Source organism: Candidatus Kapaibacterium thiocyanatum (assembly GCA_001899175.1).
Lineage (GTDB): Bacteria > Bacteroidota > Ignavibacteria > Kapaibacteriales > Kapaibacteriaceae > Kapaibacterium > Kapaibacterium thiocyanatum.
The window spans coordinates 288,358-346,028 of sequence record MKVH01000002.1; the positions used below are offsets into that span (position 1 = coordinate 288,358).

The 57,671-nt window shown below is 60.7% G+C and carries 45 protein-coding genes and 1 tRNA gene (1 of these 46 running past the window's edge); 24 read left to right on the forward strand and 22 right to left on the reverse strand.

Annotation, left to right across the window (positions count from 1 at the left end):
- Positions 1-64 precede the first annotated feature (64 nt).
- A complete protein-coding gene (locus tag BGO89_01540) occupies positions 65-1,204 on the forward strand; it encodes a hypothetical protein (GenBank protein ID OJX61288.1) in 1,140 nt (379 codons plus the stop codon).
- Here the strand turns inward: BGO89_01540 and BGO89_01545 are convergent.
- The gene (locus tag BGO89_01545; protein OJX61289.1) at positions 1,185-1,913 is read right to left on the reverse strand and encodes a hypothetical protein; all 729 of its coding nucleotides are present in this window, start codon (positions 1,911-1,913) and stop codon (positions 1,185-1,187) included. The two genes, BGO89_01540 and BGO89_01545, sit on opposite strands and share 20 nt — an antisense overlap.
- Complete coding sequence (locus tag BGO89_01550) at positions 1,910-3,052, reverse strand: hypothetical protein (protein OJX61290.1); 1,143 nt, start codon at positions 3,050-3,052, stop codon at positions 1,910-1,912. Before BGO89_01550 ends, BGO89_01545 begins: the two co-directional genes overlap by 4 nt.
- On the opposite strand from BGO89_01550, the gene BGO89_01555 reads away from it, so the two are divergent.
- Positions 3,023-4,393, forward strand: coding sequence for a hypothetical protein (locus BGO89_01555; protein OJX61291.1), 1,371 nt, complete (start codon positions 3,023-3,025; stop codon positions 4,391-4,393). The genes BGO89_01550 and BGO89_01555 overlap by 30 nt on opposite strands.
- On the opposite strand, the gene BGO89_01560 is transcribed toward BGO89_01555, so the two are convergent.
- Positions 4,371-6,392 carry an excinuclease ABC subunit B gene (locus BGO89_01560; protein ID OJX61292.1) on the reverse strand — a complete coding sequence of 674 codons (2,022 nt, stop codon included), beginning with the start codon at positions 6,390-6,392 and terminating at the stop codon, positions 4,371-4,373. The two genes, BGO89_01555 and BGO89_01560, sit on opposite strands and share 23 nt — an antisense overlap.
- 205 nt (positions 6,393-6,597) lie before the next feature.
- Between BGO89_01560 and BGO89_01565 the strand changes: the two genes are divergently transcribed.
- The 14 genes from BGO89_01565 (at position 6,598) to BGO89_01630 (ending at position 20,350) form a co-directional block, all read left to right on the forward strand.
- The gene (locus BGO89_01565; protein OJX61376.1) at positions 6,598-7,644 is read left to right on the forward strand and encodes a tRNA preQ1(34) S-adenosylmethionine ribosyltransferase-isomerase QueA; all 1,047 of its coding nucleotides are present in this window, start codon (positions 6,598-6,600) and stop codon (positions 7,642-7,644) included.
- A 44-nt stretch (positions 7,645-7,688) separates the two neighbouring features.
- Positions 7,689-9,185 (forward strand): hypothetical protein, encoded by a 1,497-nt coding sequence (locus tag BGO89_01570; GenBank protein OJX61293.1) that lies wholly within the window; start codon positions 7,689-7,691, stop codon positions 9,183-9,185.
- A 1-nt stretch (position 9,186) separates the two neighbouring features.
- Entirely contained in the window at positions 9,187-9,897 is a 711-nt protein-coding gene (locus BGO89_01575; protein OJX61294.1) for a hypothetical protein, read from the forward strand.
- Between the two features lie 21 nt (positions 9,898-9,918).
- A tRNA-Thr gene (locus BGO89_01580) sits at positions 9,919-9,994 on the forward strand.
- A gap of 85 nt (positions 9,995-10,079) precedes the next feature.
- Entirely contained in the window at positions 10,080-11,951 is a 1,872-nt protein-coding gene (locus BGO89_01585; protein ID OJX61295.1) for a hypothetical protein, read from the forward strand.
- 56 nt (positions 11,952-12,007) lie between these two features.
- Entirely contained in the window at positions 12,008-12,463 is a 456-nt protein-coding gene (locus BGO89_01590) for a hypothetical protein (protein ID OJX61296.1), read from the forward strand.
- Positions 12,464-12,473: 10 nt separating this feature from the next.
- Entirely contained in the window at positions 12,474-14,687 is a 2,214-nt protein-coding gene (locus BGO89_01595) for a hypothetical protein (GenBank protein OJX61297.1), read from the forward strand.
- A complete protein-coding gene (locus tag BGO89_01600; protein ID OJX61298.1) occupies positions 14,684-15,046 on the forward strand; it encodes an anti-anti-sigma factor in 363 nt (120 codons plus the stop codon). Before BGO89_01595 ends, BGO89_01600 begins: the two co-directional genes overlap by 4 nt.
- Complete coding sequence (locus BGO89_01605; protein OJX61299.1) at positions 15,043-15,483, forward strand: hypothetical protein; 441 nt, start codon at positions 15,043-15,045, stop codon at positions 15,481-15,483. The genes BGO89_01600 and BGO89_01605 overlap by 4 nt, the downstream gene beginning before the upstream one ends.
- Before the next feature lie 416 nt (positions 15,484-15,899).
- On the forward strand, positions 15,900-16,568 hold the full coding sequence (locus BGO89_01610) for an ABC transporter permease (GenBank protein OJX61377.1): 669 nt from the start codon (positions 15,900-15,902) through the stop codon (positions 16,566-16,568).
- Between the two features lie 142 nt (positions 16,569-16,710).
- Positions 16,711-17,100, forward strand: a complete 390-nt coding sequence (locus BGO89_01615; GenBank protein OJX61300.1) for a hypothetical protein — start codon at positions 16,711-16,713, stop codon at positions 17,098-17,100.
- Positions 17,100-17,456, forward strand: coding sequence for a hypothetical protein (locus tag BGO89_01620; GenBank protein OJX61301.1), 357 nt, complete (start codon positions 17,100-17,102; stop codon positions 17,454-17,456). The genes BGO89_01615 and BGO89_01620 overlap by 1 nt, the downstream gene beginning before the upstream one ends.
- A complete protein-coding gene (locus BGO89_01625; GenBank protein OJX61302.1) occupies positions 17,453-19,828 on the forward strand; it encodes a hypothetical protein in 2,376 nt (791 codons plus the stop codon). Before BGO89_01620 ends, BGO89_01625 begins: the two co-directional genes overlap by 4 nt.
- A gap of 258 nt (positions 19,829-20,086) precedes the next feature.
- Complete coding sequence (locus tag BGO89_01630; protein ID OJX61303.1) at positions 20,087-20,350, forward strand: hypothetical protein; 264 nt, start codon at positions 20,087-20,089, stop codon at positions 20,348-20,350.
- On the opposite strand, the gene BGO89_01635 is transcribed toward BGO89_01630, so the two are convergent.
- From BGO89_01635 to BGO89_01670, 8 genes are all read right to left on the reverse strand, one after another.
- Positions 20,340-22,493: a hypothetical protein gene (locus tag BGO89_01635; protein OJX61304.1), complete on the reverse strand. Its 2,154-nt coding sequence runs from the start codon at positions 22,491-22,493 to the stop codon at positions 20,340-20,342. The genes BGO89_01630 and BGO89_01635 overlap by 11 nt on opposite strands.
- Positions 22,463-23,575: a hypothetical protein gene (locus BGO89_01640; GenBank protein OJX61305.1), complete on the reverse strand. Its 1,113-nt coding sequence runs from the start codon at positions 23,573-23,575 to the stop codon at positions 22,463-22,465. Before BGO89_01640 ends, BGO89_01635 begins: the two co-directional genes overlap by 31 nt.
- A gap of 3 nt (positions 23,576-23,578) precedes the next feature.
- A complete protein-coding gene (locus BGO89_01645) occupies positions 23,579-25,594 on the reverse strand; it encodes a hypothetical protein (protein ID OJX61306.1) in 2,016 nt (671 codons plus the stop codon).
- A gap of 44 nt (positions 25,595-25,638) precedes the next feature.
- Positions 25,639-29,943, reverse strand: coding sequence for a hypothetical protein (locus BGO89_01650; protein OJX61307.1), 4,305 nt, complete (start codon positions 29,941-29,943; stop codon positions 25,639-25,641).
- A gap of 270 nt (positions 29,944-30,213) precedes the next feature.
- Positions 30,214-30,525, reverse strand: coding sequence for a hypothetical protein (locus BGO89_01655; protein OJX61308.1), 312 nt, complete (start codon positions 30,523-30,525; stop codon positions 30,214-30,216).
- Positions 30,526-30,768: 243 nt separating this feature from the next.
- Entirely contained in the window at positions 30,769-32,781 is a 2,013-nt protein-coding gene (locus BGO89_01660; protein ID OJX61309.1) for a hypothetical protein, read from the reverse strand.
- A 60-nt stretch (positions 32,782-32,841) separates the two neighbouring features.
- The gene (locus BGO89_01665) at positions 32,842-33,504 is read right to left on the reverse strand and encodes an endonuclease III (protein ID OJX61310.1); all 663 of its coding nucleotides are present in this window, start codon (positions 33,502-33,504) and stop codon (positions 32,842-32,844) included.
- A complete protein-coding gene (locus BGO89_01670) occupies positions 33,491-34,156 on the reverse strand; it encodes a hypothetical protein (GenBank protein ID OJX61311.1) in 666 nt (221 codons plus the stop codon). Before BGO89_01670 ends, BGO89_01665 begins: the two co-directional genes overlap by 14 nt.
- Positions 34,157-34,223: 67 nt before the next feature.
- Here BGO89_01670 and BGO89_01675 point away from each other — a divergent pair, with 67 nt between their 5' ends.
- From BGO89_01675 to BGO89_01690, 4 genes are read left to right on the forward strand one after another with little or no spacing between them, the layout of a single operon-like run.
- Complete coding sequence (locus BGO89_01675) at positions 34,224-34,889, forward strand: 16S rRNA (guanine(527)-N(7))-methyltransferase RsmG (GenBank protein OJX61378.1); 666 nt, start codon at positions 34,224-34,226, stop codon at positions 34,887-34,889.
- 40 nt (positions 34,890-34,929) lie between these two features.
- A complete protein-coding gene (locus tag BGO89_01680) occupies positions 34,930-35,577 on the forward strand; it encodes a hypothetical protein (protein ID OJX61379.1) in 648 nt (215 codons plus the stop codon).
- Positions 35,574-39,053 carry a hypothetical protein gene (locus BGO89_01685; GenBank protein ID OJX61312.1) on the forward strand — a complete coding sequence of 1,160 codons (3,480 nt, stop codon included), beginning with the start codon at positions 35,574-35,576 and terminating at the stop codon, positions 39,051-39,053. The genes BGO89_01680 and BGO89_01685 overlap by 4 nt, the downstream gene beginning before the upstream one ends.
- Entirely contained in the window at positions 39,050-39,421 is a 372-nt protein-coding gene (locus BGO89_01690) for a hypothetical protein (GenBank protein OJX61313.1), read from the forward strand. Before BGO89_01685 ends, BGO89_01690 begins: the two co-directional genes overlap by 4 nt.
- On the opposite strand, the gene BGO89_01695 is transcribed toward BGO89_01690, so the two are convergent.
- Both BGO89_01695 and BGO89_01700 read right to left on the reverse strand, forming a co-directional pair.
- A complete protein-coding gene (locus tag BGO89_01695) occupies positions 39,405-40,583 on the reverse strand; it encodes a phosphoribosylglycinamide formyltransferase 2 (GenBank protein ID OJX61314.1) in 1,179 nt (392 codons plus the stop codon). The two genes, BGO89_01690 and BGO89_01695, sit on opposite strands and share 17 nt — an antisense overlap.
- A 9-nt stretch (positions 40,584-40,592) precedes the next feature.
- Positions 40,593-43,115 (reverse strand): primosomal protein N', encoded by a 2,523-nt coding sequence (locus tag BGO89_01700; protein OJX61315.1) that lies wholly within the window; start codon positions 43,113-43,115, stop codon positions 40,593-40,595.
- A 118-nt stretch (positions 43,116-43,233) separates the two neighbouring features.
- Between BGO89_01700 and BGO89_01705 the strand changes: the two genes are divergently transcribed.
- Positions 43,234-44,451: a hypothetical protein gene (locus BGO89_01705; protein OJX61316.1), complete on the forward strand. Its 1,218-nt coding sequence runs from the start codon at positions 43,234-43,236 to the stop codon at positions 44,449-44,451.
- Between the two features lie 43 nt (positions 44,452-44,494).
- On the forward strand, positions 44,495-45,199 hold the full coding sequence (locus tag BGO89_01710) for an LPS export ABC transporter ATP-binding protein (GenBank protein ID OJX61317.1): 705 nt from the start codon (positions 44,495-44,497) through the stop codon (positions 45,197-45,199).
- Here BGO89_01710 and BGO89_01715 read toward each other — a convergent pair.
- On the reverse strand, positions 45,193-47,406 hold the full coding sequence (locus tag BGO89_01715) for a hypothetical protein (GenBank protein OJX61318.1): 2,214 nt from the start codon (positions 47,404-47,406) through the stop codon (positions 45,193-45,195). The two genes, BGO89_01710 and BGO89_01715, sit on opposite strands and share 7 nt — an antisense overlap.
- Positions 47,403-47,897: a hypothetical protein gene (locus BGO89_01720; protein OJX61319.1), complete on the reverse strand. Its 495-nt coding sequence runs from the start codon at positions 47,895-47,897 to the stop codon at positions 47,403-47,405. The genes BGO89_01715 and BGO89_01720 overlap by 4 nt, the downstream gene beginning before the upstream one ends.
- A 48-nt stretch (positions 47,898-47,945) precedes the next feature.
- On the opposite strand from BGO89_01720, the gene BGO89_01725 reads away from it, so the two are divergent.
- Complete coding sequence (locus tag BGO89_01725) at positions 47,946-49,445, forward strand: hypothetical protein (GenBank protein ID OJX61320.1); 1,500 nt, start codon at positions 47,946-47,948, stop codon at positions 49,443-49,445.
- A gap of 189 nt (positions 49,446-49,634) precedes the next feature.
- Here the strand turns inward: BGO89_01725 and BGO89_01730 are convergent, their stop codons facing one another.
- The 7 genes from BGO89_01730 to BGO89_01760 form a co-directional block, all read right to left on the reverse strand.
- Positions 49,635-51,422: a D-alanyl-D-alanine carboxypeptidase/D-alanyl-D-alanine-endopeptidase gene (locus BGO89_01730; GenBank protein ID OJX61321.1), complete on the reverse strand. Its 1,788-nt coding sequence runs from the start codon at positions 51,420-51,422 to the stop codon at positions 49,635-49,637.
- Positions 51,419-52,372, reverse strand: a complete 954-nt coding sequence (locus tag BGO89_01735; GenBank protein OJX61322.1) for a tRNA (adenosine(37)-N6)-dimethylallyltransferase MiaA — start codon at positions 52,370-52,372, stop codon at positions 51,419-51,421. Before BGO89_01735 ends, BGO89_01730 begins: the two co-directional genes overlap by 4 nt.
- Positions 52,356-53,036 (reverse strand): protein-L-isoaspartate O-methyltransferase, encoded by a 681-nt coding sequence (locus BGO89_01740; protein ID OJX61323.1) that lies wholly within the window; start codon positions 53,034-53,036, stop codon positions 52,356-52,358. The genes BGO89_01735 and BGO89_01740 overlap by 17 nt, the downstream gene beginning before the upstream one ends.
- Before the next feature lie 16 nt (positions 53,037-53,052).
- Entirely contained in the window at positions 53,053-53,832 is a 780-nt protein-coding gene (locus BGO89_01745; GenBank protein ID OJX61324.1) for a TIGR00159 family protein, read from the reverse strand.
- A complete protein-coding gene (locus BGO89_01750; protein ID OJX61380.1) occupies positions 53,829-54,803 on the reverse strand; it encodes a phosphate starvation-inducible protein PhoH in 975 nt (324 codons plus the stop codon). Before BGO89_01750 ends, BGO89_01745 begins: the two co-directional genes overlap by 4 nt.
- A gap of 100 nt (positions 54,804-54,903) precedes the next feature.
- Positions 54,904-55,737, reverse strand: a complete 834-nt coding sequence (locus BGO89_01755) for a hypothetical protein (GenBank protein ID OJX61325.1) — start codon at positions 55,735-55,737, stop codon at positions 54,904-54,906.
- A 56-nt stretch (positions 55,738-55,793) separates the two neighbouring features.
- Positions 55,794-56,147, reverse strand: coding sequence for a hypothetical protein (locus BGO89_01760; GenBank protein ID OJX61326.1), 354 nt, complete (start codon positions 56,145-56,147; stop codon positions 55,794-55,796).
- Between the two features lie 153 nt (positions 56,148-56,300).
- Here BGO89_01760 and BGO89_01765 point away from each other — a divergent pair, with 153 nt between their 5' ends.
- A protein-coding gene (locus tag BGO89_01765; protein ID OJX61327.1) for a valine--tRNA ligase crosses the window boundary here: on the forward strand, positions 56,301-57,671 show its 5' portion. The gene runs 1,329 nt beyond the window's last position; the window shows 1,371 of its 2,700 coding nt (coding positions 1-1,371); it begins with the start codon at positions 56,301-56,303; its stop codon lies off the right edge, out of view.

A 57,671-nucleotide genomic window follows, 5' to 3' on the forward strand; every position in this document is an offset into this window, starting at 1 on the left:
ACGTCAAAAATACAACGCATCCGACTGCGTCACCGCAGGTTCCTGACGCAGATACTGGAGGATTATGATAGTCGGCCTGAACGCCAGATTGCTGTTGCCGAGAAAAATGGAGGGAATAGGCTGGTATACCCACGAACTGTTCCGCCGAATCGTGCAGAATCACCCGGAACACCGGTTCGTGATGATGTTCGACCGGAAGTGGGATCCACGCTTCATCTACGGGCCCAACGTCACTCCGGTTTCGGCAGGACCCCAGGCCCGACGTCATGCCCTGTATTACATGTGGTACAACCTGAGCCTGCCCCGTATGCTCAGGAAGTACCGGTGCGACGTCCTGGTATCCCTGAACGGCTTCATCCCTCTGAAATCTCCCGTGCCCACCGTCAACGTCTTTCACGACATGGGCTATATCCACGTTCCGGAGCAGATCGAACCGATCACGCGTGCCTACTATCGCTGGATGTTCGCGGCCTGTGCCCGCGCTTCCACGCGGCTGGCCACGATATCGGAGTTCTCCCGCAGGGACATCTCCGAGAACTGCCATATTCCCGTCGACGGTATCTCGATCGTTTCCAACGGCGTGCGGGATATCTTCCATCCGCTCGACGAATCCGGGCGCCAGCAGGTGCGCGACAGGTTCTGCCGCGGCTTGCCGTTCTTCCTCTTCGTCGGAGTCCTTCAACCACGCAAGAACGTCGTCAACCTCCTTCGTGCCTTCGCACGGTTCAAGGCGGAAACGGCAAGCACCACATGCCTGCTCATCGCCGGACGACGCGGATGGAGGGACGATGCGATAGGGAAGACGTTCGAGGCGCTGCCGTGCAAGGACGACATCATCTTCACCGGATATCTCGAGGACGAAGATCTCGCCCGTGTGATGGCGGCTGCGACGGCACTCACCTTCGTACCGTTCTTCGAAGGATTCGGCGTGCCCGTCGTGGAGGCCATGGCGAGCGGAACACCCGTGCTCACGTCGAACGTGAGCTCGCTTCCCGAAGTCGCAGGCGATGCGGCGCTGATGGTGGACCCGCATGACGTGGAGGCCATGGTGGACGGCATGCGCCGTCTGGACGGCGACGCCGGACTCCGGGCGTCGTTACGGACGGCAGGCCTGGCCCGTGCGCCGATGTATTCGTGGGATCGTTCTGCGGAGCGGCTCTGGGAGTTGATCGAGGAGGCCGCCGCTACTTCCGTGCGACGATGATCATGTTCGGCGTATCGAGATAGTAGGACTGTGGCATGCCGTAGACGATGCCGAGGATACGCCTGTGCAATGACGCAAAAGGGCGGACGATGCTTCTGATGGTCCGGGCAACGAGGTTGCCCCCGACGGGGGGTACGGGCAGAACTCCGACGTTCGTATACGGCAACGACGCGAACAGTTCGTTAGCCGAGAGCTTGTTCAGATGCAGTTCGTGCGTAAGGTCCCCGTAGGAGAGAACGGTGCCGAAGGCGGCATCGACATTCGGCGTACGCAGGATCAGCCGTCCACCGGGTGCCAGGGCCCGGTGACACGCCGACAGTACGGAAATGGCTTCGTTGCGGTTGAGATGTTCGATCACGTCGATCATCGTGATGCACTGGACGTCGCTCCGTTCGGCGAGCAGTTCCATGACGTCGCCTGCGCGGACGTTCCGCACACCGAGCGCACGGGCCGTGGTCACTTGTTCTTCACTCAGGTCGATTCCTTCGCACTTCTCGTAGCCCATGTCCTGAAGTAGCAGCAGGAAGGCGCCGTAGCCGCAGCCGAGGTCGATGACGTGAGCCGTACGTTCCGTCGGAAGGTAGCCGCATATCGTGGCACGATAGTCGTTCTGCTGGTTCGCCACGTTCGAGCGCAATGCGGCTTCGTCGGCGAAGCGGCCCTGGACCGTCGTGTACTGTCCGTACAAGTGCTGCCTGTAGTCCGTCATCGTTTCCTCGTTGGCAAGGTTTCGTATACGCCGGCGATGGCCTCGGCGAGACGTTCGTTCGTGTAGTGCTGGTGTACGCGCCGCTCGCCTGCGATGGCGAGGCGCCGACGCTCGTCCGGGTCGTCGCGCATTCGTACGATGGCGTTGGCCAGTGCCTGTGCGTCACCTTCGGGCGTGACGATACCGGCATCACCGATGACCCACGGAATCTCGCCGGAATCCGAGCCGATCACCGGAACCCTGCATGCCATGGCCTCGATGATGACGCGGCCGAACTGCTCGCGCCAGTGCGGTGCAGAGAGCGAGGGAACCGTGAGGACGTCGAAGGCATTCAGGATGTCGGGAACCTCCCGCGCCGGTACTCCGGCAAGGAAGCGGATGTTGTCGGCGACACCACTGTTCCTCGCACGTTCGCGTACGGCATCGGCATAGTCTCCATCGCCGAGAATGGCCACGGTGATGCCTTTATCCTTCGTCATCGTGAGCGCGTCGACGAGTACGTCGAGTCCCTTCATCCGCATCACGCGTCCGACGAAACCCACGACGAGGCTATTGCCGTGCAGGCCGAGACGTTCGCGTACCGCATCGCGGCGGTCGGGGAGCGGACGATACAGCCCGGGGTCGACACCGTACTGCGGAATGAGCGATACGGGGCCTTCATAGCCGAGCTTCCGGTATTCCGGTTCGGCATCGTGCGTTCCCGCGATGATGGCGTCGAGGTGCGGTATCGTGATGCCCTGCAACAGGGAGAACAGGATGCGTTTCGGATGCCATAGGGGCCAGTGCGGATAGGGCATGGGCCAGTTGCGCCAGGTGAAGCCGACGATGGACGGCGGACGTTTCATGCGCAGTGCGTGGCGTACGAGCTGCACGGAAACGAGGCTTTCCGGCTCTTCCTCGAGATGGAGGATGTCGGGGCGAACGGTGCGGAAGACGGAACGCAGTCCACGGAACCAGAAGCCGTTCTGCCGTCCCCGTTCCGCGAATGGCGCAGGGCGCGTGATCACTCGATAGGTGCCGTCACCCTTGTATGCTTCGACGACGCGATTGCCTTCGCGATACCGTTCCGGTAACAGCAACGTCAGCTCGATACCGGGCTGACGTGCGAGATGACGGAGTTTGTCCTGATAGACGTCCACGACGGAAGAGTGGGAAACGAGCAGGACACGACGGGGTTCGGACATACGGGCAAAGATACGGGCTATATTTGCGGCTTCATCATGCGCATTCTCGTCATCCTTCCACGCATTCCGTATCCGCCTCGCGATGGCGGCGCCATCGTCATGTTCGAAACCGTGCGTGAACTGACGAAGGCTGGTCACGATGTCGATGTCTTCGTGCTGAATACGTCGCGGCACCGGCAACCGCCGGGCGTCGTGGCGGATATCTGCTCCCACGTCGTATCCGTCGACATCGATACGGAGATCACGGCACCCGGTGCGCTGAAGAATCTGTTCATGCCGCGGCGTGTATCGTCCGATGGCGGAACGATTCCACTATCGTATTGGCTCGAGCGTTTCGTCAGCGATGCCGCACTCGGCCGCCTCTTCGACCTCCTCGACGAGCGTGGTCCCTACGACGTCATCCAGTGCGAGTCACTGTTCACCGCCTGGTATGGCCTGGCGATACGCAGGGCGGGCCGCGCATGGAGTGACACTCCCGTCGTCCTGCGAGCCCACAACGTCGAGCACAGGATCATGGAGCGCCTTGCCGGTGAGCGGCGGCTTTCGGTGATGGAGCGCAGATACCGACGCCATCTGGCGGAGAGGACGAAGCGATTCGAAATGGAGGCCGTGCGCGCCCTGTCGGGGGTGGCGGCGATCTCTCCCGACGATGCCGCGTGGTTCCGGTCGGTGGCACCCGGTACCGTCGTCGACGTCGTCATGCCGGGAATCATGATGCCACCGGACGATACCCTCGACGCCATCGAGGTGGAGCCCTTCACGCTCTGCATCCTTTCCAGCATGGAATGGGCGCCGAACGTCGAAGGTGCGATATGGTTCATCGAGCGGGTCATGCCATCGATCGTCGAGCGGCTGCCCCAGGCCGTGCTGCATGTCGCTGGGCGGAATCCCGGCGCGGATATCCTGGCCCTGCATGACGGTCGGCATGTCGTCGTCCACGGCGAGATCGACGACGCGCTCGTCTTTCGCCGAAGCAAGGCCGTTTCCGTCGTTCCGCTCTTCAGCGGCAGCGGTGTACGGATCAAGATCATCGAATCGATGGCCGCGGGTGTCGCACTCGTGACGACGAGTGTCGGTGCCGAGGGGCTGCCGGTCGTCAACGGCGGCCAGGTCGTCATCGCCGATGACATCGGGAGTTTCGCCGATGCCTGCGTGGATCTGCTGGTCAATGGTGAGCATGCTCGGGCGATGGGAGAACGGGGGCGTGCCTTCGCGAAGGCAGAATTCTCGTGGGATCGCAGGGTGAAGGATCTCGTCGGCCTCTATCGTGCCGTCATATCGCCTGCAGGCGGGTGATCTCGTCCCGAAGTTCGGCTGCGCGTTCGAAGTCCAGGTCGCGGGCGGCGTTCTTCATCTCCACGAACATCTGGTCGATCATTTCCTTGCGCTGTTCGGGCGTGAGGTACTTCGCGATGGGCTCCGCAGCACGCTTCAGGCGGGCATGTTCCTTTTCGGCCTGACGTTCCACACGCTTCGTCTGCATGTCCGCTACCGATGTGGATTCGAGTATCTCTTCGAGAGATTTATAAACTGTCTTAGGATCGATGCCGTGTTCCCGGTTGTAGTCTTCCTGCAGGGCACGACGGCGATTCGTCTCGTCCATCACTGCCTTCATCGAATTGGTGATGCGGTCAGCGTAGAAGATGACGAGGCCGTTGGCGTTACGGGCCGTCCGTCCTGCCGTCTGCATGAGTGAACGTTCGCTGCGTAGGAAACCCTCCTTGTCGGCATCGAGAATGGCCACCAGGGTCACCTCGGGCATGTCGAGGCCTTCGCGCAGGAGGTTGACGCCGATGAGGACGTCGAACTGTCCGAGACGCAGATTGCGGATGATCTCCACACGTTCCAGCGAGTCGACGTCGGAATGGATGTAGGCTACGCGGATGTTCAGGTTGTGGAGGTAGTCGGTGAGGTCCTCGGCCATCCGCTTCGTCAGCGTCGTCACGAGGATACGTTCGCTTCTCGTCACGCGATCCCGGATCTCGCCCAGCAGGTCGTCGATCTGGTTCTTCACCGGACGTACGTCGATGTGGGGATCGAGCAGGCCGGTAGGACGGATCACCTGTTCGACGACGACGCCCATGCTCTTCTCGAGTTCGTACGTGCCCGGCGTGGCGCTCACGTAGATGGCCTGGTTGACGTGGGCCTCGAACTCCTCGAACTTGAGCGGACGGTTCTCCAGTGCGCTCGGCAGGCGGAAGCCGTGCTCCACGAGCGTCGTCTTGCGCACGCGGTCGCCGTTGTACATGGCGCGTACCTGCGGGACCGTGACGTGGCTCTCGTCGATGACGAGCAGGAAGTCGTCGGGGAAGTAGTCGAGCAGGCAGTTCGGCTTGTCGCCGGGCTTGCGTCCGCTCAGATGCATGGAATAGTTCTCGATACCGGAACAGTATCCCACTTCCTTCATCATCTCGATGTCGAAGAGCGTCCGCTGTTCGAGGCGTTGTGCTTCGAGCAGCTTGCCCATGTCGCGCAGTTCCTTCAGACGGTGCACGAGCTCGTCCTTGATGTCGACGATGGCACGGGCGAGGTTCGACTGCGAGGTCACGAAGAGGCGTGCAGGATAGAGGAGCATGGAGCCGATGCGTTCGAGCACCTTGCCGTCGCGGCGGTCGATCCACGAGACCTTCTCGATCTCGTCGCCGAAATACTCCACGCGGATGGCACGGTTGTCTTCATAAGCGGGCATGATGTCCACCACGTCTCCGCGTACACGGAACGTGCCGCGGGCGAACTCGAAGTCGTTCCTCGAATAGTGGATGTCGGACAATCGATACAGCAGTTTCTGTCTGCTGAGTTCCATGCCTTCCTTGATCAACAGCAACTGGTCCTTGAAGTCCTCCTTCGCACCGATGCCGTAGATGCAGGAGACCGAGGCGACGACGATCGTATCGCGCCGGCCTTCCACCAGGGCGCTCGTGGCGCGGAGGCGGAGCCGGTCGATCTCGTCGTTGATGGAGAAGTCCTTGTCGATGAACACGTCCGTCGACGGGATGTAGGCCTCGGGCTGGTAGTAGTCGTAGTAGGAGATGAAGAATTCGACGGCGTTGTTGGGGAAGAAGCTCTTGAATTCACCGTAGAGCTGGGCGGCCAGGGTCTTGTTCGGCGAGATGACGAGGGTGGGCCGCTGGATCTCGCTGATGACGTTCGAGACGGTGAAGGTCTTTCCGGAACCCGTCACCCCTAGCAGCGTCTGATGCTGCTGGCCGGAACGCAGCCCTTCCAGCAGTTCGGCGATGGCCTTGGGCTGATCGCCCGACGGTGCGTACTTGGTCTGGAGCTGAAAATCTGACATGGGAGCGTGTCCGAAACGAAAACAAGCCGTTATGATACGTCGGAAACCACATCAACACCAAAAAACCTTCTAAGTGCCTTATCTGTCAACGTTCACCGAGAACAATGACAAAAAATTCATTGAAGAGGGGGTGTTCGGAGCCGTATTTTTGCCCTCTTTGAACCGCGGCGAAGTACGCGGAATCCAGCGTCTGCAAGGAGAACCCATGAAATTGTCGGAATTTAAATTCACGGTCCCCAAGGCATCCGTTGCCAAATTTCCTTCCGATCCCCGTGAGGCCTCCAAGATGATGGTGGTCAACCGTGAGACCGGTGAAATCGAAGACCGGGAATTCAAGGACATTCTGAGTTTCTTCGACAAGGGCGACGTCATCGTGGTGAACGAGACGAAGGTGTTCCCGGCTCGGCTGTTCGGCAAGAAGGAAAAGACGAATGCGAAGATCGAGGTAATGCTGCTGCGCGAGCTGAAGGCCCAGGAGCGTATATGGGACGTCCTCGTCGAGCCCGCACGCAAGGTACGGATCGGTAACAAGATCTACTTCGACAACAACCGGTTCTATTGCGAAATCATCGATAACACGACGTCGCGTGGTCGTACGGTGCGTTTCTCGTACGATGGTGACCTCCATCAGGTGATCGAACGCATCGGCCAGATGCCGCTGCCCGAATACATCAAGCGCGAGCCCACGGAGCTCGACAAGGAAACGTATCAGTGCGTCTTCGCCAATCCGGACAAGGTAGGCTCCATCGCTCCGCCGACGTCGGGCCTGCATTTCTCCGAGAAGCTCCTCAAGGCAGCCGAGAAGAAGGGGGTCAAGGTCGCGCGCGTCACGTTGAACATCGGTCAGGGAATCTTCGAGACGATCGAAGTGGAAGATCTCACCAAGCACCGCATGTACAGTGAATACTTCGAGATCTCGAAGGATGCCGCCGACACGATCAACAAGGCCCTGAAGTCAAAGAAGAACGTCTATGCCGTCGGCTGCAGCGTCGTACGCGCCCTGGAGTCGAGCGTTCTCACGAGCGGTATCGTGAAGCCCAACCGCGGATGGACGGACAAGTTCATCCATCCTCCCTACGAATTCAAGATCGCCAACCGCTTCATCACCAACTTCCACCTTCCGGCATCGCCGTCGCTGCTCCTGGCAACGGCCTATGCAGGTGGCAAGGACACGATCTTCAAGGCCTACAAGCGTGCCATGAAGAGCGAGTACAGGTTCTTCGCCTACGGTGACGCGATGCTGATCATCTGACGGTCGGTGTACCAATGAGCGAACATTTGTCAACAGGGTGTACCATGGAAGACTACAACCGGCTGAAGAAAATCATGAATACCGTCAGCGATCTCGGATCGGCCGTGGCGGTACTCGGATGGGACCAGGAAACGTACATGCCCGACGGTGCCGTCGAAGCCCGTTCGGAGCAACTCGCGACGCTGTCGACGCTGATCCACGATTTCATGACGAACGATGCCGCGCGCGCGGCCGTGGCCGCCGTGCCCAGCTATATCGGGACGCTGAGCGACCGCGATCAACGCGTGGTGAAGACCTTCGTCAAGGATCATACGCGCACGATCCGGTTGCCGGCAGATCTCGTCGAGGAACAGGCCCGCGTGGCCTCGCTCGCACAGGATGCATGGAAGCGTGCACGCCAGGCCAGCGACTTCTCGATCTTCCAGCCGATGCTCGAGCGCACGGTCGACCTCAAGCGCCGTGAAGCCGAGCTGCTCGGTCCTGCCGATCATCCCTACGACAATCTGATCGATACCTACGAACCCTCCGCTACGGTGGGGTCGCTGACGCCCGTCTTCGACAGGCTGCGCGCCGGTACGGTCGATCTTCTGTCGAAGATCGGTCCGCTCCAGGACAAGGTCCCGGACGATGTGCTCTACCGCACCTACGACGGGAACAAGCAACTGGACATGGCCAGGCAGATCATCGACATCCTCGGCTTCCGGTTCGAGACCGGCCGTATCGATCTCTCCGCACATCCGTTCTGCACGACGTTCGCCATCTCCGATGTGCGCCTCACGACGCGTATCCGCGAGAACGATCTGCGTTCCTGCCTCTTCGGCCTTATCCATGAGGCAGGGCACGGCATGTACGAACAGGGCGTATCCCGCGAACTGGCGCGCACTCCGTCGGCGCAGGGTGCCAGCATGGGCATCCACGAATCGCAGTCCCTCTTCTGGGAGAACGTCATCGCACGCAGCGAGGAGTTCTGGCAATGGGCCTTCCCGCGGTTGCGCGCGGCCTTCCCGGATCAACTGGCCGACCAGACGCCGGAGTCGTTCTTCAAGGCCATCAACAAGATGCGTCCGTCGCTCAACCGTGTGGAAAGCGACGAACTCACCTACAACATGCACATCATCCTCCGCTTCGAGATCGAACGCGACCTCATCGGTGGCACCATCGAAGTGAAGGACATTCCCGAACTCTGGCGCACGAAGATGCAGGCGTCGCTCGGCGTCGTTCCTCCGAACGATGCGGAAGGCTGTCTGCAGGACGTCCACTGGTCCTTCGGTGGTATCGGATACTTCCCGTCCTATACGCTCGGCAAGCTCTACGCAGCCATGGAGTGGAATGCGCTCGAACGGCAGATGCCGGACGCACGTACGCGCATCGTCAACGGCGACTTCGCTCCCATCCGCGAATGGCTCCGCACGCATATCCACGATAACGGCCGTACGGAAACGCCCGACGAGATCATCCGTCGCGTCGCAAGCCGTCCGCTGACGGAAGTGGACTTCCTCGACTATGTCGGCCGCAAGGCCGCGCGTGTCTACGGATTCTGAGATGGACTTCGGCGAGCGTGTCGCGCGATTCCTGACGACGCTGAAACTCGACGTGGACCTTCCCGAAGGATTCGAAGTCCTCGATCCGTATCGCGATGCGGAAGTGCGTCGTGTCGTTCGTGAGTTCTGCGGCAGGTATTATGCGAGCGGTCACGCACGTATCGGTGTCTGGGGAATCAATCCCGGGCGTTTCGGTGCAGGCGTCACCGGACTCTCGTTCACCGATCCCGTATCGCTGAGCGATCAGCTCGGAATCGCGACGTCGATCGGAGGTCGACGCGAGCTGTCGGCGGAGTTCATCGGCATGGTGATCGATGCCTACGGCGGTCCGCAACGATGGTACCACGACGTCTTCCTCTCGGCGCTCAGTCCGCTGGGCTTCGTGCGGGATGGCGTCAACATCAACTTCTACGACGATCGCACGCTCGAACGGAACATCGTGCCCTTCGTTCTGGACGGACAACGGGCGATGATCGAAGCCGGTGTGGCGAAGTCCGGCTGTGTGATCCTCGGCAGCGGCAAGCTCAAGTCGTTCGTCCAGCGCTACGTCCAGCCCGTGATCGGCTACGACGACGTGCACTATCTTGATCATCCGAGATTCATCATGCAGTATCGGCGCAAGCAGGTGACGTCCTACGTCGAGCGCTACGTGACGACAATTCGTGGCCTCGTCGAAAAAACGTTCTTGCACGAAAGGGCATCCGCGTCGTAACTTTGTACTCTTAATGAGCGCGCCAACGTAGCTCAGCTGGTAGAGCAGCTCATTCGTAATGAGCAGGTCACCGGTTCAAGTCCGGTCGTTGGCTCCACGACAAGCCCTTGGATCACGTGATCTCAAGGGCTTTTTCGTTATCCGATGGGTGGGTCACGGTGGAACGGAAAAGGAGAGGGTGAATGTTCACGATACGTCAACGTATACGGTACTCCGTCGATAACCTGTTCTCGCGCGGTACGGGAGCGATGCTCTTCGCGCTGTCGGCAGGTATGGTCATCATCATCGTCAGCGTCTTCATCGTGATGGTGATGCTCGGTACGCGTCCGGGTGACGACGCTACGTCGCTCGACAGTTTGTGGACGATCTTCATCTATACCTTCGATCCTTCGGGGGTGCCCTACAACGAAGGGGACTGGTCGTATCGCATCCTCATGTTCATGGCGAGCTTCGGCGGTATCATCGTCCTTTCCACGTTGATCGGCATCCTGGCCACCGGTTTCACGAACATGCTCGAGACGCTCCGCAAGGGGAAGTCGCTCGTGATCGAAACGAGGCATACACTCATCCTCGGCTGGTCCGAACAGATCTATTCCATCGTCCATGAACTGATTCTCGCCAACGAGAATCTCGATGAGGCCTGTGTCGTCGTCCTCGCCGAGAAGGACAAGATGGAAATGGAAGATGCGTTGCGGGCACGCATTCCGGAGACCGGTGTGACGCGCATCGTCTGCCGGTCAGGATCTCCGCTCGATATCACCGACCTCGCCATTGTACGTCCTGACGAGGCACGTGCCGTCATCATCGTGGCGCCCGACGACATTCAGGACCCCGATGCCGTTGTCGTGAAGATCCTGCTGGCCCTGCTCAATGCACCGGACGTTGGGACCACGCGTGGTACGGTCGTGGCCACGATGCGCGACGAAGACAACATCCAGGTGGCCCGCATCATCGCCGGTGAGCGGGCCCGGCTGATTCCCGGCGAGCTCGTCATCTCCCAGATCATCACGCAGACATGCCGGCAGCCGGGGCTCTCCATGGTCTACACCGAGCTGCTCGACTTCGGTGGCGATGAACTCTACATCCATGAAGAACCCGCGCTCACGGACAGGACGTTTCTCGAAGCACTGTCGATGTACGAGGATTCCACACTGTTCGGGCTCCGAACGGCCGAAGGCCGCATCCTCGTCAACCCGCCGATGGATACCATCATCGGCAGGGGTGATGCCGTCATCGCACTGTCGAAGGACGACGATACGGTCGTGCTGCGTCAGGGCACGGCACCGGCCGTCGACGCTGCGGCCATCGTGACGCGCGATGCGTCGCCGCGCCATGCCGAGAACATCCTCGTGCTCGGATGGAACGAACGCGGCCGCTTCATCATGCGGGAACTGGATCAGTACGTCGCGGTAGGCACGAAGCTCCATCTGATCGACGACGAGGATCACGAAGCGGCGCTGGACGATCTACGGCGGGACGTGAAGAACATCATGCTGGGAGCGACCATCGGTACGACGACATCACGTGCCGTGCTCGATGCCGCGAACGTTCCTTCCTTCGACAGCGTCATCGTCCTTGCCGACACCCGGCGCCCCGTCCAGGAAGCGGATGCCCGGACGTTGATGACGCTCATCCATCTGCGCGACATCGCCGCCAGGCATGGCAAGGACATCAACATCGTCACGGAAATGCTCGACGATCGGAACCGTGCCCTCGCCACGATGGACAGCACGAACGACTTCATCGTCAGCAACAAGATCACGTCCATGCTGCTCACGCAGATCGCCGAGAATTCGGAACTCTACGACGTCTTCCGCGATCTGTTCGATGCTCAGGGCAGTGAGCTCTATCTCAAACCGTCGGGCGACTACGTGCTGCCCGGCAGGGAGGTGAATTTCGCCACGGTCGTAGCTGCCGCAGGACGCCGCGGTGAGATCGCCGTCGGGGTCAAGCGATACGTCGGTGACAAGGCCCAGGTGCGGGTCAACATCCCCAAATCGGAATGCCTGACGTTCCGGCCCGGCGATATGATCATCGTTCTGGCCGAGGACTGAACCGGCCGTTCTTCCGTATTTTCGACGGCATTTTCCGTCATTACCGATCGAACGACATGTCCGCCGTCAGAACTCATCTTCTCGCCTTCGTCATCATCGTGATCACCCTCGTGTCCGGATGCTCCAAGGACGACTTCCGGGGCACCAGGCCCGACGAGACGCAGAACGCTCTCACCGTTTCCCAGGCCGTCGATCCCGTGAACTATGGGCGTACGATCCGTGTGAGGGGAGCCATCGACGCCATCTGCCAGGAGGAAGGCTGCTGGATGGTCATTTCCGACGGCTCGAAGAAGTTGCGCATTTCGTTCAAGGACGAGGCCTTCACCGTTCCCATGAAGCTGCAGGGCCAGGTTCTGGTGGAAGGTACCGTCAAGGAGGAACTGCTCGCCGAGGACGTGGCCAAGGCCATCGGTCCGACGATAGGGAAGTCCGACGCCGAGATCGCCGCAATGAGCGGTGACCAGCGCATTCCCCTCATGACCGCCACGGGCGTGCTGTTCGACATCCAGTGAAACTTCGACGATGAGCCCCCGTATCGCCAGCGTCTCGACGACGCATCTCGATACGGGGGCATTCAGGGACGACATGATCAAACTGCCGGACGATCCATCGACACAACGCTCAGTAGCGACGACACTGATCATTTCCGGCGTCGTCCTCATGCTCGTGCGCATGGTGCTTGTCCTGTTCTGGAGCGTCATCGGCGGTCATCCCGTCGCCTCGAACATCTGGATCGAGATCGCCCTCGCACTCATGAGCGATCTCGTGCTGGCCTGCATCGTCGGCGTCAGCGTCATCTATTTCGGCCGACGTGCGAACAACGAAATGTCGTACGAGACCATCGCCGGTGCCATCACCACCTATGCCGTTTCTGCGCTCGCACTGCTGCTCGTGGCCGCACTCCTGCCACCCGACATCGAGGCTGGCAGACCGATCGGCGTCGTCGACCTCATCATGTCGAACGTCATCGCGCTCGGGACCTTCACGATCTCCATAGGTTTCGCTGGCTTCCTGACCCAGGTATTGCTGGCACGACGTCATGCCAAGACGCGTATGCTGCTGCTGGTGCAGTTCTTCCTGTTGCTCTGCATCTGGCTCTGCGAGGCACTGGATTCGTACAGCAGCTTCTTCGGCATCCTGGGATTCCTCCTGACCGTCGTCGGCGCCATCGTGATGCTGATCAACATCCGCCGCCTTAACTGGGTCGCGGGCATCACCATGGACAAGAAGATCCGTCTGCTGTGGCTGACGGCATGTGGAGCTTTCGCGGCCCTCATCCTGTCGCTGACCCATTCGTTCGGAGAAGAGGCTGCCGTGACGGAATCGGCGCAACTCTTCATCCGCAGTGGAGCCGTCCTGCCCTATACGATCAACTTCTTCGGCTTCGTATTCTTCGTCCGCCTGCTCTTCGCCATCGTGGCATCACTGCCCAACAGCGGAATCGTGGATCGCCGTTCCAACGAAGTCGAATCCCTGGCCTATCTCACGCGTCTCATGGCCGAAACGGCCGACGTGGAGCAACTGCTGACGTCAGTGACGCAGTTCGCCCTTCGCGTATGCCGTGCCCACGGTGCGTGGTGCGAGACCTACGAGGACGATGGGGAAGTCCGCGTGATCGCGGCCCAGCTCGTCCATCCCGACTACGTACGCGCGCTCCATTCGAACCGTCAGTTGCACCGTCTGCTGCAGACGTCCGAGCGGCCCGTGCTCATCGAATCCGTCGCCGACCATCTTCCCGAAGCAGATCGTTCCCTCGCGGTGCGCTCCCTGATCGCCGTTCCGCTCGTATCGAACCATCACCGTACCGGTACGCTCGTCATGTTCAGCACGGTCGAGTTCGGATTCGAGGCCGACGATCTGCGCCTCCTCACGGCATTCGGCGATACGATCAGTATCGCCCTCGATCAGGCCCGTCTCATGGAGGCGGCCATCGAGAAGGAACGGCTGCAGAAGGAGTTCGACGTGGCCCAGCGTATCCAGTCCTCCCTCCTGCCCGTCACGGCGCCGTCGATCGACCGGTTCGCCGTCGACGCGATCACCATTCCGGCTACGGAGGTCGGCGGGGACTACTTCGACTACGTGCGCTTCGCCAACGGCAGTACCGGAGTCCTCATCGCCGACGTGTCAGGCAAGGGTATTCCGGCCGCCCTCTACATGGCCACGCTCAAGGGAGCCGTGCTTGCCGAGATGCGGTATGCGACGGGTCCGGCCGACCTGCTGCGTCGCATCAATGCTGCCCTGTTCGGCTCGATGGAACGTCAGATGTACATCACCATGGCCTGCATCTCGTATCATCCCGATTCGCGTTCGCTACGTGTGGCACGGGCCGGACATACCCCGGTCCTCGTCCGTACGGGCGAGGACGTCCACGTCCTCACGCCGCGGGGCGTGGCCATCGGCATCGTTGGGCCCGTCATGTTCGATGCGGCTCTCGTGGAAGAAGCGTTGATGGTTTCGGACGGGGACATCTGCCTGCTGACGACGGACGGCGTGAACGAACGTCGCAACGAACGTCTGGCCGAGATCAGCCTGGATCCCGTCGTCGAACTCATCCGTGCCCAGTGCGACAGCACGGCCTCCGATATCGTGAGGGCCACGCTGGAACTGCTGGAACGGCATGCCGACGGCGCGGAACAGCACGACGATCTCACCATCGTCGCCATCCGTTTCGGAGGGGCGAGTGAAACCAGAACGCATCAGGAACGTATTGAGGTCGTTACCGGAGTATCAGCATGAGCCAGAAATCATTTTCCTCTTCAGCAACCAAACGGGAACGCGGTACCTGCGTGATCGAACTTGCAGGCTATCTCGATGCCCATACGGCCACGGAGCTGGAAAACATGATGCAGTCGGTGATCAACGGCGGCTGCCGTCGCCTTGTCATCGACTTCTCCGATCTCGAATACATCAGCAGCGCCGGTCTGGGCGTCTTCATGGTCTTCATCGAAAGCGTCCGTTCCGATGGCGGAGACATCAAGCTCGCCGCCATGAAGCCGAAGGTCTTCACGGTCTTCGATCTCCTCGGCTTCCCGGTCCTGTTCGAAATCCACGCAACCGTCGACGAGGCCATCGCGGCCTTTCCGCAAGAAGCATGAGCAGGGCAGCACAACATCGCGATACACTTCGCGTCGCCGCGACCACGGAAAACCTCCATGTCGTGCGTGACTTCGTACGCCTGCGCATCGGCGAGCTCGGCTTCTCCGATTTCGAGGAGAACGGCATCATCCTTGCCGTCGACGAGGCTTGCTCCAATCTCATCCGTCACGCCTATCACAACGATCCGTCGCAGACCATCGAAATCGCCGTGACGATCAGGCAGGACTCCGTATCCGTGAATATTGCCGATACGGCCGAAGCCTTCGACCCGTGCCATGCGCCATTGCCGGACATGACCGACTATCTCGAGGAGCGCCGCCACGGCGGTCTAGGCATCCTGATCATGACGCGCGTCATGGACGATATCGCCTACGTTCCGGCCGGCGAAAGCTGCCACCAAAACATGTTGATCCTTACGAAGCGTCGCACTGCGTAATTTTGAGGGATATGAAGTATCTCCTCATGCTCGGCGGCGTGGGCCTCGGCCTTCTTCTGGGGTTCATGCCCTCAATCTCGCGTCCCAAACCGATGTGGTGGCGCATCCTGACCATCGCAGCGGTGACGCTGACCGTCCTGTTCTCCCTGCTGCCGCCCATCGGAGGTACCCTTACCGACGTCATGATGGCCTCGCGTGCCGATTCCACAAAGGCGGTGCCGTTCTATGCCGTCGTCGAGGACGAAGTCGCCCCGAAGGAAGGTGGCGCAGCGCCCGACATCATGCTGCGTGACGCACGCGACAGCCGTATTTCCGCCGTCCTGAGCGCCGATGCTTCCACCGTGGCGGCATTGCGTGCGAACAAGGGCAGGAGCGTGATCGTCAACGTACGACGTGGAGCCAATGACGTCCAGCTCGTGGCTGCACCCACCAATACCATCGTCGCCGTCGAACCGGCCATCACCCTGCCCTACATCATGGGCCTGGAGGAACGTGCACGGATCATCTTCTTCCACGTACCGATGTCGTGGACGGCTGTCGTGGCCTATCTGATCGCCATGATCTTCGGCATCCGCTACCTCAGGAGCCGCGATCTCGCCCACGATGCCGCCTCGGCCGCAGCGGCCGGCGTAGGAACCCTCTATTGCATCCTGGCGACGATCACCGGTGCCGTATGGGCCAAGTTCAACTGGGGCTCGTTCTGGAACTGGGACCCCCGCGAGACATCGATCTTCGTCCTGCTCCTGATCTACTTCGCCTACTTCCTCCTGCGTACGTCGATAGACGATGATGAGCGTCGTGCACGTCTTAGCAGTGTCTACGGCATCGTGGCCTTCGTCACGGTACCGTTCTTCATCTTCATCCTGCCTCGGCTGCTGCCGGGCCTGCATCCGGGAAGTTCGGACGATACCACGGCCGGCCCGCTGCTGAGCCCCAAGTCCGAGGCGATCAACCCGACGAAACAGGTGGTGTTCGCCTTGTCGCTCATGGCATTCACCCTCATCTATTTCTGGCTCATGAACCTGCGTCTGCGTGCTACGAACCTCGAACGCACGATGGAGCAGCAACGTCTGGAGAACGTATGATCGACTTTCTGACGAACAATCCTGCCTACGTCGTTCTTACCGCCGCGCTTCTGATATGGTCGGGCATCGCATGGTACATCATGCGTGTGGACCGGAAGCTCGGCCAACTCGAAGCCACCGCAAAGTCCGAGAAGGGACGATCATGAAACCACGCTATATCATCGCCGCCCTCATTGCCGTTGCCCTCCTCGCCGTCGGATACATGGCCCTCGATTCGAGTGCCATCGAATACGCCGACGTCGACAAGGCCGAACGTATGGGCAAAACCGTCCAGGTCGTCGGTACCTGGGTCAAGGAAGAAGGCATGTCCTACGACAACGTCTCGAACATCTTCCGCTTCACGATGAAGGACGAGCACGGCCGCCGCATTCCCGTGGAGCTGGCCGGGCCCAAGCCGAACAACTTCGAGATCGCCGTGAGCGTCGTGGTCAAGGGCCGTGTCGAGAACGGAACCTTCATGGCCTCGAACGTCCTCACCAAGTGTCCTTCCAAGTACGAAGGACAGCCTGCCGAATCGATGAAGGCTTCATGATGTTGCGTCGCATCATCATCATCGTCGCAGTCCTGACCATTCCCGTCGTCATCTACATCGCAGCCCAGTACGGACGTCTTACGGAAACGACGTTCGCAGGCGCCATCACGGCGACGTCGACGGGTGGGGAAGGCGATCAGGCTCCGAAGGTCATCATCGTCACCACCATCGACAACCCGGATGCGGGCGATGGCTACATGACCGGCCATGACGGTTCGGGACGTGCCTTCCGCATCCAGTACACGGGCTCGGTTCCCGAGCAGCCTTTCTCGAAGGGCACGACAGTACGATTCGTCGGCCACGTCCACGGTGCCGACGACGGATATTTCCATGCTACACAGGTATACGGCAAATGATCGGACAACTGCTCATTCACGCCCTGTTCGGGCTCACGGTGGTAACGACCATCATGTATGCGCTGGCATACTTCCGCCGTAATCCTTCCCTTGCGGGTGCGGCACGGCAGATGTTCGGCCTCATCGCCATCTGTCTCGTCGCCTGTGCGTCGATGCTCGTCGTGAACATCATCCAGCACCGGTTCGACTATACCTACGTCTACAGCTATTCGTCGACGGAACTGCCGCTTCATCTGCTGATCGCGAGCTTCTACTCTGGACAGGAGGGGAGCTTCCTGCTGTGGACGATGCTCGTGAGCATTATCGGCGTCGTCCTGCTGCCATATGCGCGGAAACAGGATTATGAAGCTCCGATGATGATGTTCTACGGACTCATCCTGTGCTTCCTGACGTTGCTGCTCGTGGCCAAGAATCCGTTCGCCTATTACTACGAGACCTTCGCCGCGCAGGGGATATCGGTAGCCGACGTACCGAACAATGGCCGCGGCCTCAATCCGCTGCTGCATAATGCATGGATCACGATCCATCCGCCCATCCTCTTCACGGGTTTCGCTGCCATGAGCGTAAGCTTCGTCTTTGCCATGGCCGGATTGATCAAACGTGACTATCATCGGTGGATCACGGTGGCATTGCCGTGGACGCTTCTCGCGACGGCCGTGCTCGGCTTCGGCATCATGCTCGGTGGGTTCTGGGCCTACGAAACGCTCGGCTGGGGCGGTTTCTGGGGATGGGATCCCGTGGAGAATTCGTCGCTGATCCCGTGGCTCGTGAGCGTGGCTCTCGTGCATACGATGCTCGTGCAGAAGCGTACACGAGGCCTCGTCAAGACCAACATGATCCTTGCGGTCCTGGCCTTCGTCATGGTGCTGTATTCCACGTTCCTCACGCGGAGCGGTATCCTCGGCGACACGTCGGTGCACTCCTTCGTCGATCCGGGCAAGTTCGCCTTCTGGATCCTGCTGGCCTTCATGCTCACGTTCACCGTCATCGGTCTGTGGCTGGTTCTCTCGCGCCGGTCGGACATGAACGTACGGCGCGAGGACTTCTCGCCTCGTACGCGGGAATTCATGTTGTCCATCGGTGCGGCCCTCGTGATGGCCAGTGCGGTCTTCGTGACCATCGGTACGTCGTGGCCCGTCATCATGGAAGTGATCGGTCAGCCGAAGGTCGCCGTCTCGGTCGACTTCTACAACAAGGTCCACATCATTCTCGTACCGGCCATTCTCATCGTCAATGCGCTGTCGTTGCTGCTGCAATGGCGGAGCACGCCCGGAAGCCTCTTCCGCCGTCGTGTGCTGACGTCCGGTGTCGTGGCCATTGCCGCCACGGCCGTTGCCGCGATCCTGGGAATCCGCGACGTCGTGTCGCTCGTCCTGATGGTATCGGCATGGTTCGCCCTCGTGGTCAACGCACAGATGGGATGGAACTTCGCGCAGCGCTCGCCGGCCATGCTGGGAGCCTACGTATCCCACCTCGGAATCGCCCTGCTGATCTTCGGCGTCATCACGACGGCGAACTATACGGAGGCGCATCACGCGATGCTGCCGCAGAACGTGCCGACGAAGGTGGGCGATTTCACGCTGACGTATCTCGGTTCGCGTGAGATCGACACGACCTTCAAGGACCGCAGGAAAATGGAGTATCTCGTTCGCATCGAACGCGACGGAGCGAAGGCCATGGTGGCGCCCGTTCTGTACTGGAGCGACTTCAACAAGCGTCAGTCACCCTTCCTCGAGCCCGGTATCCGATGGGGTCTGATGAACGACCTCTATGTGTCTCCGAAGGCCGAACCCTACATGGACGGCATCTCCGAAGCCGTGACGATACAGCGCAGCGGTACGATCCGCGTACCGGTGGATACGACGCGTACGCTGACCCTGGAGCGGTTCACGATGCCGATGGAAGAAGGTTCCGCCCAGGACGGACGCATGCAGATGGCGGCGATGCTGGTGGCGACCGATGCCGGTGGCCATCGTGATACCATCAAGGCGCTGACGAGGATCACGATGGGTGAGAACGGTCCGGGCTTCGATCCCGTATGGGCATCCATTCCCGGTACGACGATCGGCGTGGGCCTGGTACGTATCGAACGCAACAATGCCGATCCGTCGAAATCCCTCGGCGACCTGGTCTTCCGCGACATCTCCAAGGATGCGCGCGAGGTGTTCACCGTGGAATTCTCCGTCAAGCCTTTCATCAGCCTCGTATGGTTCGGCGTGATCACGATGGTGGCAGGCTTCGCCTTCTCCATCGTGCGTTATCTACGTCTGAGCAAACAGCAGGGTGCGCTCGCCGGCACCGACCTCACGCCACGTGCCGACGGCAAGGTCTCCGAGTCCGAGCATGCCGATACGAACGCGGAGCAGACGTAACGTCGGCAGCCCCACGGATGCCGTCATCCGTCGAACCTGCCTGTTCTTGCCCTCGATCAGTTCCAGTTCGAGCCAGTCCACGGGAACGTTCTTCCGCTCGCGGATCGGCGGTATGCGCTCGTGTACCGTCGGTGCAGGATGCAATCTCCGTGCCCGGCATGGGCGGGTACGATAGTCTCCGATCATGACTCCACGACGAAGTGCGGCAAGTGCCTCGTCCGAGATCGTGCCCTCGACCTGCGACCAGTAGGTACGCCAGTGTGCCTGCGATGGATCGAGCAGGCGCGAAGTCAATCCCTTCTCGTCGCCGAGCAGCAACATCCCCTCACTGTCCGCATCCAGGCGTCCGACAGGATAGACACCGGCAGGGAAGTCGAACGCAGCCAGCGTTCCGTAGGTGCTGCCGGGTTCCGGTGTGAATTGCGAGAGAATGCCGAAGGGTTTGTTGAAGAGAAGAAGCATCGCGCAAGATACCGCACAGGAGCGATGGAGTCTGCTCCACCTGACATCGTCAACGCATGAAGCCCGGAACGACCTCGCTCACGCGTCCGTCACTCACGCGCAGCCAGTACGGTCCGGAAGGTATGGTCTGCGGATCGTATACGGCCGGCAGTCCTTTCACGAGCGATAGCCTCGTCCCATGGATGACACGGCCCAGGAGATCGACGACGTCCATCGTGACCGTCACGTTCCTGTCCGCATGCAGCATCACGGCCGCACGGCCGTCGTTGCCCGTCACGTATTCCATACGAAGCGAGCCCGCGACGGACGGATCGAAGAGCCGCACCTTGCCATCGCGGCATAATGAATCCACCGTGATGCTGCCCTGGTCGACGATGGTACGGATGCCGATGGACATGTCCTGGTCGTCATACCATGTCGGCTCGAGAAGGAGGGAGGAATCCGATTCCATCGGACCCATCACGATGCGGCCGGGAATGCGGATGAGCGTATCGCCGACGTTGATCCCACTCAGCGAATCGATGTCGATGGTATACGTGCGCTCGAAGGTCGAGGCCGTGATGCGTGTCGACGTGCCTGCGTCGGGAACGAAGAGGGCATCGTTCCACTGCAGTCTGAAGCTGAGTCGTTCGGGATGGAAGGCGGAATAGACCGCTGTATCGCTCACGCCTTCGAACGTGACGGCGATAGTGGAAGCGTCTCCCGGCATACCGGCGATGTCGTTCACTTTCAGGACATAGTAGGGCTTGTACAGCCGCTCGAAGGCCATGCCGCCCGTATAGCCATAGGATTCGGCAGGACCGTATCCGTAGATCGAAATACCGAATGCCGAATCACAGACGATGGTATGGGAACCGTAGGCGACGGAAATGTGGGCATAGCTGTGACGCGTACCCGGTATCGGAACGTAGTTCACATTCGGAGATATCCCATCGACACGGAGGGAGGACGTTGCGCCGTTCGCGCAGACGACGGTTAAGGTATGCTCGTTGTAGAACGGGGTGAAGCCGGGCTGCGGTTCGATATTCGCCACCGTATATCCGCTCAGATACTGTTCCGTTGGCGGTACGATGAGAAGGAATGGATCACCGCTGCGGATGTTCATGGTTCCCGTGGGAGAGCTGGAACGATCGATGATCGCACAAAGCACGGGGCTGGTCGCCGAGACGACGACCGGCTGCCTGAGGAGACCTTCCAGCCAGGCTCCCGCATCGAGCCTGACGGGAGCCTGGCCGTTGATGCTGACCATCGTTCCGTTCTCGCTGCCGAGAATGCGATACAGTGGAGCGTCGTTCGGATTGGTATAGACGGCGTCGGCCGGTGGTCTTGGTGGAATGACGATGCAGCTCTTTCCCCACGTATCGACGGGCAGGACCTGTTCGATCAGGATATCGCGGCTGGTATTCGTACTGGCCAACGGTGCGCGGGCACGCATATGGCCGGAGATCACGGCGATGGGGCGGGTGGACCGGACCAGCGAACCCGTGAGATCGTCGGTCAGGTCGGTCTCGGATGCCCAGGCCTGTACCAGATAGGTTTCGCCCTTGTCCAGACGCGTCGTGCGACGTCCGCCCGGACCCATGGACGTCCTGCCCGGTACCGCGTCGATGGTGATGTCCGTCGAGTCCTGTGTCGCGATGACGACGAACTGGCTCGGGAATGCGGACAGGGTCGATCCTCCGAAGGGATTCGGGGTGACCGTGACGAGGGATGGGTAGGACATGATACGATGGTCGATTCCGAGGACGTCGGTCGGCAGGACGAGCCAGGCATCCGTCGTGAGGAATTCGCGTGAGGCCGCATAGACCGTGACCTCGTCGTCGGAGACGATATGGAGCGAGTACGGCGTCGCCCGTTCGTCGTCATGCTGGCGGTCCAGCACGTAGTCATGGGAACGCAGCTCGAAGTCCTGATAGGCCAGATCGACCAATACCATTTCGTTGGCATTCGGAAGGTCGACGTCCATGCGGAACGGAGCACCGCTCCGCTGCACGCCTGTGATCGTGGCCTTCGTCGGACGTTCGGCCGTGATGTAGATGTACAGGCCCGGATTCTGGGACGATGCATGATCGTTGGGAGGGAAGGCCAGCCAGAAGTCCGTTCCCTTGCTGTCCCGAAGGGATTGTGCCGACGTGTAGGACGACGCTGCCATGATCAGCAGCGCGATCATGGTCAGCGATACGAAGCGATGGTGCGTGTACATAGCTCTATCATCTCCCTCGCAGAACGTTCCCACGTAAAGGTGGATGCCCAGCGCACGGCACCTTCGCTCAGACGACGACACTCCTCGTCGTTCACCAGTACGTGTTTGATTGTTCGTGCTAGACTATCGATATCGCCATATTGATACAGTTTCCCCGATTCTCCATCGCGGATGGAGTCCCTCAGCCCGGGCACGTCGGCGCTTATCACCGGTGTTCCGCAGGCATTGGCTTCGATGTTCGTGATTCCCCAGCCCTCCTTGACGGAGGTATTGACGGCCACATGGGCCTCGGACAACATACGTACCTTTTCCTCATCGGTGACGAAGCCGGTGAAGGTCACGTTGTCCGCGATTCCCAGTTCGCGGCACAGATCCTCGAGTCTCGGCCGGTCGTCACCCGTTCCCATGATATTGACGCGCAGGTCGGGAATGTCCCGCTTGACCATCGCTGCGGCGAGGAGGAGATGGTCGACGGACTTGTACTTCTTGAGACGTCCGAAATAGACGATGGTAGGGCGTGCATTCTTCGTTCCGACCGTCATGGGAAAGGCGTGCTGGTCGATGGCGTTATGGATCACGCTGATGTGCGATCCGTCGAGGCCGCGTTCGATGCATTCCTTGCGCGTGCTTTCCGAGACGACGTTGATCGGTGTGTTGCGATAGATCCGCCCTATACGATCCTCGAAGAACTTGACGTAGGCGCCGGCGGCGAAGCCGGCCTGCTGGAAGATCGCGGGACCGAAGAAATGATGGATCAGGGCGAGGAGCGGGCGTCGCACATAGAGCGGCGTGAAGAACGGAATCTTGTTGATGTCGTCGATGACGATATCGGGTGCCAGGGCATCGACGTGACGACGATACCAGCGGGGGACGGTGTAGTTGAACGTGGACCTGTTACCTGCCCGGATGACGTCGATACCATCGAGCGTTTCACGATGCGGCGCATCGTCGTAGTGGCTGCAGAACAACGTCACCGGGTGTCCTGCAGCCGCTATGCGTCCGAAAATTTCATGGAGATGGGTTTCGGCACCACCCGCCTGGGGATTCGTGCGATCCTGCCAGTTAAGAACGAGAATGCGCATCGATCAGCGTTGGGGCGTTTCCACGAGCACTTCCACCGTACGCGAGTAGAAGCGTCCTTCCGGTGTGTCGTTATTGTAGAGTGGCAGACGTTCGCCGAGGCCGGATGCACTCGCTTCGCCGACACCGAGGGCCTTTGCGACCGTCCGTGCCCGCTGTTCGCTCAGGCGCTGGTTGTAGTCCTCGGAGCCCGTCCTGTCCGTATAGCCTACGACGCGCACCTGCGACGTCGGCTGGATACGTTCCTTCACGTCGTTGACGACGCTCTGGTTCGCCGGTGAAAGGTCGGCCTTGTCGAAGGCGAAGAGAATGAGGCTGTAGCGATCGATCGTCTTGTCGGTACTGCCCGACGAACGCTTGCTGTCGATGGTCACTTCGCTGATGGGCAGTTTCGAGGACTGGGAAGGAATCACCATGCCGCTCGAATCCCGAACGACGAGCAGGTACTTGAGTTCGCCTGATCCATGCGGGATATAGGCGGATTGCTCTTCGATTCTCCAGTCCACGCTGGGTGGAATCGGATTGCCATCGTGGAAGGTCTTGATGATGCGGTCGTTATTCGTGACGAACAGCGTCCACGTTGCGATGGGAATGCGCGGATCGATAGACGGCTGGAAGCGGATACCGGCTGGCTGGAAGACACGCATGGTATCGCGCGATTCCACGGGGGCGAGGATGGCGGGTGACGACGAGCTGATCTCGACGCGTCTGTTCTCCGCACGACCATCGACGTCGGCTTCGTTCGACGGCTTGTCCGGGAGGCCACGCGTTTCGATGTTCACATGGGATGGATCGACATCCCACATCCCCACGAGGTAACTCTTCACCGCAGCGGCACGCGATGTCGCGATGCCCGTATTTCTCGATGCTTCCGTACCGTCCGTGCATCCCGTCAGGGTGATGCTTGCCGACGGATCCTGTTGCATCCGCTTGCCGATGATGTTCAGCAGGTGATAGTAGGTGTGCATTGCGTCGAGGTTGTAGAAGTTCTCGACGGCGAACGCTTCCGTCTGTTCATCCCTGAGGCGGCGATACCGGACCGGTACGTCCGACGAGTTCTCGTCGAAGAAGACGTAGGGAAGGATGGGGCGTACGCGTCGTGAAGCGAATTCCTCGATCCGTATCGACGTTCCCGTCGTGCGGCCGTCTTCCGTCAGGCCTGTGGCCGAAACGGCGGACGTGAACGGGATACCGGGAGTATTCTTCGTCGGCGGGGTGATCGTGCGTGCGAAATCATAGAGTTCCGCATCCGACAGCGAGTCGTCCACAACGTCGGGCGGGATGAAGGACAGGGCAAGTCCCGCACGGATCTGATGCGTGTTCCACGAGAGGCCCGAGACGACGGGCATCGGCGAGAACGTGAAGAGGACTTCAGGGCTCAGGAGGACCGTCTTGTCGGCATTCAGAGGGATGTCGTACGAGGCGCCGACGGTGACGCCGAGGGCGAGTTGACTGGCCTTGGGAATGTCGCCCGAGACGACATTGCGCTGACGCTGGTCGTTGGAGAAGGTGGCATTGGACGGCGAGACCAGCACTTCGGCCTGGTCGAACGTCGCACCCAGCAGGTAGCCTGCGGTGAATCCGCCATGCAACGTGAATTCGGGATTGACATGATAACCGAACAATGGTTCTATGCTGATCTGCTTGAACGAGGCCGTGAGGTCATGGCGGATCGTGGCGGGGCCTGTCGTTCCGTCCGACATCATGATGGTCTTGTTCTCCGTGGCCGAGAAGGGTGCCTGATACTGACCGTAATGCAGACGTATCGCGATCTGCGTCGTCGCGTTGAAGGGCGAGATGTAGGTAAGACCTGCGAACCATCCCGTACCCGTCACACCGGAGAATTCCGGGCAGCAATTGGGGACGGTGGGCAGACTCGAGAAGGAAGCGGAATGCAGACCGATGGCGTAGTTACCGAACAGGCCGATGCGCGGGCGGAGCAGGGGATCGGTCTGTACCTGGGCCTCGAGCTGTTGCGCGAACGTGCATACGAACAGTGCAGCGAGAAGAAAACGCATCATGACGGTCCTGGGTGTAGTCGTTCGATTGGGGGCTTGGTTGGAGATCACTTCGAAATCTCCAGTCGTTGTGAGCGGCGTTCCGTCGGAGTCGTCATGAGGATGTAGTAGGCACCGTTCGACATCGTCGTGACGTCGAAGGGCAGGCGGTACACACCCGGCTGGAGATAGCGATCAACGATCGTCGCGAGCGTGCGTCCGGTCATGTCGACGACGGTCACGGTCGTATGGCCGCGTTCGACGACGGCCACGTCGATCGTCGCCGGTCCGGTCGCAGGCTGCGGTGAGACGTGGATGCCGGCTCCCTGTGCCGCAAGCTTGATGAGTCGTGGTCCACCCTGGCGGCAAAGGTCGTCGAGGATGACCTGTCCGGGTTGCGTGCGTACCAGGATGGTATCCGCTACGCGGATGTTCGTGAAGGCGACGGTGGACGCCGTGTCGTTGCCCCACAGCGAATGGAAGCGGAGTGTCGTCGCGAGCGAGTCGTTGCCAGCGGGAATCGTGATGCGTACGGGAATCGTTCGCATGCCGTTGCTGACCGTACCGACAGGTGTCTGCCCCGAAGGCATCAGCAGGGTGGCGTTGACGATGACATCGACATCGATGTCACGGACCGTCGTGCGGTCGAGGTTGATCTTGTCGGTGATGTAGACCGGTACGTCGATGCCACGGTCCGTATGTACGCGCATCGTGTCGGCACGGAGCAGGACACCGATATAGGTGCTGACGGTGGCACGGAATTGCAGCGTCTGATTGTGGTTGCAGGTCGAGTCCATGAACGTGTACGATGCCGTATAGGCATTACCTGCCGTGCCCCCGCGGAAGCGGACGACGACGGTCGAGATGCCGCCCGGCGGTGTTACGTCGGGAAGGATGGATTCGATCCGGAAGGTTCCGAGTTCGATGGGCCCCTTGGGCCAGCGCAGTGATACCGTTCCGGTGTTGAGGATCTGGAACGTCTCCGTTGCAGGTGTATTCTCCGGAACGTTATCGAATGCGACGACGGGACGTGTGAGTTCGAAGCCGATCGAATCCTTGCGGGCAACGAGTTGCGTATAGGTTTCGCCGCCGATGGCATTCATGGCCGTCGACGTGAAGATCGCCTGCGCCGTGCGGATGCCCGGAATCATCGGCGTGAAGCGGATGATGAAGTCCTGCTTCGCCTTCGCTGCGAGTTCGAGCGGAAACTGTATCGATCCCACCGGAGTGATGGTGAATTCGGAGGCGTTCAGTCCGGCGACGCGTGCCTCGAACAGGAGGAGCGATGAGTTGCCCGTATTCGACACGGTGATGGTCCGCTCCACCGGTGTGCTGTTGCAGGCATCGACGTCGAAGACGACCGACTGAACCGTCGAGATGGTGGCGTCGCCGCTGCCCTCACCGTAGAGTTTGACGACGATGGGAGCGCCAGATTCCGTCGTGAGGGTGACCTGTGCCGCGAAGCGGCCAAGGTCGGTGGGTTCGAAGCGCAGGATCAGGGAACGCGTCTCACCCGGAGCGAGGGTGAAGAATCCACCGCCCTGGACGATGGAGAACTGTCCTGATGCCGGGCCCGTCAGCGACGTTCCGGTGACGCGTACGGCCTCCGTGGCCGATGCCGGTAGGCTGATCACGATGGTCGTGTCGTTGGTGCCGAGGTTGGCGACCTTGCGTCCGAAGTCGACGAGATACGGTACCTGGAGTTGGGGCAAGGTACCGTTGCCGAAGACGCGTGTGCGGATCGTTCCCGTACCGGTTTCGATATCCAGATCTGCGCTACGGGCTCCTGCGGCCGTCGGTGCGAAGGCGAACTCCACGTCGAGAGCGGCACCGGGTGCCAGCATCGTGGACGTCGGAACGGAGACCATGTCGAAGTCCGTGAGATCGCCGGATGCGAGCCTGACGCTACGGATGGCAAGCGGCGTCGTACCGGTGTTGCGCACCACGGTCGCCGTCTTGTCGATACCGTTGCGGACCATGACCGTCCCCATGTCGACGTCGCTGCCCGTTGCCGTACCGCCGACGACGGAGAAGGTGGCGTCGGAGACGTCCTCAGTGAGACGAAGGCCACCGAGGTTCCATATCCGTGCCGTGAAGTCCGTGGAGGCGGTGATGACGGACGTTCCGTTCTGACCGTATCGTGCGCTGTAGACCAGCCCGCGGTGGCCGGCGAGGAAGTTCGTCATGCGCAGCGTTCCCGCATCCAGGAACTTCGCCGTGCCATCGCCGCCTGCGGCGAGGATCTGGCTGCCGTTCGGAGAGTATCGTACGGACAGGATGGAACCGCTGGACGGATTCGACTGCGTTCGTTGCTGGCCGGTGGACGCATTCCAGGTCCGTACCGTGAGATCGGCACTGCCTGAGACGACGGTGCTGCCGTCAGGCGAGATGTCCGCGCTGTAGACCGGACCGGTATGTCCGGTGAAACGCTGGATGACGTCCATCTGGTTGACGTCACGGATGACGGCGGTCTGTCCCTCGCCGCAGACGAGGCGCGTACCGTCGCCGTTCATGACGATGGAGTGTACGGCGCCCGTGACCTGCGTCTGCTGTCCGGCGATGGCGCCGTTCTGGATCACCGTCAGGGCGTTGTCCTGTCCTACATATAGCTTGGATCCGTCCTTCGAGAAGACGAGCGACCATACGCGGCTACCGACCGGGATGGTCTGGATGAGCTGACGCGTATCGATGTCGAAGAATCGCACGGTGCCGTCGAAACTGCCGCTGGCCACGACGGGTTGCGTCGGGTGGCCCGCCACGGACGATACCCAGTCACCATGCGTACCGAGACGGGCGATATGTTCACCGGTCTGTGCATTCCAGAGATTGACGCCGCCATCATGGCCGCCCGTTACCGCCCGGGTTCCACCTGCCACGAATTCTGCCGTATAGAGGGGCTGTTCACCCGACAGGACGACGACCTTCGATGCATCGATGACCGTCTGCTGGATACGGACCTTGGCATGAGTCGTTTGTACAGGGCCGGGAACCCATCGATAGGAAAGTCCCGTCGCCGATTCCGTCAGGCTGGCCCACGTCGTTCCGTCGTCCGTACTCAGATCGATGCGTACGGGATCGTCTGGCAACGAGCCTGTCCATGTGATGACGGTGTCGATACCGGCCGTGAGCGTTTCACCGCCGTTGGGGGAAACGACCCGAAGCGTGTTGTCGCGTGACCGGAAACCGGCCTTGGCACGGATGGTCTGGGACGAGCAGGCGTCGCTCGTCACGGTGATCGTGGCGAACTGTCCCGTCGAATCCTGGGCATCGTATCGGATGGTGATGTCGTGGCTCTGATCGGGCTGTAGTGTCACGTTCGGCGGTACGGCGCCACTCGTGATGGTGAAACGGGGGTTGTCGACGACGATGTTCGTGATGGTCACGGGCTTGTTGCGTGCCGTGAGGGTGACGGTGCGCGTGGCCGATGAGGAGACGGCCACTTCGCCGAAGGCGAGGCCGGTCGTACTGGCGTCGAGGAGCGAGCGTGAGCCGACGGGTACCGAATACGAACGATTCCTGGTAGTGGTGGTCCTGGTCAGGACGATGGCCCTGTCGGCGTTGCAGTTTGCGGAAGCCGTCCAGCTCACCGTACAGGAACCGAGCTGCTTGGCATCGGCGACGAAGGCACGTGCGTGGATCGTGGCTTCCAGAGCGGTCTGGATGTTTTCGGCCCATGTGCCGCCGGACTCGGTGGCGAGGGTACGAAGGGATTCGGAGACGGGTGTTCCGACCCCGATGACGTAGATCCTGATGTGGAAGGTGCGCGCCAGCGAGAGCAGGGCCTCGACGTCGATACGGGTATTACCGTCCGTCATCAGGAGGAGCGTGCGATCGTAGCGTGCGTTCAGGAGCTGGTTGATCGCTCCCATCGGGCTTTCGTTGAGGCCGTTGGTCAGGTTCGTACCCTTGCCGACCTGCAGTGCGTCGACGGCAGAGGCGAAGCGCGGACGGTTCGACGTCGGTCCGAGCTGAAGCATCGGATGCTGATCGTAACCGATGAGACCTGCCTCATCGGCGGGATTCGTCAGTACGGCTTCGATGGCCTTCGCACCGGTCTTCTGGATGTCGAGGACCTGTGCCTGTGTCGATGCCGAGATGTCGCATGCCACCATCAGCGACAGGATACGCGCCGTACCCGCGGGAGGGCATACCGTCTGCGACGGCAGGACCTGGCCGTCTTCCCTGACGGTGATATCGTTGGCACCGGATTCGATGGTTTCGAGATCGCCCGATCCATTGAAGCCGAAGACGCGTGTGGAGATGGCAGGATAATTCCTGGAGTCCACGTTCATGACCACGAAGGACTGTGCCGTAAGTCCGATCGTAGTGAGTAACGTGCATAGAACGAACAGGGTAGCAGTGCGCATCGTCATGCAACCAGGCCTCAAATAGATTCAACGACGTATCGAGTCAAGCACGAGCCATAAAAGTACCATTTCGGTGATGGCGCGACAAACTTTCTTTGACGGGGCGAAGACCGGGTATCGGCCGGTCGCGGTGGCCCGTTCTCCATCGCTCGTGCCATCAGGAATGGAGAACGCCGATCGTCAGCGGTCCGTTACAGGGATACCTGTCCGGACGGACTCGGAACCCGGTGCCGATCTGCATCGTCGCGACCGAACGACGCAGCACCGGTGTGAGGATCATTGTCGATTCGTCCGCAGTTCGTCCGCAGTGTCTTGCCGGAGTGCCTTGATGGGGGGAGATGGGAGGCGAGTACGACCGGAACGACGGGAGGGGCCGGTACGTGAAGGCGAATTCACGAACTGCGACGTTCGGTCGGTCGAAGGCGAATTCCTGGAAGGGAACGGGTGACGAATGGAGGCGATGCCGACGACCTTCCATATCAGGACGAAGGGTTCCGGCACTGGCCGCCGTGTAACGGAGGAACGACAGAACAGGACGATGGACGAAAGACCGATGAGGATGTCGAAGCTCCAGCCCGTGAAGCTCATGATGGCCCGAACCTTATGCTGCAGGGAAAGCCGATGCAGTACCAGGTCCACGGGGAAACGCAGGGCATGCCAGGCATCGTGGAACGCCCGGTAGTATCATGGATAACCGTACGCGATGTCGTATGAAGACGGTCTCAATGTCACGAAAACAGCGGTATCGGTACGAGAAGAGATGACCGACGCAGCCCGTGATGGAAGGGCTACGCCGGTCATGATGGACTCACTGGATCGTCATGGGGCGCATCACTCGATCGGAGTTTCGACCACGACCGTCACGGTGCGGCTGTATGCACGTCCCTCCGGGAGGTGGACATCGTAGGGCGACTGCTCTCCGAGCGATCGTACGTCTGCTCCTTGCAGCTTGAGTACGCGCGCCGTTTCGTTCGCACGACGTCGCGACAGCTCCAGATTGTACATGTCCGAACCGATGTTATCGGTGAAGCCACTCACGGTGACCGTCGATGCGGGACGTATACGCTGGGCGATGAGGTCGATGATGGCAGCATTCGCTCCCTTGATGGCGGCGTCGTTGAAGTCGAAGAGGATGAGACTGAAGCGATCGATCTCCTTGTCGGCGATGCGCTCGATACGCTTCTTGCGGATCGTCATCTGCTGCACGCCGATCTGTTTCGCCGGTGGCATCAGCACGCTTCCGGCACGATCCTCGAGGGTCAGTTGATAGTCGACGGCGCTTTCGCTGCGGGGGATGGCCGTACGATCGGAAGTCACGTCCCACGTCACGAACGTGGGAAGGGTATCCCTGCCATGCATGGAATACAGCGTACGTCCATCCTGTCTGGCTTCCACCTTCCATGTGGCGAGGCCAGCCGACGCGACGGACGTGAGATCGAAGCGTACCTGTTGCGGTGTCGATGTCCGCAACGTATCCGTCGTGAAGACCGGACGCAGGATCCTGCTGTCCGAACTGGTGATCTCCACACGACGATTCTCTTCGTGAGCGAGGGGAATGTCCGCCGGATCGCTCGCCCGCGTGGGATGTTCCGGCAGGAGACGCTGCTGGATCCGTATCCGCGACGTATCGATACCGCAGACATCGATGAAGTAGGCACGTACGGTCTTCGCCCGTGCCAGCGCCAGTGCGGTGCCTGCATCGCGACCCGTCTCGGACGTGCACCCCGTCAGTGTGAGCGTCGCCGCCGGATTGTCCCGCATGCGTCGTCCGACGATGTTCAGGATATGGTAGTAGGTCTCCAGTGTTCCTTGTGCATAGAGCTGCTCTTCCCTGAACGACTGTACGGACGAAGGATCGAGATTCCTGTATCGTGCCGGTAATGTGGAACTGCCTTCGTCGAAGAAGATGTAGTTCAGGAGCGGCCGCAGGTCCGTGGCCACGATTTCCTCGATGCGCAGTGTGACGTCGTCGATCAACCGCCCATCGTCCTCTATGCCGTGCGCTTCGATGTCGCCACCGAGGAAGGGTCTGACGGGTGGTGGAGGCGGAACGGTATCGGGCGGCGGAGGTGGTGGAGCAGGAGGTTCGGAGATCGGCGACCAGCCGAGTGCCAGTCCGAACCGGAGTTGATGGGCCTTCCACGAGACACCGTCCGCCACACCGGTGAGGGCATGATGGTAGAAGATTTCGGGGGCGAGGAAGGTCGTGCCGCGTGTATTGAGGGGCAGGACGTACCGGGCACCGACGGCGATGGTGGCCCGCAATGTGGACGCACCCGGAATGTCCTTCGAAACGTCGACCCATACACGGTCACTACCGAGATAGGCGCCGTAGTCCGCGGGTTCGATCATCGTTTCCGTCTGATGGACCGACGACGTCGTGACGTAGGCGAGACGTCCGCCGACGAACAGATCCAGCCCACCGATGGCGCGCCAGCCGATCATCGGCTCGAGACCGATGCTGGACAATGTGGCATCGAGGTCATGGCGGAACAGCGCCTCGACGACGCGAGCGGAGTCGCGCAGATCCGCTACGACCGTACGTTCGTCATCGGACTGACGTCCTCCTTCACCGGCATAGGTGAGGCGAAGGTGGAGCTTCCACCGGTCATCGAGCGGAAGCGTGCCGAAGGCACCCAGATAGAAGCCATTGCCCGACCCTCCGTCGAACGACGGGCAGCAGGACGGGATGTCGCCGAGTTTCCGGAAAGAGGCCACGTGACTGTTGCGCCCGTATCCTCCGAGGATGCCGAGTTCGGGGCGTGCGGCAGGAGCCTGTTGTCCATGCGCGGAGACGAGAACCGTCGACGTCAGTACCAGGGCCGAGAGTATGGTTCGAAGCATAGTCGCAATTCCCGTCATGATGAACCAGGGTATACGTGCTGCATATGACTCTGAACGTGACTATTTGTGACCCGGCATGAAGGCCGATGGACACAATGCGGTGATGGTGCATTCCGAACAACGCGGACGCCGCGCAATACAGGTACGGCGTCCATGCGTGATGATGCGATGATTGAAGCTGTTCCACAGCTCCGGCTCCATGAGGTCCATCAGCGTGAACTCGATACGCACGGGATCGGTATCGTCCACAAGCTTCAGCAGATTGCTGATGCGGATGACATGGGTATCGACCGTGATCCCCGGGATGCCGTAGTAATTGCTGAGGACACAGTTCGCCGTCTTTCGTCCCACACCGGGTAGCGACACCAGTTCCTCGAGCGTGGCGGGGACTTCGCCGTCGAAGTCGTCGATCAGCTTCGCACAGCATCCCCGTATGTTCTTCGCCTTGTTCTTGTAGAAGCCTGTGGAACGGATATCCTCCTCCAGTTCCTCGGCGGGTACGAGCAGGTAGTCTTCCGGTGTGCGGTACTTCTTGAAGAGGGACTTGGTGACGATGTTGACGCGTTCGTCCGTGCACTGCGCGGACATGATGGTGGCCACGAGGAGTTCGAGGGCATTGGTGAAGTCCAGCCCCGCTTTCGCATCGGGATAGGTCTTGCCCAGGATGTTGATGATCGATGCGAGGCGTGTGCGGCGTGCCGCACGGGATTCACGTTTGGCCATGGTTCGAACAGAGACTGTCGGGAGTATCCCGATGATAGATATAGGTGGGGTGATCCGTCCTGGCGATGACGACGCCTTCGTGCGAAGCGCGTTCGTGCAGCATTGCGTCGTCGGCATATCGTACGGCGTCGAACCCTCCCAGAGCCGTCAGGACGTCGCGGCGGATGACGAAGGTGCCGCCCACGACGCATTCCGCGATATGGATGGACTTCGTGGGATCGTCCTTGTCGGCCACGTAGGGCGTACCGACGATGTCCACGCCGCCGTGGAGGAATTCCACCATCGGATGGTCGAGCAGCATGCGCTTGCGGGAAGCCAGATGGTCGGGCAGGTATTCGTCATCCGAGTCGAGGAAGGTCACGAAGAGCCCGCTGCTCGCCTGCAGGCCTGCGTTCCGGGACAGTCCGGTGCCCCTGTTCGTATGGTACAAGCCGCGTATGGTTCTGTGTGCGGCTGCGTACCTTTGCACGACGGCGGCCGTGTCATCGGTCGAGCCGTCGTCCACGACGATCGCCTCCCAATCCGTTTCCGTCTGTGCGAGCAGCGAGTCGAGAGCGCGGGGCAGCAGCGCTGCCCGATTGTACGTGCAGATGACGACGCTGAAGAACGGACGTCGTTCGACGCGCAGGGAACTGGTGGATTCGGAAAACATGGAATCGGAGCTCATGGATCAAAACTACGACGACTTGGAAGAACCGCTCGACCACGGTGCGGAATCGATGACGAAGATCGATTTCTGGACGGCGTGCTCGTCGAACGGCATCATTCTCGACATCGAGCAGATGGAGCGCCTGGAGCGGTATCATGACGAGCTCCGCTACTGGAACGAAAAGGTGAACATGATCTCGCGCAAGGACGTGTCGAACATCTGGGAACGGCACATCCTCCATGCGCTGGCACTGGTGAAGTATGCGACCTTTCCCCAGAAGGCGCGTGTGCTGGACGTCGGTACCGGGGGCGGGCTGCCGGGCATTCCGCTCAAGATCGCCCGGCCGGATCTGCGCATGCTGATGATGGATTCCATCCGCAAGAAGGTGACCTGTACCGAGATGTTCGCCCAGCATACCGGACTCAAGGACATCGAGGTCCGGTGCGGTCGTGTGGAAGATCTCGTGAAGGAATCAAACTACCGGCGCGGGTTCGACGTTATTGTTTCACGGGCCGTGGCGCGTACGGGAGTCCTTCTGGACTGGGTACGCCCCCTCATGAAGCCGGCCGGCGGCGTCTGCTACTTCCTGAAGGGCGGAGACCTGCGCGAGGAATTCGCCGAAGCGCGGGAACGCCATCCCGGACTGCACATCGAGGAGACGCCGATCGATCTGTTCGGCGTGCCGGGCTTCAAAACGGATGACAAGAAGATCATTACCTGCAGCTATGCGCTATAGTATCATCTGTCTGACGATCGTGTTCTGCGTGACCGCAGGCATGGCCCAGGTGCGCGGCCCCGTGTCCGAGCCCCAGGCCGCGCCGGGTTCGAAGAGTGCCGTCAAGCTCGCACGCGTGAAGTACAACGGCGGGGGGGACTGGTACAACGATCCCAGTGCCGAAATCAACCTGCTGCGGTACGTTCGCGCGAACACGAACATCCTCGTCGACCCGGTCTACGAATTCGTGGACCTGGCCAGCGACAACCTGTTCCTGTATCCGATCATCTTCATGACGGGTCACGGTACGGTGAACTTCACGGACGTCGAGGCGCGGAAACTGCGTGCCTATCTCGAGAACGGCGGCTTCCTCTACGTCGACGACGACTACGGTATGGATGTCTCCATCCGCAAGGAGCTGAGGAAGGTCTTTCCCGACCAGGAGCTGGTGGAGCTGCCCTTCGATCATCCGATCTACTCCGCACATTTCGTCTTCAGGAACGGCGTGCCGAAGATCCATGAACACGACGCCAAGCCTCCCCAGGGATTCGGATTGTTCTCGAACGGACGTCTCTGCGTATTCTATACCTTCGAGTCGAATCCGAGTGATGGCTGGGCGGATCCTGAAGTCCATCACGACCCGCCCGAACGCCGCGAAGCGGCGCTTCGCTTCGGTACCAACATCATCGTCTACGCCCTTTCCAAATGATGCAGACACAGCAACGATACCGTGCGATCGTCGGCCGCCTGAAATCCGTCAGGAGGGCCGAGCAGATGCACGAAGCAGGGCGCGGGCTGGCGACGGCCGTCACCATCGGTGCGGCTGCGATGCTTGCCATGATCCTGTTCGAGGCATGGATGCACGGTACGGTGCAGCTACGCACGGCGATGGTCCTGGCATGGATCGGCGTGACCGTCGCTTCGCTGATCGTGCTCACGGGACCGGCCATCCTGCGCCTCATGGGGCTGATGCAGGGCGATACGGTCGAACGCATGGCCTTGCGCGTAGGACGCGCCTACGACGACGTGGGCGACATGCTCTGCAACGTCCTGCAACTGGTCCAGCCGGCTGCGGCCGGTGCCGCCGATCTCGCCAATGCGGCCTTCGAACGGACGGTCGCAGTCGCGGAACCGAAGGACTTCTCCGTCATCATCGATCGTCGACCCATACGGCGTGCGGCACTCTGGATGCTGCTGAGCCTTGTGCTCGTCATCGGATTGCCGCTCGCCATGCCATCCAGCCTGGGGGCCTCCTTCCAGCGCCTCGCCGCCTACGATACGTCCTTCCTGCCACCGGCTCCCTACAGGTTCACCATCGAACCCAGGGATACGACGGTGATGCGGGGAACGACGCTGCGTGTGACGGCGCATGCCATCGGAACGCCGCCGCCGTCCATCACGGTGTGGATCCGCGAACTGCCCAACGAACGCTACCAGCCCTTCACCGTACGGGCCGACTCGGCAGGGACCTATCACTATCAGATGTCGGGCCTCACCGGTTCCGTCGAATGGTATGCCCAGGGCGCCTGGCTCGATGATGGGGTGATATCGGATACCGGAAGGATCACGGTCATCGACCGCCCTCTCGTGCGCACCCTGCAGGGCCGCGTATCGCCACCGTCCTATACCATGCTCGGTCCTACGGAGCTCACGGAGCAGCAGGCCGACGTGACTGCACTGAACGGTTCCACGGTCGATCTCTCCATCGTTTCCAACAAGGAATTGCGCTCGGCATCGATCCTCGTCATGCGTGGCGGATCCGATTCGTCGGCAACCGATACGACGCGCGTTCCCATGCAGGTGCGCGGCTCGTCGGCCAGCGGCCGTTTCCCCGTGCAGTTTACGGGCGCCTACGCCATCGTGCTCGAAGACAAGGACGGACAGGGCAATGCCGAGCCCGTGCGCTACGCCATCGTCGCGCTGACGGACGGACATCCCACGATCGCCCTCATCCAGCCCACGACGGATGCAGAAGTGGATCAGCGGGCCGTCCTTCCCGTGACCGTGGCGATCGCCGACGACTACGGTTTCTCGTCGCTGAAGCTCCACTATCGTCTGGTCGCGTCGAAGTATGCTCGTCCGGAAGAGAAGTATTCGTCCATCGACCTGCCCTTCACCAACAACGGTGCGGCGATCGAAGTGCCCTACGTATGGAATCTCGGCAAGCTCGGAATCTCGCCGGAAGACGTCTACGAATTCTACGTGGAAGTGGCGGACAACGACCGCGTGCGAGGACCGAAGACGGCACGGACATCGACGATGAAGGTGCGTCTGCCCTCGCTCGACGAGGTCTTCGCCCAGACCGATCGCACACAGGACGAAGCCGCACGCGAACTCAAGGAGATCGCCAAGGAAGCGGAGGAAGTACGCAAGGAAGCCGAACAGCTCCAGCGCGAGATGGCCAAGCAGTCGCAGAAGCCGGCGGAACAGGTCGACTGGAAGGAAAAGAAGAAGGCCGAAGACCTCCTCAAGCGCCAGGAAGCGCTCGAGAAGAAGATGGAACAGGTGGTGGAGAAGATCGAGCAGATGACGGAACAGTTGCAGCAGCACAACGCCATCTCTCCCGAAACCCTGCAGAAGTACATGGAACTCCAGAAGCTCATGCAGCAGGTGAAGTCTCCCGAACTCCAGCGCATGCAGGAACAGATGCGGAAGGCCATGGAACAGATGTCGCCCGAAGAACTGCAGAAGGCGATGAAGGACTTCAAGTTCAATGAAGAGGATTTCAAGAAGAACATCGAACGGACGATGAACCTGCTCAAGCGCACGCAGGCGGAACAGAAGGCCGACGAACTTTCGAAGCGCGCCGAGGAACTCGCGCAGAAGCAGGACGAACTGCAGCAGCGCACCGAGAACACGAATGCATCGAACAAGGAAGAACGTCAACGCATCGCCGAAGAGCAGAAGCGTCTGCAGGATGATCTGCAGAAGCTCGGTCAGGAGACGAAGGATCTGGAAAAGCTCATGAAGGAACTCGGCGCCGACATGCCGATGGACCAGATGGAGAAAGCGCAGAAGGAGCTCAACCAGGACGAGACGCAGCAACAGATGGAACAGGCCGAACGTGACGCCCAGAAGGGCGACATGCAGAACGCCCGCAAGAAACAGCAGCAGGCTTCCGACAATCTGCAGCGCTTCGCACAGCAGATGAAGAACATGAAGCGCGACATGAAGCGTAATTCTGCACGCGAGGCCATGCGGCAGATGCAGCGTTCGATGAACGACATGCTCGACCTGTCGCGTCAGCAGGAAGCCCTGCGGGACCAGACGCAGTCGCTCGATCCCAATTCCGCACAGTATCCGCAGATGGCCCAGAAGCAGCAGCGCATCCAGGAAGCCATGTCCAACATCGCCAACAACATGATGCAGCTCGCCCAGAAGTCCACCAGCGTGTCGCAGGAAATGGCACAGGACATGGGCAATTCGCTGCAGAACATGAAGGATGCCATCCAGCAGTTGCAGGACCGGAACGGACAGATGGCTGCGAAGAACCAGAGCGGCGCCATGAGTTCGATGAACAGCGCCGTGCAACGGATGAGCGATGCCCTCGGACAGATGATGCAGGGCGAAGGCCAGGCCCAGGGCGGTCAGGGACAGAAGCCCGGCATGGGTGAAGGGAACGGTCAGAGTCCATTCCAGCGTCTGCAGAATCTGGCCAATCAGCAGAAGTCCATCAACGAAGGTTCGCAGTCCATGGGTGGTAACGGTCAACCCATGAACGAGCAGCAGCGCGCGGAGATGGGGCGCCTTGCGGCGCAACAGGGCAAGGCACTCAAGGCGATGGACGAACTCGAGAAAGAACGTCAGCAGATCAACGGCGGAAAGAAGCCGATCGGTGACCTCAAGGCCATCGCCGACGATATGCGGGAAGTGATGACGGACATGCAGACGGGTTCCATCACATCCGAAACGCGTATGCGTCAGGAACGCATTCTCTCGCGTCTGCTGAATGCCTCGCGAAGCATCAACGACCGTGACTACGAGAAGACGCGTGAATCACGTGCCGGACAGGACGTCAACCGCAAGAGCCCGTCGGCACTCGACATGCGCCTGCTCGAAGGCAAGACGCAGTCCATGCGAGACCTTCTCAACAAGCTTCGCGAAGGATACACCAAGGACTACGAGAATCTGATCAGGTTGTATTTCGAAGCGCTGCAGAAACAGAACGTCAACGTCGGACAGTGATCGGCATGAAACTGCTCTTGTTCTGCGTGCTGCAGTCCGCTCTCGGAGTCGGTGGTACCGCCCTGCTGACGCAGGCCTTGCACGGACGTGACATCTCGGTGGCATCGATCACGTCGGCGACGATGACGTGGCAGGGAATCGGCGGACTCGTTCTGCTGTTCTCGTCCTTTCTCGTGATGGGCGTCATCCTCTCCTTCGCGAAGATGGCCGCCTACATTCCCCTCAATACGGCGCTTACCTTCCTGTTCACGGTCGTCCTCACCATCGTGGTGCAGCGGGATGCGGTGTCCTGGCCGCTCGTAGGTGGAATGGCGCTGATCTTCGTCGGCGTGCTGCTGGTGAGTGCGGCCACTACTCCTCGTCCGTAAGGGACATCGTGATTCCGGCCGCCGTCGACGTGGCCAGGGCTCTCAATACATCGATATCGGTATCCGGCGCGCCATAGGCGAGGGCTACGCCCATGCGGCGATAGCGCCGCGTCGTGGGCTTGCCGAAGATCCGCACGTCCGTATGCGGTGTCGCCAGCACGGCTTCCAGTCCATCGAAGACGGGCGGTACCGTTTCGTTGCCGGAGGCGAGGACGACGGCGCTGGCGCCCGCACGATCGAGCGTGATATGGGGAATCGGATACCCGAGCACTGCGCGTGCGTGAAGCTCGAACTCGTTCAGATTCGTCGTGCCCGCCAACGTGACCATACCCGTGTCGTGGGGACGGGGCGACAGCTCGCTGAAGTAGACATCGTCGGACGTGAGGAAGAATTCCACGCCCCAGATGCCTGCACCCGTCAGGGCAGCCGTGACCTGCGCGGCCATTTCCTGCGCCTTCTTCAGCAGTTCGGGCTTCACCGCATGAGGCATCCAGCTTTCCATGTAGTCGCCGCGTTCCTGGCGATGGCCGATGGGTGGACAGAACAGCGTCGGCCCGTTCTTCTGCGTCACGGTCAGGAGCGTGATCTCGCTCTCGAACGGAATGAATTCCTCGACGATGACTTCGCGCAGATCGCCCCGTGATCCTTCCATGGCGTAGGTCCATGCCGCCTGTACGTCGGCTGCGGTGCGGATGATGCTCTGGCCCTTGCCGCTCGACGACATCAGGGGTTTCACGACGCAGGGAATACCGATGTCGCGCACGGCATCCAGATACTCCTCTTCCGTCGATGCATAGGCATAGTTGGCGGTACGTACGCCGAGTTCCCGCGCTGCGAGATCGCGGATGGCCTTGCGGTTCATCGTCATGTTCGCGGCGCGTGCGCTGGGCACGACGTGAATGCCCTGCTCCTCGTAGGCGAACAGACGTTCCGTACGGATGGCTTCGATCTCCGGTACGATGATGTCCGGTTGCACATCACTCACCGCGGCATCGAGCTCGGCGGCGTTGAGCATGTTGACGATACGCCGGTCGTCGGCTACCTGCATGGCCGGAGCATCGTCGTAGGAGTCGACGGCGACGACCCGGTGTCCGAGGCGTTTGACGGAGATCGTGAACTCCTTGCCGAGTTCACCTGAGCCGAGGAGGAGGATGGTCTTCATGGCGCGAATCTACAACGAGCCGCTGGCATCGACATCAACGGTGACGCGGATGGATGCGGCCGCCCAGGATGAATGATAGGCATCGAGAGCACCGTTCAGCGCGGCACGCAGATGCCTGCCCGACGGGTCGGTGTGCTTGAAGCCCTTGACGACGATGATCTGACGATAGCGGTTGCGCAGACGGGCGATGGTTGGCACGACGGCCGGCAGGCGGACGAGATGTTCCGTCCGTTCGGGAATGAGCTGCTGCACGATACGGGCATGATGCGCGACCTGCGCTTCATCCAGTCCCGACAATTCGATGACGACGAAGCGTACGTATGGCGGATACATGGCCTCGCGTCGCGAGGCGAATTCCTCTTCGAGCCAGGGAGCGTAGTTGCCGGTCACGGCTGCGACGACGGCCGGGTGGTCGGGACTGCTGGTCTGGATCACCACCTCGCCCGGTTTGTCGGCCGTACGTCCCGCACGCCCGGAAACCTGCGTCAGGAGTTGTACGGTACGCTCTGCGGCACGGAAGTCGCTCTGATGGAGCTGCTGGTCCGCATTCACCACACCGACCAGCGTTACGCGGCCGATGTCGAGTCCCTTGGCGATCATCTGCGTGCCGATGAGGACGTCGATACCGCCGTCGGAGAAGCGTTGGAGGATGGTGCGATGTGCACCCCTGCGTGTGGTCGAGTCGGCGTCCATGCGGTGGATCGTGGCGTCGACGTTGTGCTGGCGCAGGTAGTCGGCGAGTTCCTCTTCGATCCGCTGCGTGCCGGTTCCCGTTTCCCTGAGCGAGATGCCACCGCACGTCGTGCATACGGTACGTACCGGTTCGGCATAGCCGCAGTAGTGGCAGCGCAGGGAGAACGAGGCCTTGTGATAGGTGAGGGCGACGTCGCAGTTCATGCACATCGGAACATCGCCGCAGTCCGTACACTGGAGCTGTGCCGAATATCCGCGGCGATTGAGGAAGACCAGTGAGCCTTCCTTCCGCAGGATGCGCTGTTCGATCTCGTGCAGGAGCATCGGGCTGTAGGCGCCCGTCGCCGGATTCGCCTTGCGTTCGGTGCGCATGTCGACCACCCGGATCGATGGCATGATGGCGCCGTCCACACGCGTGGTGAGACGCAGGTGATGATAGCGGCCGGTGTTGACGTTGTGGATGGTTTCGAGCGACGGTGTCGCCGAACCGAGGACGACAGGACATGCTTCGAGATTCGCCCGCATGACGGCTGCGTCGCGTCCGTGATAGCGTGGTGCAGGGTCGTCCTGCTTGTAGGTGGATTCGTGTTCTTCATCCACGATGACGATGCCGACATCGGGCAGGGGCGCGAAGATAGCCGAGCGTGCACCGATGACGAGGGGCGACGTTCCGTCCTTGATGGAACGCCAGGTGTCGGCACGTTCGCCGACGCTCATGCGACTGTGCAGGAGGGCCACACGTTCGCCGAACATCGCACGGAATCGGTCGGACAGTTGCGGTGTGAGCGATATCTCGGGTACGAGAAGGAGTGCGGTCCGCCCCTGTTCCAGCGCATGTGCGATGACACGCTGATAGACCAGCGTCTTTCCCGATCCCGTGATACCCTCGAGCAGGAACGGCACGAAGGTCTTCGTGTCGATGGCCTGGACGATGGCATCGACGGCCGTCCGTTGTTCCGGTGTGAGCTCCAGGTCCGTCTCGTCACGCGATGACAGCCGTCCTTCACGGTGGCCATCGTGATCGCGTACGACGTCGATCTCGACGATGTCGACGAGTCCCTTCTTCACCAGTGCGTCCAGCGCCGATGCAGTCGTGTCGTTATCCTGGAGAAGCTGGCTGCGGAGCGAGGGCCCTTCTCCACGCATGGCAGCGAGGTAGAGCTGGCTCAGGAGCAGCGACTGTTTCGGAGCACGATGGTCGAGCTGATCGAGGGCATTGCGCAGAGCCTGGTCGTCATCGAGCAATGCGGAGGCGATACGCGCGGCCTTCTGTCGTTTGGGACCGGCCTGCGCTTCGATATCCGTCACGATCCGGATCAATCCTGCACGTTGGAGAGCATCGAGCTGGTCGGCGATCGTCGTCGAGTCGAGTTTCTTCTGGAGATAGGCTACGGTGACGTCGCCGGTATGACCGTGCAGGGCTTCGAGCAGGGCGGCGCGTTTCGGTGCGCGCCTCTGCAGATGCGTCCATTCCTCGTCCGTGGGTTCGCGCAGCATGCTCACACGGATGACGCCTTCGGGCGACAGGCCCGACGGCAATGCCGCATGGAGGGCTTCGCCCCACGAGCACAGATAGTATTCGGCCATCCAGCGCGTCAGCGAGAGCACGGGAGCGGGGAAGGCAGGCTCGTCGTCGAGGAGTTCCAGGATCGGGCGTACTTTGGGATGCGCCTCGACGTCCATCGCCACGATCGTACCTGTGAGGATCCGTTTGCCCAACGGTACGAGTACCCGGCATCCTGCACGCGCATGGGCCGCTTCTTCGGGCAGCGCATACGTGAAGACGTCCTGTCGGGGGACGGGCAGTGCGACGGAAACACAGGAACGATGGGTGAACACGGGAGAAGACGTCGGTGGGAAACCTCGAAAATACGGTCCATTTCCTTGCCACGATGGACTCAATACGTGGACGATCCCATCGTCATCGGCACGGATACGGCTATTTTTGCAGGAAGATATGCAACACCTCAAACAGCTCGTCGCCGCCTTTCTCATGGCCCTGGCGGCCCATCCTCTGGCCTCGTGCGCGCCCGGTCCGGAACCGGCCGCCGAAGCGCCGCTGTACACCGAATCGAGGGCCGTCGTCGCGGACGACGATATCTCGACGTCGAGGCAGAACGCCATCACGCGTGCCGTGAAGAACTGCTCGCCGGCCGTCGTCGGCATCAACGTCACGGAAGTGCACGAGCAGGTCTACAGGGATCCGTTCGATGCCTTCTTCGAAGACGATCCGGTATTCCGCCGATACTTCCAGCCGAGGGCATACAAGCGTCAGTATACGGTGCGCGGCCTGGGCTCCGGCTTCCTGATCTCGAAGGATGGCTACATCATCACGAACGACCACGTCGCCGGCAACGCATCGAAGATCGTCGTCACCTTGACCAATGGCGAGAAGTACGACGCCGAAATCATCGGCACGGATCCCACGACCGACGTAGCGCTACTGAAGATCAAGGGCGAGAACTTCCCGTATCTCAAGCTGTCCAACAGCGAGGACGTCCAGGTCGGGGAATGGGCCATCGCCTTCGGCAATCCGTTCGGACTGTTCGACAACAACGCCAAACCGACCGTCACGGTGGGTGTGGTGAGCAACATCGGCGTGAACTTCACGCAGCCGGACGAACGCGGCGGAGACCGTGTCTATCGAGGTATGATCCAGACCGACGCGGCCATTTCGTCGGGCAATTCCGGCGGACCGCTCGTCAACGCACTCGGCGACGTCATCGGTGTGAATACGGTCATCTATTCCACGGCACAGAATGCCCGTGGCGCGGGATCCATCGGTATCGGATTCTCGATTCCGATCAACCGCGTGAGGACCATCGTCGATCGCATCCGCAAGCACGGTACCATCAACCGGGACTTCTGGACCGGACTCGAGATGCAGGGGATCACGGAAGAAGTGGCCTCGTACTTCAAGATCGATCGTACGGACGGCGTCTTCGTCACGCGCGTCTATCCGAACAGCCCTGGAGCGCGTGCGGGTATCGAGCCCGGTGATATCATCGTGGCCATCGACGGCAGGCCGGTCGTGAAGAACGAAGACGTGAACGTCGCCGTCCTCGACGGTGAAGTAGGCAATACACTCAAACTGACGATCGTGCGGGGCAGCAAGGAAGAAACGGTGTCCCTCACGCTTACACAACGTCCCCGGAGCGGCAGTGCCAGAAACTAGTACAAGCGGTCAGACAGGCAGCATCCTTCGTGCGCAGGATCTGATGAAGGTCTACAAGAAGCGTACGGTGGTGAAGGGAAGTACCCTCTCCGTCAAGCAGGGTGAGGTCGTAGGATTGCTCGGTCCCAACGGTGCGGGCAAGACGACGACGTTCTACATGATGGTGGGGATGGTGAAGCCGAACAGGGGGCGCGTCTTTCTCGATGATGGCGACATCACGGGAACGGCCATGTACAAGCGTGCCCGCCGTGGGATCGCCTATCTTCCGCAGGAAGCGTCGATCTTCCGCCGGCTCTCCGTCGAACAGAACATCACGGCCATCCTTCAGCTCAAGCGTATGTCGTCTGCCAGACGCAAGGAACGTCTGGAGGAACTGCTCGAGGAATTCGGTATCACGCGTATCCGCAAGAGCAAGGGCTACATGCTCTCGGGGGGCGAACGTCGCCGCTGCGAGATCGCCCGGGCCCTCGCCACGGATCCGAAATTCGTCCTGCTCGACGAGCCCTTCGCCGGTATCGACCCCATCGCGGTCGAGGATATCATGCAGATCGTGCGACAACTGCGCACGAAAGGAATCGGCGTCCTGATCACCGATCATAACGTCCATGAGACGCTGTCCATCACGGACCGCGCCTATATTCTCATCGACGGAAGCATCTTCGTGAACGGTACGGCCGAAGACATCGCAGCCAATGCCGAAGTACGCCGCCGTTATCTCGGCGAGAATTTCACGCTCGGCCGTTACTGACCCCAGGAGAGCTGAAGGAAGACACTCTGCGATGGACCGAGATTGGCCACCGTCTCCGTATAGGCATAGTTGAGCACGTTACGCCCGCCGAGCGTCAGTTTCAGCGGGAGCTTCGTCATGGCGTTCATCGACCAGACGAGACGCGCATCGACGATATGCGTCGGGACGCGGGCATCGGCATCGGCGATGAAGAGTTTCAGCCGATCGTCCACCCGCTCCACACGATTGAGAAACCGGTAATCGCATTGCAGTTCGACGGCGTCGAACGGACGCCAGAACGCACGGCTGTACCAGATGATGTTGTTGCGGAACGGCAGTGTATTGTCCTGGACCAGATCCCGCGGCAGCATGGCCGTGATCCCGGTTTCCATGCCGAGTCCGTCGGCGATCATCATGCGGGCCGTGGCTTCCGCACCGAGGACACGTGCGCGCGTGACGTTGCGGAAGACGATGGGGCTACCCGGCTGTGCGAAGTCGAACGTCGGTTCTATGAGATCGTAGAGTTCGTTGTCGAACACGGCGATGTCGAGTTCGACGGGCAGCAGCAGGACGCCCGTGTGATGGGCTCCGATCTCGGCCGATACGGAGCTTTCGGCAAGGATGTTCTCGTTCGGGCTTACCTGGAACGGACCGTACCGTATGCGGGCATAGCGTTCCGCGATGGTCGCCGCACGGAAGCCTCTGCCTACGGATGCGCGCAGTGTGGTCTGTTCCGAGGCATGCCACGTCATGCCGAACTTCGGACTGAATTCGAGCTGCGACGTGCGTCCACCCGTTTCTTCGCGATCGGCACGTACGCCGGCCGTGACGATGAGATCGTCGACGAAGGTGAACTCCGCCTGCGCATAGCCGCTGACGACGCTCTGGAGCTGGTTGCCGTAGACGTCCGAACGTACGCTGTTCAATCGGGCGTTGAGTCCTGCCGTGATGACGGTCGTCGATGAGAGCATCGACGTGAGCTGCGCTTCGGCGTTATAGGTGGAGGCCGTAGACTGGTTGGAATCGACGGGCGTGCCTGTCTGCGTATTCTCGAATCGGGTGACGAAGACACCGGGGCGTACGACGAGGGACGTCGTACCGGACAGGATCTGACTGAATTCGAGGGCCGCCGCCAGTTTCGTGGAACGCAGCCGCTCGTCCGGCTTCTGATCCGTGGGCGGGAAGGTGGCGCGCGCCAGACTCTCCCAATAGAGGTAGTTCTCCTTGTCGTCCACCGCTCCCAGAGCGAACAGCTTGAGCGATGTTCTTTCGTTCGGCTGCCACCCCAGCTTCGTGTAGCCGAAGCCGCGTACACCTGCATCGAAATCGCGATAGCTCTGGTCCTGACGGATGCCGCCGCTGGCGTTCACGCTGAACTGTCCGAAGGCCCTGGCATATCGAAGGTCGGCGCCCGACTGGATCGACGGTACATCCGAATACCGCCATTGCTGATACTTCGGCAGTGGATAGACACCCGCATAGATCCTTGCATTCAGTTCACCGGTATCCGTCGCCTCCTTCGTGATGAGACTCACCACACCTCCGAGGGCCCCCGTACCGTAGAGTGCCGAGCCTGCACCCTTGATGACTTCCACGCGTTCGATGTCCGCCACGGGCAGGACGTCGAACTTGATGTCGCCGTTATCTCCCGACAGGAGCGGGAAGCCGTCCATCAATACCATCGTGCGCGAGCCTACGCCGAAGGCGAAGCCGGAAGAACCGCGGATGTTGACCTGGTCCTTCGCGACGGTGACGCCACTGACGTAGCCGAGTGCTTCGTCCAGACGCGTGATGTTGCGTCTGGACAGGTCGGCCTGATTCATCACGGCGACGCTGATGGGAACGTCCTGTACGGCCTGGACGCGTTTGTTCGCGCTGACGACGACTTCGTTGGTACGGATAGGCGAGGCGAGCATCGTGAAGACGACGTCGCGTGTTTCATCGCGGTTCAGGAAGACCTGCGTCCGTGTCGGTTCATAGCCCACGAGCGAGGCGGCTATCGTGACGTTACCCGAAGGAAGCCCCTTGATATGGAAGCGTCCGTTCGAATTCGAGATCGCGCCCTGCCGCGTGCCTTCGATGCGGATGGTGACGCCGCCGAGGGGATCACCCGTGGCACGGTCCGTCACGAGACCGGTGATGGTGCCGAGATCGGCATGCAGCAGCACCGATGAATACAGCAATGCCATGACGGTGATCAGGACGCGATACATCGGGAGGCGATTCATTCGAAGGGCTGGGGAGGCAGGTTAGCGAAGTCGACGGTGAAGTCGATGTTGACGCGTCGATCCCGTTCGACGTGAACGGAGGCGGGGCGTGACGGATCGCCGTCGATGTCGACGACGCTGAGCATCCTCCAGTCGGCCGCGATGTCCGGTCCATACCTCATCGCCACGACGACGTAGGTGAAGGTGCGCGGAGCACCGGGAATCTGCAGTTCGTACGTCGACGATTCGACGCGGGCGGGAAGCTGCGTCGTGAAGACGGCCTTGCCGCCGAGAATGGCGGGCAGGATCTGTTGTGGCGTTCTCGGGATGGAGTCGAAGACGACGACGCGAACGTCGTAGACGGAATCCGCCGGCCATGCCGCCGGACCATCCTTGTAGGTGATGGTGCCGCTCAGGCCCGTGAAGGGCGGTGGTGCGATGGTAGGATCGAGGCCATCGCAACCGCACAGGATGACGATGGCGATACATACGGGAAGGAGCCAGCGAATCATGGCGCAACTTACGCATTGCATGGAACGCTGCCTGCGTATTATTGAACCATGAAACCAGTACTGGATCCTGTATCCGTTCGAACGCTCGATGCTGCATGCATCGCCGAAGCCGGGTTGTCCGCCGCCGGATTGATGGAGCAGGCGGCACGGTCCGCGTCGAAGATCGTGAAGACGCTGCTGCGTCCTGATCGACGATCACGGATACTGATCGCATGCGGAGCGGGCAACAACGGCGGCGATGGTTATGCGATCGCATGGATGCTCGCGGATATCGCCGACGTCACCGTCATCGCCACGGAAACGTCACGGCATACGACCCCGGAGACGCATACGAATCGCCGCAAGGCCGAAGCATGCCGCCCCATTCGCCCGATACACGATATCGATACCATCGTGAGCGAAGGTTGGGACGTCGTGATCGATGCCCTGATCGGCGTCGGTGGTTCGGGGAACCTGCGCGATCCCCTGCGTCATGTCGTCGACGCACTGAACGGTGTCCATGCGTTGAAGGTAGCAATCGACGTTCCGACCGGACTCGATGCATCGACGGGTGCGTGTGACGGTCCCGTCTTCCATGCCCATCATACGATCACCATGGCCGCGCTGAAGCCCGGGCTGCTACGTGGACGTGGTCGACGCGTCTGTGGAGTCCTGCACGAAGCCGACATCGGCGCTCCCGACGACCTGGTGTGGCGATACATCCGTGGCTTCGTGATGGAAGGATCGGACATACGGAACCTGTTGCCACGACGCGATGACGCGACGTCGAAGTTCGACTACGGTCGCATACTCGTGATCGCCGGATCGACGGCCATGCCGGGCGCAGCTTCGCTGTGCGCTCATGCCGCCATCGCTTCGGGTGCGGGACTCGTCGAGCTCGCCACACCGTCCGTGCATCCGCACACACCGCGTGAAGTGATCACGCACGTCATGCCCACGACCGATACGGGAACGATCGCACCGTCGGCGAAGGAATCCCTGCATACCCTTGCAGAACGGGCGACGGTACTTGCCGTAGGGCCCGGTCTCGGTATGCATGCCGAGACCATCGCCATGGTGGCCGATCTCGTGAACGGGCTTCCGGAGACGAAGCCCGTCGTCATCGATGCCGATGGTTTGCGCATCGTGCCCCTGCTGACGCGTCCCATGGATAACGTCATCCTCACGCCGCATCTCGGTGAGTTCGCGCGGCTCCTCGGTGAAGAACGTACGTCCATCGTCGATACCGTGATCGAACGTGCCGATGTGTATGCACGCGAACGTGGCTGCATCATGCATGTCAAGGATGTGCCGTCCGTCACGACCGACGGTACGACGATCTGCTATACGATCGGCGGCAATCCGGGAATGTCGACGGCAGGGAGTGGCGATGTCCTTACGGGTATCATCGCCGCGATGTGTGCGCAGCACGTACGACCCTATATGGCCGCTTCGCTCGGCGCCTTCCTTCATGCGACGGCCGGTGACATCCTGGCCGTATCGCAGCCCATGGAAACGATGATGGCCGGTGATCTGATCGGGGCGATGAAGGGAGCGATTCCACGATGACGTCGACCGGCCGCCGTTGGCTTCTGTCCGCGCCGTTGATCGGCGCATCCATCACGTTGTTCTGGTTGTCGTCGATTCCCGGGCTCACCGTTCCGGATCTCGGCTTCGGCTGGCAGGACAAGCTCGTGCATGCGGCAGCCTATGCCGTCTATGGCATCGCCGTACAACTCGCCGTGATAGGGAACAGACCTAGCGTGTCCGCTTTCGGGCTCGCTTCGTGGTCGCTTTCTGTCGGCCTTGCTTTTGCGTTGACCGACGAATGGCACCAGTCGTACGTCCCGCACCGCGTTGCCGGATTCGATGACGTGGTTGCTGACGTTGTGGGGTTGCTGTTTTCCTGCGCACTGATTTCTTCGGTGCGATCGCGCTTCGGCGTTCGGGAGCAGGAGGCACGACGGCCGCAGCAGGGGGGGGGACGACGACGGGAGTCCGGTAACTGAAGGCTGCCAGTATCGCACCGGCATCGTTCTCCCTGGCCTTGTATGTACCGACGCTCGGACCATTGGAGATGAAGGAGAAGGCGAGCGGTTCGCCATCGGCGGTAGTCACGTAGCCGGAAAGAGCGCTCACGTTCCGCAGCGTACCCGTCTTGCCCACGAGGTTGGCCTCGGCGCGCGTTCCCGTCATCCTGCCGCGCAACGTACCGTCGCGTCCGGCGATGGCCAGCGTCGCCCGGAACTCGTCCGCATAGGGCTGCGTGGCGATCTCGCGCAGGAGGTTGGTTTCGATGGACGCCGACACGCGGTTGCGTCGGGAGAGTCCGCTGCCGTCGTTGAACAGACATCCCGTTCGCTGGATGTCGAGCGAGTCGAGGATCTCGAGCATCGCCTTCTTCGCACGCACGGCCGTTGTCGTATGATCACCGCAATGGGCGCCGACCATCTTGAAGACATGCTCTGCGAGATAGTTGTCGCTGCGCTTGTTCACCACCGAGGCGAAGTCGACGAGGGGACGCTGGAACGAGACGAGGCGTCGTGCGGCCGGGGGCGCATGCTTTTCCGAAACGGTACCGTCGATGTCGATGCCGCCCGCCCGCAGTCTGCTGTAGAGCGTTCCCGCCGCCGCGAGTGCGGGACGTGACATCGAAACGTACTTCGACACGGTACGGTTGGCACCGGGTGAGCCGCTCACGACGAACTGCTGGAAGCCGTTGTCGAGCGTTCTGCTGTTGACCTGGAGCCGTCCGCGTCGTGCACGTCTGCCTTTCGCCGGTGCGCCTCCCGCAATGACGACATCGAAGGTCTCGCTCGACGGAATGGTCTGTACCGAAACGCGTCCACCGACGGAACCCGTCACGAGAACGGTGACGGTTCCCTTGTTGACCGTGAGCGCAGCGACGGGCGGCATGGGCTGTACCTGTTCACCATCGCCACTGTAGACGGCCCGGTCGCCGACGGGATCGAAGTGCGAGTTGTCCGCATAGACGTTACCCGTGATGCGTTTCACGCCCGCGGCACGGACCTTGTCCGCGAGGTCTTCGAGATCGTTGACGGTGAGCAGGGCATCGCCACGGCCGATGAGATAGACGTTGCCGTGCAGCGTTCCCTTGTCGTCGAGTCGTCCGTCCGTATGGATGTCCGTGTTGATGCCGCCGTTCGGACCGAAGAGATGGAAGGCCGCAGCGGTGGAGAAGAGCTTCGTCGTGGATGCCGGCGTCAGCATGAGGTTGGGATTGCGCTCGTAGAGCACGTTCCCTCGCTTGAGCGAGACGACGTAGCCGCTGAACTGCGCACTGCGATGGGCAGGACCACCGAAGACGGCATCGAGCCTGCTGCGCAATGCGGCGAGCGCCTTCGTGCTGTCGTATTGCGAAGGGATCGGAAGATTGATGGACGTTGGTTGCTGACGGGATGAATCCTGGGCACTGGCGCCGAAGCATGAGGCAAGGGCAACGATCGCCGTCAGCAGCGAAGGTATCGTCGAGCGGATGGACAACGGGAGTTCCTCAGTGGCTGCCGTGCAAAAATACGAGATCATCCCGTGTAAGAACGTATCAGCATCTCATATGCCGTATCGGTGATGATCTTTTCCGCGATTCCTGCAGGATCGCCCTCGTACCAGCGATAGCGCCGGTCTCTACCGAACCACGTAAGCTGACGCTTCGCGTAGTTGCGCGTCGACTGCTTCATCCGCTCGAGAGCGGTCGCTGCGTCCATCTCTCCGTGCAGTACGGCGAGCGCTTCCGTATAGCCCACGGTATGCAGGGCCTGCGCAGTCGGCGGGATACCCAGTGCGAGGACGCGTTCCGTTTCCTGCACCAGGCCTGCCTCCCACATGAGGTCGCAGCGATGGTTGATGCGCTCGTACAGGATGGGACGAGGTTGCGTGACGACGATACGATGCGGTTCGTACGGTCCTGGTGTGCGTGGTGCATCCCATGTGGACGAGAAGGGCATTCCCGTCATCCGGTGATACTCGAGAGCACGGAGCACGCGCCGGGGATTCATGTCCGTATACCGTGCCGCAGCGCGCGGATCGATGATGGAGAGCTCGCGATACAATGCCTCGCGTCCTTCTCGCTCGAAGCGCTCGTGCATATGGGCACGCACATCGGGATCGGTGGCGATGACCGTTTCCGACAGACCGTCCAGGAGCGCATCGATGTAGAGCCCCGATCCTCCTACGAGGACAGGGAGGACGTCCGGGGCGATCCCCGCGATCGCCTTCGCGGCATCCCGTGCGTAGTCGGCCGCATTGTACGGTTCCGACGGCTCGAGAAGGTCGATGCAGTGATGCGGGCAAACCCGTTGCTCGTCCGGTGTCGGCTTGGCCGTACCGATGTCGAGATGGCGGTAGACCTGACGCGCATCGGCACAGACGACTTCGATCCGGAGTCGTGCGGCGAGAGCGAGTGAGACGGCCGTCTTTCCTGCGGCCGTTGGACCGGCGATGACGAGAACGGGACGATGGTCAGCGACCGGAGGCATCTTCCCATCCCTGGCGTCCGATGAGCGGAACGAACTTGAACGGCCCCAGGTCGTCGACCGACCACGTCTCGTCGCCCGTACGTGTGACGCGATAGAGCGTCTGCTGGTTGGTGTCACCTACAGGGACGAGCAGACGTCCTCCGATGGTGAGCTGTCGTGCCAGGGCTTCGGGAACGTCTGGTGCACCTGCCGTAACGATGATGCCGTCATAGGGTGCATGCTCCGTCCAGCCTATCGTACCGTCGCCATGACGGCACGTCACACGATAGCCGAGGGATTCGAGGATGGCGCGCGATTTCTGGTGAAGCGCGGCATGGCGTTCGATGGTATAGACGCGGGCGCCGAGTTCGGCGAGTACGGCTGCCTGGTATCCGCTGCCCGTTCCGATTTCGAGCACCTTCATACCCGGCACGACGGCCAGGTATTGCGTCATGAACGCAACGGTGAAGGGCTGGGAGATGGTCTGACGGTCGTCGATGGGCAGTGCCGTGTCTTCATAGGCGCGGCTGCGTATCGCCTGCGGTACGAACTGTTCGCGCGGGATGCGTCCTATCGCCGCGAGGACGTTCTGGTCGGTGATGCCACGCTGACGGAGCTGGAAGAGGAGGTGTTGACGTTGTTCGTCGAATACCGTGTTCGTTCTGGGATGATGACGGGATACCATGAAGATCGGAATGGGGTCATGATGCGGCCATTGCCGCGATATGTTCCTGGAGAAGGCTCTTGAGGTGCTCGGGAGCGATGTCTATTTCGAGGTCGCCCTGGTAGGCGATGCTGATGGAGCCGGTTTCCTCCGAGACGATGAGGGCTACGATGTCGGCCTGTTCGCTGAGGCCCAGGCCGGCCCGGTGCCGGGTGCCGAGATTCTTCGTGCCCACCTTCTGCTGGCTGCTGAGAGGCAGGACGCAGCGTGCGGCTACGACGGTCTGGTTGTCGATCACCACGGCACCATCGTGCAGTGGCGAGCGGGGATTGAAGATCGACAGCAGCAGTTCCGCCGATACGGCTGCCTGGAGTTCGATCCCGGTTTCGATGGTGACCTTGATATGTTCGGAACGGGAGAAGACGATGAGTGCACCGATGTGCTTGGCGGCCATTTCACGTGCGGCATCGACCACGTCGTCGATCGTCTCGTTGTCGCTGGTCCTGATGAACAGACGGAACAGACGTGATTGTGTGAGCATGAGCAGCACGCGGCGCAGTTCGGGCTGGAACAGGACGATGAAGGCGATGAGACCGATGTCCGCGATACGTCTGAGCACCCAGTTCACAGTCTTCAGGTTCGCCGCCTCCGTGATGAAGGACAGGGCGAGGAGGATGACGAGGGCGAAGAGGATCTGGACGGCGACGGTATCGCGCAGGGCGCGATAGACTACATAGAACAGGATGGCGATCACGAGCACGTCGATCACGTCGACGAGCCATACCGATAGAAAACCGATGCGGAACAGTTCGATCATGCAGTGGAGCCGTTGTTCAAATCCGCACGCTCGTAAGCGCCGATGATTTCCGCGACGAGACGGTGACGCACGACGTCGACCTTGTCGAATTCGACGAAGCCGATTCCCTGGATTCCCTTGAAGAGCTGATGGACGTCCGTGAGGCCCGAGTCCGTACGTCTGGCGAGGTCGATCTGTGTGACGTCACCCGTGACGATCGCCTTGGAGTTCTTGCCGAGGCGCGTGAGGAACATCTTCATCTGCATCCTCGTCGAGTTCTGCGCTTCGTCGAGGATGATGAAAGAGTTGTTCAGCGTGCGGCCTCTCATGTAGGCGAGGGGAATGATCTCGACGATACGGCGATCGAGCATGCTCTTCAGCTTGTCGGGGCTCACCATATCGGCCAGGGCATCGAGCAGGGGGCGCAGATAGGGGTCGACCTTCTCCGAGATGTCGCCCGGAAGAAAGCCGAGCGATTCGCCTGCCTCCACGGCCGGACGGGACAGGATGATGCGTGTGACTTCGTTGGCGCGGAGCGCGCTCAGGGCCATGGCCACGGCGAGGAAGGTCTTGCCCGTACCTGCCGGCCCGATACAGAAGACGAGATCGTTCGATTGTGCCTTCTGATAGTATTCCATCTGCCGCGGCGTGCGGGCGCGAATGACTTCCTTCTTGCCCCAGAGGATGACGCTGTCCAGTTCGTCCGTGCTCACCTGCGGGGCCTGGCCGGCACGGCCGCCATCCACGAGGTCGATGATCATGGAGACATCCGTCAGGCTCAGCTTGCCGTTGCGTTGCAGCGTATAGAGAAGTTCATTGAAGATCATCTCGATCTTGCGCACTTCGGCCGGCTCGCCGCGCAGGATGATCGTATCCCCGCGCACTGTGATGGCCGTATCGAACTTGTTCTCGATGAGCTGCAGGTTGGACTCCTGCGAACCGAACAGGTCGAGCGGGTCGACGTCGGTGATCTTGATCTTCTTTTCGACGATATGCATGCGTAGAAGGTTGGTTAGGGAATGGTTCGGCAACATACGAAAAGGGCCGACCCTTTTGGGAGTCGGCCCTTGTGAAGATTCTTCGAACGGCTGATCAATGACCTGCTTCGCTGCTCTTCTTTTCCGTTGCGGGAGCGGGCGTCGTTGCCGTGGTGGCGTCGGCGGCACGGACGGCTGCAGCGCGCTTCTTGCGCCAGTAGGAACGTTCAGCCTTCATTTCGTCGGAGGTCTTCGGACCGGCCGGAGGAACCGTCAGTACCCAGCCCGGCTGGATGACGTCGGGGTTCTTGATCTTGTCGGTGTTGGCTTGCCAGATCTTGGGCCACTGGAACGGATCGGCATAGATTTCGGGACGGCCGGAGATGTTCCAGAGGCAGTCGCGGTTTTCGGCCCACGTACCGACGGTGTACCCCTTGATCTTCTTCTCGCGGTAGAGACCCTTGATGTCACGGGCCAGGGCGATGATGCGATCGTAGAATTCGGGAAGGATGGAAACGCGTTCCTTGCGCATGTCGTTCAGTTGCGTTTCGAGTGCCTTCACTTCGTCCTGCTTGTCGGCGAGTTGATCGTCCGACATCCGCTGCATTTCACGAACGCGACCTTCGAGCTGGCCAAGGCGTTGGCGGAAGCTGGCGACATCCGCTTCCGTTGCACCGAGCATCGAATAGATGTCGTCGTTGCATGCCTTCAGTCCCTGGACGGCTGCGGCGAGGTCGGACTCGGATTTCTGGATGTCGGTCTTGATGCCACCGAGCTTGGTGGACAGGGTGCCGTTCGAGCCCTTGTACTGGAGGATGCGTGCATCCGCTTCGTCGCACGTCAGTTCTTCATCGGGCTTCGTTGCCGGCGGCGGCGGTGTCTGGTCTTGCGCGAGTGCCGGGGCGATCATACCGCCACACAGCAATGCGATCAACAGAAGGTTCTTCATTGGTTTGATCTCTTGAGTTGTTTCGTATTCAGTTCATTGGCAGGGAAGACAGGGGCTCAACGCTTCTTCTTCGTGTCCGTCTTCACCGGTTCGGTGGGAGCGGGCACTGCGTTGGGGTTGTAATCTGGCCATACGTTGTCCGGCCACTTTGCCAATTTGTCCTGCACGAATGCCTTCTGTTCGTTGCATTTCCGAACGTCGTTCTGGCGCGAGCTCAACTCACCGGAGATGCGTGTCTTGTCACGCTCGGCCTTTTCGATATCGGCCGTGAGTTGTTTTTCTTCGGTGCGAAGCTGGCGTATCGACGCCAACTGCTCATCCTTGATCTTGCAAGTACACGACGAGAGCACGACTGCCGCACCCAGCGACAGTATGGCGGCGGCTCCTACCCCTACACGTGGAAAACGCATAATCTCCTCCATTTGATACGACATGCGGTGAATGCACCGGGCTGCATTCGTGCTAATGCTGCTTGTGCGAGATTCGACCGCCGACTCAGGCTAATGTTCCCAAATATACTGATAACTTTGTGTACTCATCCTAGACGTTCGCGTTAACTCTCCATGAATGAATTGCTGCCCAAGACCTACACTCCGGCGGATGCCGAACCACGCTGGTATGCGGCGTGGGAACGTGCCGGACATTTCTCATCCGCTCCTTCCGAACGCGAGCCGTATTCGATCCTGATGCCGCCTCCGAACGTGACGGGTATCCTTCACTTCGGTCATGTACTGAACCATACGCTCCAGGATATGTATATCCGCTGGAATCGTCTGCGCGGCTTCGAGACATGCTGGTTTCCCGGACTCGATCATGCCGGTATCGCCACGCAGTCGAAGGTCGAACAGGAGCTGAAGAAGGAAGGTCTCTCCCGTTACGATCTGGGTCGCGATGCCTTCGTCGATCGCGTGTGGCAATGGAAGGAGAAGTACGGTGGCATCATCCTCCAGCAGCTGCGGACTCTCGGCAACTCGTCGGACTGGGAGCGCACGCTGTTCACGATGGACGACAGTGCTTCCAATGCCGTACGCGACGTCTTCATCCGGTTGTTCGATGAGGGACTGATCTATCGCGGCAAGCGCATCATCAACTGGTCGCCCGTGGCACAGAGTGCGTTGAGCGACGAGGAGGTGGTATTCAAGGAAGTCAAGGAACACATCTATACGCTGCGATACCATCTCGAGGATGGTTCGGCGACGTTGCTCGTGGCGACGGTACGCCCGGAAACGATCTTCGCCGACGTCGCCGTGGCCGTGAATCCACGCGATGAACGGTATGCCCACCTGATCGGCAAATACGTCATCGTACCGATCGGCGGACAACGCGTTCCGATCATCGCCGACGACTATGCCGATCCGACGTTCGGTACGGGCTGCGTGAAGATCACGCCCGCCCACGATCCGAACGACTTCGAGATAGGCGTCCGTCACGGACTGCCGATGCCGTCGTGCATCAACGCCGATGCGACCCTGAACGAGCTGGCAGGGGAGTTTGCCGGTCTCGATCGCTTCAAGGGACGACGGAAGATCGTAACGGCGCTCGAAGAACGCGAGCTCATGGAGAAGGTCGAAGACTATACGCACAATGTCGGCTTCTCCGAACGTGGTGGCGAAGTCGTCGAACCGTATCTGAGCGATCAGTGGTTCGTCAACATGAAGCCTCTGGCGGAACCCGCGCTCAAGGTCGTCCTCGACGGTGAAGTCCGGTTCTATCCGGAACATTGGGTGAAGACGTACGAGCACTGGATGACGAATATCCGCGACTGGTGCATTTCGCGTCAGCTATGGTGGGGCCATCGCATTCCCGTCTACTATTCGGAGGATGGGCGCTACACTGCCGCCCATTCGTCGGAAGAAGCATGTGGAAAACTCGGCCTGCCCGCAGGAACGCCCCTGATCCAGGATCCGGACGTACTGGACACGTGGTTCTCGTCA

Coding starts and splice junctions, on each gene's coding strand:
- BGO89_01565 (OJX61376.1), top strand. CDS start 6,598: ATGAAATTGTCGGAATTTAAATTCACGGTCCCCAAGGCATCCGTTGCC.
- BGO89_01555 (OJX61291.1), top strand. CDS start 3,023: ATGACGGAGTTTGTCCTGATAGACGTCCACGACGGAAGAGTGGGAAAC.
- BGO89_01595 (OJX61297.1), top strand. CDS start 12,474: ATGAGCCCCCGTATCGCCAGCGTCTCGACGACGCATCTCGATACGGGG.
- BGO89_01635 (OJX61304.1), bottom strand. CDS start 22,493: ATGTACACGCACCATCGCTTCGTATCGCTGACCATGATCGCGCTGCTG.
- BGO89_01545 (OJX61289.1), bottom strand. CDS start 1,913: ATGACGGACTACAGGCAGCACTTGTACGGACAGTACACGACGGTCCAG.
- BGO89_01600 (OJX61298.1), top strand. CDS start 14,684: ATGAGCCAGAAATCATTTTCCTCTTCAGCAACCAAACGGGAACGCGGT.
- BGO89_01645 (OJX61306.1), bottom strand. CDS start 25,594: ATGATGCGTTTTCTTCTCGCTGCACTGTTCGTATGCACGTTCGCGCAA.
- BGO89_01730 (OJX61321.1), bottom strand. CDS start 51,422: ATGATCTCGTATTTTTGCACGGCAGCCACTGAGGAACTCCCGTTGTCC.
- BGO89_01605 (OJX61299.1), top strand. CDS start 15,043: ATGAGCAGGGCAGCACAACATCGCGATACACTTCGCGTCGCCGCGACC.
- BGO89_01620 (OJX61301.1), top strand. CDS start 17,100: ATGTTGCGTCGCATCATCATCATCGTCGCAGTCCTGACCATTCCCGTC.
- BGO89_01705 (OJX61316.1), top strand. CDS start 43,234: ATGCAACACCTCAAACAGCTCGTCGCCGCCTTTCTCATGGCCCTGGCG.
- BGO89_01615 (OJX61300.1), top strand. CDS start 16,711: ATGAAACCACGCTATATCATCGCCGCCCTCATTGCCGTTGCCCTCCTC.
- BGO89_01745 (OJX61324.1), bottom strand. CDS start 53,832: ATGATCGAACTGTTCCGCATCGGTTTTCTATCGGTATGGCTCGTCGAC.
- BGO89_01540 (OJX61288.1), top strand. CDS start 65: ATGATAGTCGGCCTGAACGCCAGATTGCTGTTGCCGAGAAAAATGGAG.
- BGO89_01710 (OJX61317.1), top strand. CDS start 44,495: ATGAAGGTCTACAAGAAGCGTACGGTGGTGAAGGGAAGTACCCTCTCC.
- BGO89_01590 (OJX61296.1), top strand. CDS start 12,008: ATGTCCGCCGTCAGAACTCATCTTCTCGCCTTCGTCATCATCGTGATC.
- BGO89_01585 (OJX61295.1), top strand. CDS start 10,080: ATGTTCACGATACGTCAACGTATACGGTACTCCGTCGATAACCTGTTC.
- BGO89_01570 (OJX61293.1), top strand. CDS start 7,689: ATGGAAGACTACAACCGGCTGAAGAAAATCATGAATACCGTCAGCGAT.
- BGO89_01725 (OJX61320.1), top strand. CDS start 47,946: ATGAAACCAGTACTGGATCCTGTATCCGTTCGAACGCTCGATGCTGCA.
- BGO89_01740 (OJX61323.1), bottom strand. CDS start 53,036: ATGGTATCCCGTCATCATCCCAGAACGAACACGGTATTCGACGAACAA.
- BGO89_01680 (OJX61379.1), top strand. CDS start 34,930: ATGGCCCAGGTGCGCGGCCCCGTGTCCGAGCCCCAGGCCGCGCCGGGT.
- BGO89_01575 (OJX61294.1), top strand. CDS start 9,187: ATGGACTTCGGCGAGCGTGTCGCGCGATTCCTGACGACGCTGAAACTC.
- BGO89_01625 (OJX61302.1), top strand. CDS start 17,453: ATGATCGGACAACTGCTCATTCACGCCCTGTTCGGGCTCACGGTGGTA.
- BGO89_01720 (OJX61319.1), bottom strand. CDS start 47,897: ATGATTCGCTGGCTCCTTCCCGTATGTATCGCCATCGTCATCCTGTGC.
- BGO89_01755 (OJX61325.1), bottom strand. CDS start 55,737: ATGAAGAACCTTCTGTTGATCGCATTGCTGTGTGGCGGTATGATCGCC.
- BGO89_01665 (OJX61310.1), bottom strand. CDS start 33,504: ATGGCCAAACGTGAATCCCGTGCGGCACGCCGCACACGCCTCGCATCG.
- BGO89_01560 (OJX61292.1), bottom strand. CDS start 6,392: ATGTCAGATTTTCAGCTCCAGACCAAGTACGCACCGTCGGGCGATCAG.
- BGO89_01695 (OJX61314.1), bottom strand. CDS start 40,583: ATGAAGACCATCCTCCTCCTCGGCTCAGGTGAACTCGGCAAGGAGTTC.
- BGO89_01715 (OJX61318.1), bottom strand. CDS start 47,406: ATGAATCGCCTCCCGATGTATCGCGTCCTGATCACCGTCATGGCATTG.
- BGO89_01760 (OJX61326.1), bottom strand. CDS start 56,147: ATGCGTTTTCCACGTGTAGGGGTAGGAGCCGCCGCCATACTGTCGCTG.
- BGO89_01670 (OJX61311.1), bottom strand. CDS start 34,156: ATGTTTTCCGAATCCACCAGTTCCCTGCGCGTCGAACGACGTCCGTTC.
- BGO89_01650 (OJX61307.1), bottom strand. CDS start 29,943: ATGACGATGCGCACTGCTACCCTGTTCGTTCTATGCACGTTACTCACT.
- BGO89_01660 (OJX61309.1), bottom strand. CDS start 32,781: ATGCTTCGAACCATACTCTCGGCCCTGGTACTGACGTCGACGGTTCTC.
- BGO89_01640 (OJX61305.1), bottom strand. CDS start 23,575: ATGCGCATTCTCGTTCTTAACTGGCAGGATCGCACGAATCCCCAGGCG.
- BGO89_01655 (OJX61308.1), bottom strand. CDS start 30,525: ATGAGCTTCACGGGCTGGAGCTTCGACATCCTCATCGGTCTTTCGTCC.
- BGO89_01675 (OJX61378.1), top strand. CDS start 34,224: ATGACGAAGATCGATTTCTGGACGGCGTGCTCGTCGAACGGCATCATT.
- BGO89_01735 (OJX61322.1), bottom strand. CDS start 52,372: ATGCCTCCGGTCGCTGACCATCGTCCCGTTCTCGTCATCGCCGGTCCA.
- BGO89_01685 (OJX61312.1), top strand. CDS start 35,574: ATGATGCAGACACAGCAACGATACCGTGCGATCGTCGGCCGCCTGAAA.